At 73.0% G+C, this 55056-nt stretch carries 44 protein-coding genes, 2 pseudogenes and 1 riboswitch; of the genes and pseudogenes, 13 read left to right on the top strand and 33 right to left on the bottom strand.

From position 1 onward, the window contains the following. Nucleotides 1-159: 159 nt before the first annotated feature. From AB0C25_RS31985 to AB0C25_RS31940, 10 genes and pseudogenes are all read right to left on the bottom strand, one after another. Nucleotides 160-1083 (bottom strand): annotated as a pseudogene (locus AB0C25_RS31985) (sporulation protein); the annotation flags it as partial. A 216-nt stretch (nucleotides 1084-1299) separates the two neighbouring features. Next, on the bottom strand, nucleotides 1300-2364 hold the full coding sequence (locus AB0C25_RS31980) for a hemolysin family protein (RefSeq protein WP_357378195.1): 1065 nt from the start codon (nucleotides 2362-2364) through the stop codon (nucleotides 1300-1302). Between the two features lie 52 nt (nucleotides 2365-2416). Further along, nucleotides 2417-3772, bottom strand: coding sequence for a hemolysin family protein (locus AB0C25_RS31975; RefSeq protein ID WP_357378193.1), 1356 nt, complete (start codon nucleotides 3770-3772; stop codon nucleotides 2417-2419). 171 nt (nucleotides 3773-3943) lie between these two features. Continuing rightward, nucleotides 3944-4303 carry a monovalent cation/H(+) antiporter subunit G gene (gene mnhG, locus AB0C25_RS31970; protein ID WP_357378212.1) on the bottom strand — a complete coding sequence of 120 codons (360 nt, stop codon included), beginning with the start codon at nucleotides 4301-4303 and terminating at the stop codon, nucleotides 3944-3946. After that, nucleotides 4303-4566, bottom strand: a complete 264-nt coding sequence (locus tag AB0C25_RS31965) for a monovalent cation/H+ antiporter complex subunit F (protein WP_357378191.1) — start codon at nucleotides 4564-4566, stop codon at nucleotides 4303-4305. The genes mnhG and AB0C25_RS31965 overlap by 1 nt, the downstream gene beginning before the upstream one ends. Then, entirely contained in the window at nucleotides 4563-5129 is a 567-nt protein-coding gene (locus AB0C25_RS31960; RefSeq protein WP_357378189.1) for a Na+/H+ antiporter subunit E, read from the bottom strand. Before AB0C25_RS31960 ends, AB0C25_RS31965 begins: the two co-directional genes overlap by 4 nt. Before the next feature lie 41 nt (nucleotides 5130-5170). Next, a complete protein-coding gene (locus AB0C25_RS31955) occupies nucleotides 5171-6676 on the bottom strand; it encodes a Na+/H+ antiporter subunit D (protein ID WP_357247409.1) in 1506 nt (501 codons plus the stop codon). Next, nucleotides 6676-7155 carry a Na(+)/H(+) antiporter subunit C gene (locus AB0C25_RS31950; RefSeq protein ID WP_357378187.1) on the bottom strand — a complete coding sequence of 160 codons (480 nt, stop codon included), beginning with the start codon at nucleotides 7153-7155 and terminating at the stop codon, nucleotides 6676-6678. The genes AB0C25_RS31955 and AB0C25_RS31950 overlap by 1 nt, the downstream gene beginning before the upstream one ends. Continuing rightward, complete coding sequence (locus tag AB0C25_RS31945) at nucleotides 7152-9986, bottom strand: Na+/H+ antiporter subunit A (RefSeq protein WP_357378185.1); 2835 nt, start codon at nucleotides 9984-9986, stop codon at nucleotides 7152-7154. The genes AB0C25_RS31950 and AB0C25_RS31945 overlap by 4 nt, the downstream gene beginning before the upstream one ends. Before the next feature lie 143 nt (nucleotides 9987-10129). Then, nucleotides 10130-10492, bottom strand: coding sequence for a hypothetical protein (locus tag AB0C25_RS31940; protein ID WP_357378183.1), 363 nt, complete (start codon nucleotides 10490-10492; stop codon nucleotides 10130-10132). Nucleotides 10493-10669: 177 nt separating this feature from the next. Between AB0C25_RS31940 and AB0C25_RS31935 the strand changes: the two genes are divergently transcribed. Continuing rightward, nucleotides 10670-15397 carry a DEAD/DEAH box helicase gene (locus AB0C25_RS31935; RefSeq protein WP_357378181.1) on the top strand — a complete coding sequence of 1576 codons (4728 nt, stop codon included), beginning with the start codon at nucleotides 10670-10672 and terminating at the stop codon, nucleotides 15395-15397. 30 nt (nucleotides 15398-15427) lie between these two features. Here the strand turns inward: AB0C25_RS31935 and AB0C25_RS31930 are convergent, their stop codons facing one another. Then, on the bottom strand, nucleotides 15428-16033 hold the full coding sequence (locus AB0C25_RS31930; protein ID WP_357378179.1) for a hypothetical protein: 606 nt from the start codon (nucleotides 16031-16033) through the stop codon (nucleotides 15428-15430). A 146-nt stretch (nucleotides 16034-16179) separates the two neighbouring features. On the opposite strand from AB0C25_RS31930, the gene AB0C25_RS31925 reads away from it, so the two are divergent. From AB0C25_RS31925 to AB0C25_RS31915, 3 genes are read left to right on the top strand one after another with little or no spacing between them, the layout of a single operon-like run. Then, nucleotides 16180-16674 carry a GNAT family N-acetyltransferase gene (locus tag AB0C25_RS31925; RefSeq protein WP_357378177.1) on the top strand — a complete coding sequence of 165 codons (495 nt, stop codon included), beginning with the start codon at nucleotides 16180-16182 and terminating at the stop codon, nucleotides 16672-16674. A 9-nt stretch (nucleotides 16675-16683) separates the two neighbouring features. Next, nucleotides 16684-17484, top strand: a complete 801-nt coding sequence (locus tag AB0C25_RS31920; protein ID WP_357378175.1) for an SAM-dependent chlorinase/fluorinase — start codon at nucleotides 16684-16686, stop codon at nucleotides 17482-17484. 25 nt (nucleotides 17485-17509) lie between these two features. Continuing rightward, nucleotides 17510-17752, top strand: a complete 243-nt coding sequence (locus AB0C25_RS31915) for a CPCC family cysteine-rich protein (protein WP_110566168.1) — start codon at nucleotides 17510-17512, stop codon at nucleotides 17750-17752. A 26-nt stretch (nucleotides 17753-17778) separates the two neighbouring features. Here the strand turns inward: AB0C25_RS31915 and AB0C25_RS31910 are convergent, their stop codons facing one another. Then, the gene (locus AB0C25_RS31910; RefSeq protein ID WP_357378173.1) at nucleotides 17779-19026 is read right to left on the bottom strand and encodes a hypothetical protein; all 1248 of its coding nucleotides are present in this window, start codon (nucleotides 19024-19026) and stop codon (nucleotides 17779-17781) included. 109 nt (nucleotides 19027-19135) lie between these two features. On the opposite strand from AB0C25_RS31910, the gene AB0C25_RS31905 reads away from it, so the two are divergent. Both AB0C25_RS31905 and AB0C25_RS31900 read left to right on the top strand, forming a co-directional pair. Further along, a complete protein-coding gene (locus AB0C25_RS31905) occupies nucleotides 19136-19945 on the top strand; it encodes a DNA-formamidopyrimidine glycosylase family protein (RefSeq protein WP_357378171.1) in 810 nt (269 codons plus the stop codon). Nucleotides 19946-20110: 165 nt separating this feature from the next. After that, on the top strand, nucleotides 20111-23728 hold the full coding sequence (locus tag AB0C25_RS31900) for a hypothetical protein (protein ID WP_357378169.1): 3618 nt from the start codon (nucleotides 20111-20113) through the stop codon (nucleotides 23726-23728). Nucleotides 23729-23755: 27 nt separating this feature from the next. Here AB0C25_RS31900 and AB0C25_RS31895 read toward each other — a convergent pair whose 3' ends face one another. The 7 genes from AB0C25_RS31895 to AB0C25_RS31865 all read right to left on the bottom strand — a co-directional run bounded on the left by AB0C25_RS31895 (nucleotide 23756) and on the right by AB0C25_RS31865 (nucleotide 30190). Further along, nucleotides 23756-24541 carry a hypothetical protein gene (locus AB0C25_RS31895; RefSeq protein WP_357378167.1) on the bottom strand — a complete coding sequence of 262 codons (786 nt, stop codon included), beginning with the start codon at nucleotides 24539-24541 and terminating at the stop codon, nucleotides 23756-23758. A 23-nt stretch (nucleotides 24542-24564) separates the two neighbouring features. After that, nucleotides 24565-25425, bottom strand: coding sequence for a PspA/IM30 family protein (locus tag AB0C25_RS31890; protein ID WP_357247373.1), 861 nt, complete (start codon nucleotides 25423-25425; stop codon nucleotides 24565-24567). 202 nt (nucleotides 25426-25627) lie between these two features. Beyond that, complete coding sequence (locus AB0C25_RS31885; protein ID WP_357247370.1) at nucleotides 25628-26068, bottom strand: helix-turn-helix transcriptional regulator; 441 nt, start codon at nucleotides 26066-26068, stop codon at nucleotides 25628-25630. Nucleotides 26069-26269: 201 nt separating this feature from the next. Then, entirely contained in the window at nucleotides 26270-26830 is a 561-nt protein-coding gene (locus AB0C25_RS31880; protein ID WP_357378165.1) for a CinA family protein, read from the bottom strand. Between the two features lie 168 nt (nucleotides 26831-26998). Continuing rightward, nucleotides 26999-27589, bottom strand: coding sequence for a CDP-diacylglycerol--glycerol-3-phosphate 3-phosphatidyltransferase (gene pgsA, locus AB0C25_RS31875; protein ID WP_357378163.1), 591 nt, complete (start codon nucleotides 27587-27589; stop codon nucleotides 26999-27001). 65 nt (nucleotides 27590-27654) lie between these two features. Beyond that, nucleotides 27655-29163 carry a 30S ribosomal protein S12 methylthiotransferase RimO gene (gene rimO, locus AB0C25_RS31870; protein WP_357378161.1) on the bottom strand — a complete coding sequence of 503 codons (1509 nt, stop codon included), beginning with the start codon at nucleotides 29161-29163 and terminating at the stop codon, nucleotides 27655-27657. 103 nt (nucleotides 29164-29266) lie between these two features. Next, the gene (locus AB0C25_RS31865; protein ID WP_357378159.1) at nucleotides 29267-30190 is read right to left on the bottom strand and encodes an ornithine cyclodeaminase family protein; all 924 of its coding nucleotides are present in this window, start codon (nucleotides 30188-30190) and stop codon (nucleotides 29267-29269) included. Between the two features lie 112 nt (nucleotides 30191-30302). Next, nucleotides 30303-30367, top strand: a riboswitch (guanidine-III (ykkC-III) riboswitch). A 61-nt stretch (nucleotides 30368-30428) separates the two neighbouring features. Between AB0C25_RS31865 and AB0C25_RS31860 the strand changes: the two genes are divergently transcribed. Further along, entirely contained in the window at nucleotides 30429-30743 is a 315-nt protein-coding gene (locus AB0C25_RS31860; RefSeq protein WP_357378157.1) for an SMR family transporter, read from the top strand. Nucleotides 30744-30770: 27 nt separating this feature from the next. Here AB0C25_RS31860 and AB0C25_RS31855 read toward each other — a convergent pair whose 3' ends face one another. Continuing rightward, nucleotides 30771-33227, bottom strand: a complete 2457-nt coding sequence (locus tag AB0C25_RS31855; protein ID WP_357378155.1) for a DNA translocase FtsK 4TM domain-containing protein — start codon at nucleotides 33225-33227, stop codon at nucleotides 30771-30773. Between the two features lie 113 nt (nucleotides 33228-33340). Here AB0C25_RS31855 and AB0C25_RS31850 point away from each other — a divergent pair, with 113 nt between their 5' ends. Then, entirely contained in the window at nucleotides 33341-33820 is a 480-nt protein-coding gene (locus tag AB0C25_RS31850) for a YbjN domain-containing protein (protein ID WP_357247345.1), read from the top strand. 80 nt (nucleotides 33821-33900) lie between these two features. After that, on the top strand, nucleotides 33901-35535 hold the full coding sequence (locus AB0C25_RS31845) for a YbjN domain-containing protein (RefSeq protein ID WP_357378210.1): 1635 nt from the start codon (nucleotides 33901-33903) through the stop codon (nucleotides 35533-35535). Nucleotides 35536-35598: 63 nt separating this feature from the next. On the opposite strand, the pseudogene AB0C25_RS31840 reads toward AB0C25_RS31845, so the two are convergent. The 5 genes and pseudogenes from AB0C25_RS31840 to AB0C25_RS31820 all read right to left on the bottom strand — a co-directional run bounded on the left by AB0C25_RS31840 (nucleotide 35599) and on the right by AB0C25_RS31820 (nucleotide 41210). Beyond that, nucleotides 35599-37286 (bottom strand): annotated as a pseudogene (locus AB0C25_RS31840) (ribonuclease J). Nucleotides 37287-37338: 52 nt separating this feature from the next. Then, the gene (dapA, locus tag AB0C25_RS31835) at nucleotides 37339-38265 is read right to left on the bottom strand and encodes a 4-hydroxy-tetrahydrodipicolinate synthase (RefSeq protein ID WP_357378153.1); all 927 of its coding nucleotides are present in this window, start codon (nucleotides 38263-38265) and stop codon (nucleotides 37339-37341) included. A 47-nt stretch (nucleotides 38266-38312) separates the two neighbouring features. Beyond that, nucleotides 38313-39053, bottom strand: a complete 741-nt coding sequence (thyX, locus tag AB0C25_RS31830) for an FAD-dependent thymidylate synthase (protein WP_357378208.1) — start codon at nucleotides 39051-39053, stop codon at nucleotides 38313-38315. 260 nt (nucleotides 39054-39313) lie between these two features. Next, on the bottom strand, nucleotides 39314-39976 hold the full coding sequence (locus AB0C25_RS31825; protein WP_357378151.1) for a DUF2752 domain-containing protein: 663 nt from the start codon (nucleotides 39974-39976) through the stop codon (nucleotides 39314-39316). Between the two features lie 4 nt (nucleotides 39977-39980). Then, on the bottom strand, nucleotides 39981-41210 hold the full coding sequence (locus AB0C25_RS31820) for a crosslink repair DNA glycosylase YcaQ family protein (protein WP_357378149.1): 1230 nt from the start codon (nucleotides 41208-41210) through the stop codon (nucleotides 39981-39983). Nucleotides 41211-41289: 79 nt separating this feature from the next. Here AB0C25_RS31820 and AB0C25_RS31815 point away from each other — a divergent pair, with 79 nt between their 5' ends. After that, a complete protein-coding gene (locus AB0C25_RS31815) occupies nucleotides 41290-41841 on the top strand; it encodes a GNAT family N-acetyltransferase (protein ID WP_357378146.1) in 552 nt (183 codons plus the stop codon). On the opposite strand, the gene AB0C25_RS31810 is transcribed toward AB0C25_RS31815, so the two are convergent. Next, nucleotides 41740-43014: a glycosyltransferase 87 family protein gene (locus tag AB0C25_RS31810; protein WP_357378144.1), complete on the bottom strand. Its 1275-nt coding sequence runs from the start codon at nucleotides 43012-43014 to the stop codon at nucleotides 41740-41742. The two genes, AB0C25_RS31815 and AB0C25_RS31810, sit on opposite strands and share 102 nt — an antisense overlap. A 35-nt stretch (nucleotides 43015-43049) precedes the next feature. Here AB0C25_RS31810 and AB0C25_RS31805 point away from each other — a divergent pair, with 35 nt between their 5' ends. The 3 genes from AB0C25_RS31805 (at nucleotide 43050) to AB0C25_RS31795 (ending at nucleotide 46348) form a co-directional block, all read left to right on the top strand. Further along, nucleotides 43050-43646 (top strand): GNAT family N-acetyltransferase, encoded by a 597-nt coding sequence (locus AB0C25_RS31805; protein ID WP_357378142.1) that lies wholly within the window; start codon nucleotides 43050-43052, stop codon nucleotides 43644-43646. Nucleotides 43647-43727: 81 nt separating this feature from the next. Continuing rightward, entirely contained in the window at nucleotides 43728-44699 is a 972-nt protein-coding gene (locus tag AB0C25_RS31800) for a sigma-70 family RNA polymerase sigma factor (protein WP_357378140.1), read from the top strand. A gap of 74 nt (nucleotides 44700-44773) precedes the next feature. Further along, nucleotides 44774-46348, top strand: a complete 1575-nt coding sequence (locus AB0C25_RS31795; RefSeq protein WP_357378138.1) for an MFS transporter — start codon at nucleotides 44774-44776, stop codon at nucleotides 46346-46348. A 44-nt stretch (nucleotides 46349-46392) separates the two neighbouring features. Here AB0C25_RS31795 and dapB read toward each other — a convergent pair whose 3' ends face one another. The 7 genes from dapB to AB0C25_RS31760 form a co-directional block, all read right to left on the bottom strand. Further along, on the bottom strand, nucleotides 46393-47160 hold the full coding sequence (gene dapB, locus AB0C25_RS31790; RefSeq protein ID WP_357378136.1) for a 4-hydroxy-tetrahydrodipicolinate reductase: 768 nt from the start codon (nucleotides 47158-47160) through the stop codon (nucleotides 46393-46395). Nucleotides 47161-47232: 72 nt separating this feature from the next. After that, the gene (locus AB0C25_RS31785) at nucleotides 47233-48630 is read right to left on the bottom strand and encodes a pitrilysin family protein (RefSeq protein WP_357378134.1); all 1398 of its coding nucleotides are present in this window, start codon (nucleotides 48628-48630) and stop codon (nucleotides 47233-47235) included. Nucleotides 48631-48677: 47 nt separating this feature from the next. After that, nucleotides 48678-51068: a polyribonucleotide nucleotidyltransferase gene (locus AB0C25_RS31780; RefSeq protein ID WP_238686825.1), complete on the bottom strand. Its 2391-nt coding sequence runs from the start codon at nucleotides 51066-51068 to the stop codon at nucleotides 48678-48680. A gap of 226 nt (nucleotides 51069-51294) precedes the next feature. Then, nucleotides 51295-51564, bottom strand: coding sequence for a 30S ribosomal protein S15 (rpsO, locus tag AB0C25_RS31775; RefSeq protein WP_030337594.1), 270 nt, complete (start codon nucleotides 51562-51564; stop codon nucleotides 51295-51297). Nucleotides 51565-51758: 194 nt separating this feature from the next. Beyond that, nucleotides 51759-52688: a bifunctional riboflavin kinase/FAD synthetase gene (locus tag AB0C25_RS31770; protein WP_357378131.1), complete on the bottom strand. Its 930-nt coding sequence runs from the start codon at nucleotides 52686-52688 to the stop codon at nucleotides 51759-51761. Nucleotides 52689-52765: 77 nt separating this feature from the next. Further along, nucleotides 52766-53650, bottom strand: coding sequence for a tRNA pseudouridine(55) synthase TruB (gene truB, locus AB0C25_RS31765; RefSeq protein ID WP_357378129.1), 885 nt, complete (start codon nucleotides 53648-53650; stop codon nucleotides 52766-52768). Between the two features lie 31 nt (nucleotides 53651-53681). Then, nucleotides 53682-55007 (bottom strand): MATE family efflux transporter, encoded by a 1326-nt coding sequence (locus AB0C25_RS31760; RefSeq protein WP_357378127.1) that lies wholly within the window; start codon nucleotides 55005-55007, stop codon nucleotides 53682-53684. Nucleotides 55008-55056: the final 49 nt, after the last annotated feature.

Below are 55056 nucleotides of genomic sequence, written 5' to 3'. Positions count from 1 at the left end.
CGAGCAGCGCTCGCAGCGCCGCCGGCTCGTCGGAGGCGGGCTCAAGGGCGGCGATGGCCGCAGCGACGGCGGCCTGTTGTGCCGGGCACCCTCCATCGAGAAGCTGGACCGCTCGACACACTCGGCGTCGGCCTCGTCCCAGCCCGCGGCCCGGATCATCCCGTCGCCTCCGGAGCCGCCTCCTCCTACGCCTCCGCTGCCTGCCGTGCCGCCCAGGCCGTAGCCGGACCGGACCGGCTCGTCGGGATGGCGGCTGACGTGGGCCGATCCCGCGATCTGCGCCGACCAGTCGGCGTCCGCGGCAGCGGCGGCATGCCTGTTGATCGCCTGGCGGATCCAGCCGTCGACGGTGGCGACCCAGTCCCGGCGGTCGGCGTCCTCGTGCCAGATCCGGAACCGGCTGATGCTCTGGTGGGTGATCCCGGCCAGCGCCAGCCGGCGATCCATCCAGAGGATCACCTCCAGACCCGCCGAGTTGGTCACGAAGATCACCTCCAGCTCGGTGATCGGGCCGGCGTAGAGCGGCCCCACCCAGTAGCCCCAGCGCTGGTGCAGCGGCAGGGTGTGCTCGACGCCGGGCAACCCGCCCTCCTGCAACCCGGACTGGCGGATCAGGAAGCCCAACGTGTCCAGCGCCGCCAGCACGTGCTGCTGGGTGGGGAGCGGGTGCACGAAGACCGGCACCATGGCCCCCTGGTCACGGTCGGGATCGAGCGACACCTCGGTCCGCAGGCCCATCCGCAGGCTCAGCAGCGGCACCCCGCCGAAGATGGTCACCGGGGTCTCCCACGGCAGGGGGAACGCGAAGTCGACAGCCCGCCGCCGACCGGCCGGTACGACGAACCGACCGGCGATCGGCAGGTGGTGGAACTGCATGAGCCGCCGGGCGGCGGCCGGGTCGTCCGGCTCGACAGTGGTGACCAGGCCGAGCCGGACGTGTCGGACCAGCACGTCCTCCGGCCCGGCGGTGAGGGTCACCCGCCCCGGCAGGCGCAGACCCGGCCGGGTGCTCGGGTTGGGCAGCGTGGTCTGCACGGAGAGCCCGGTCCGACCGGACTCCCGGGACACCCCGGTCAGCCGCACCGCACGCCCCCTTCCGGGACGGGACCCCGCCGGCCCCACACCGGCGCGCCTACCCGATCGAGGTGACCTCAAGCCCGCCCACGCCGAACCGCGACCCGGCCGCGTCGAACCGCGATCCGCCCGCGCCGGGCAGCGACCCGGCCGCGTCGAACCGCGATCCGCCCGCGCCGGGCAGCGACCCGGCCGCGTCGCTTGGACGCGGCCGGGTCGGTCGAATCAGCGCAACCGCCGTCCGCGCGGCACCGTGTCGGTCTCGTCGTCGAACTCACCGATGACCTCCTCCAGGAGGTCCTCCAGCGCCACGAACCCGATCGGCCGGGCCGGGCCACCGCCGTTGCGCACCAACGCGAGCTGCGACTGCCGGCCCCGCATCGCCGCCACCGCCTCGGTGACCGAGGCGGTGGCGGGCAGGGTGAACGCGGGCGTCATCAGCGACCCGGCGGTGGCGACGCGGCCGGTGGTGACCACCCGTACCGCCTCCCGGACGTGCACCAGACCGCAGACGTCGCCCGCCTCGTCGAGCACCGCCAGTCGGGACCGACCGCTGTCCCGGCTGACCTGTTCGATCCGCTCGGCCGGGTCGTCCCGACGGACGGTGACCATGGTGGCGAACGGTTCCATCACCTGCGCCACGGACGTGCCCTGCAACTCCAGCATGCTGGTCAGCAACTGGTGCTGCTCCGCGCCGAGCAGCCCGTGCTCACGGGACTGCTCCAACAGGATCCGCAGCTCGTCCGGGCCGTGCACCTGGGCGAGCTGATCCTGCTGGGTCACTCCGACCAGCCGCAGGATCGCGTTGGCCAGGGCGTTGAGGGCGGAGAGCACCGGCCGGGACACCCGGGCGAAGGCACGGAACGGCAGAGCCAGCAACGTCGCCGAACGCTCCGCGTCGGTGATCGCCCACGACTTCGGCGCCATCTCCCCCACCACCAGGTGCAGGAAGGTGACCACCCCGAGGGCGAAGACCAGGGCGACGAGGTGGCTGGCCGCGTCCGGCAGGCCCACCGCGTGCAGCAGCGGGCTGAGCAGGTGCTCGATCGCCGGCTCGGCCAACGCGCCGAGACCCAGGGTGCACAACGTGATGCCGAGCTGCGCGCCGGCCAGCATCAGCGACAGCTCGCGGACACCGTCCAGCGCGGCACGTGCCGCCCGACCGCCGTTCGCCGCCGCCTGCTCCAGGCGATAGCGCTTACTGGCCACCAGGGCGAACTCGGCGGCCACGAAGAACCCGTTCAACGCCAGCAGGATCACCGAACTGAACAGCGCGATCCCGGGGCTCATCGGCGCTGTCCTTCGTTCGCGACTGCGGGGCTCGCAAGCTCACTCCTCGCGCTCACGCGGTCACCTCCGGCTTGGTCAGCTGCAACCGCACCGAGTCGGCCACGTGCCGGTCCACCGCCAGCACCTCGACCAGCGCCCGGGGCTCGGCCTCGTTGTCCTCGCCGTCCGCGCCCTCGGGCAGCAGGCTGATCTCCAGCCGGTCACCGACCTCCGGCACCCGACCCAGCTCCCGCATCACCAGTCCGGACAGGGTGTCGTACTCCGGGGCCTCGGGCAGGGCGATGCCGGTGCTGTCGGCGACCTCGTCGATCCGCCAGCGCGCCGGCACCACCCAGGACCCGTCGTCCTGCTGTGCCGGTGCCCGATCCGGCGGGTCGTCCTCGTCCCGGATCGGGCCGACCAGCTCCTCGGCGATGTCCTCCAGCGTGATCACTCCGGCGAAGCCGCCGTACTCGTCGACCACGCAGGCCATCTGCCGATGCCCGGACCGCAACCGGTCGAGCACCGTGGGCAGGGGCAACGTCTCCGGTACGAGCAGCGGCGGCCCGGCCACCGCGCTCACCGGGGTGGTGGCCCGCTCCCCCGGGGGTACGCCGAGCACGTCGGCGATGCCGACGACACCGAGCAGGTCGTCGACGCCCTCCGTGCCGCGTACGGGGAAGCGGGAGTGGCCGGTGTCCAGCAGCTCGACCACCCGGCTGACCGGCTCGTGTGCCCGTACGGTGTGCACGTCGACCCGGGGCACCATGGCCTCCCCGGCGGTCAACTCACGGAAGTCCAGACCTCGGTCGAGCAGCGTGGACATCTCGGCGTCGAGGCTGCCCTCCTCGCGGGACTCGGCGATGATCTGTTCCAGGTCGGCCGGGGTGGCGCCGCTGGGCAGCTCCTCGATCGGCTCGATGCCGATCCGGCGCAGCAGGCGTACCGAGGCCCGGTCGAAGAGCCGGATCAGCGGCCCGGCGACGGCCAGGTAGATCAGGGTGGATCGGCTCAGCGCCCGAGCCAGTTGCACGGCTCGGGCGATGGCCAGGTTCTTCGGGGCCAGCTCACCGAGCACCATCTGCACGACGGTGGCGATGACCAGGGCCAACGCCACCGACAGCGGGAGGCTGACCGCCTCGCTGACGCCGGCCACGCCGAGCAGGTCGGCGAGGCCACCGCCCAGGTACGGCTCGGCGACGTAGCCGACCAGCAGGGCGGTGACGGTGATGCCGAGTTGCGCGCCGGAGAGCATGAAGGAGAGCCGGCCGGTGACGGTCAGCGCCCGGGCCGCGGCCTGATCGCCGTCATCGGCGAGCTGGCGAAGCTTGCCCCGGTCCACGGCGACATAGCCGAACTCCTGCGCCACGAAGTATCCGGTGGCGGCAGTGAGAAGAATTATCAGAAGGAGACCAACGACGATCAACACGGGTCGCTCAGGGCTCCCGGGGTCGTCGGTACGGGGATATGCCGGGCACGACCCGGCTGGCTACTGCTGCCCTCCTGGGCAGAAGAGTCGATCATGCCGCTATTTTATCGGCGCTGGCTGGGACCCCGCTGGGGGTGGGCCGAAGGAGCGGAACGTCCGGTTCGACAGCCGTCACGCCGGCCCCGCCGACCCGCTGCCTGGTCCACGTTCGGCCAGCTCATCGGCGTCGAGCAGGCTCCGGTCCAGCCGCCCCGACCGGTACGCGGCCCGCCCGATCATCTGGGCCGCGACCGGCGCGGTCGCCAACTGGAAGACCGCCACCAGCGCGACCATGCCCAGGTCCGCCGGAGACCGCAGGCGCAACGCGATGCCCACCAGCAGCAGGAGCACCCCGAGCACCTGCGGCTTCGTGGCCGCGTGCATCCGGCTCAGCGCGTCCGGGAAACGCAGCACCCCGATCGCGGCGGCCAGGCCGAGCAGGGCACCGGCCACCAGACAACCGCCGCCGAGCCAGTCCGCGACCGTCGCGATCACTGCTGCTCCCGGACCGCGAAGCGGACAAGTGACACCGAGCCCACGAAGCCGAGCAGGGAGAGCACCACCAGCACGGGCAGCGTGGTGGCATGCCGGTTGACCGCCGCCTCGGCGCCCACCGCGCCGACCATGGTGGCGAGCAGCATGTCCGCGGCGATCACCCGGTCCACCAGCGACGGGCCACGGTACAGGCGGGCCAGCGCGAGCAGCGCGGTCACCGACAGCAGGGTGGTGAGGACGACGGCCAGAAACGTGGTCACGGACTGGTTCCCCTCTCGGATCGGTCGGTCTCGACGCGGCGCAGTTCGGCGGCGGAGCCCACCGCGCGGACGATGCGCCGTTCGACGGTGCGGGTGCGTTCGCGGGCCACGTCGAGGTCCGCCGGTCCGTGGGTGTCGAGCACGTGCAGGTAGAGCGTCCCGGAGTCCCGGTCCACCTCGAGGATCAGCGTGCCCGGCACCAACGAGACCGCCTCGGCGGTGAGCGCCAGATTGAGGTCGGTGGTCACCCGCAGCCGGACCGCGACGATCGCCCCACGCGGCCGGTAGCCGGGCTGCACGGCGATCCGGGCGACGTGCAGGCTCGCGCTGACCAGCTCGACGACGAACCGGCCGGCGAACACCAGCAGTGCCCCGGGCCGCAGCCGGCCGCCGAAGCTGACCGCCGGCAGCGGGTAGAAGACCAGCACCGCGCCGCCCACCAGCAGGCCGCCCAGCACGTTGGCCCAGTTGACGTCCCCCCAGAGCAGGTTCCAGACCACCACCAGCCACCCGAGCGCCACCACCTGGTCGCGCCAACGCCCGAGCCGGCCGCGCCCCGCCACGGGGTTTGCGGCAGCATCGGGAGCCGACTCAGGGGGGCCGGTCACGGCACGCCGCCCGGCAACACGGCATCCACGTACGGCGTACGCAGCCGCAGGTCGGCGGCTGCGTCCGTGGTGACGTCGAACAGCGGTCCGGCCAGCACGGTCAGCGCCAATCCGAGGGCGACCAGGGCGACGGTGGCACCGACCATCAGCTTCGGCAACCGGACGGCCGGCTCGCTGGTGGCCAGTCGGGGCGAGCGCCAGAAGGCGATGTTCCACACGCGGGACGCCACGTAGAGGGTGAGCAGGCTGGTCAGCGTGCCCGCCGCGACCAGCACCCAGGGCAGCGGACCGCCGGCCGCCACCCCGGCCTGGAGCAGGCCGAGCTTGCCGAGGAAGCCGGAGAACGGGGGTACCCCGGCGAGGTTCATGGCCGGGACGAAGAACAGCACCCCGAGCAGCGGCGCCACCCGGGCCAACCCGCCGATGCGGCGCAGGTCGGTGCTGCCGGCGCGTTCCTCGACCAACCCGGCGACGAGGAACAGCGTGGTCTGGATGGTGATGTGGTGCACCACGTAGAAGATCGCGCCGGAGAGCCCGGCGGCGGTGCTCAACGCCACCCCGAAGATCATGTAGCCGATGTGGCTGACCAGGGTGAACGAGAACAGCCGCTTCAGATCGGACTGGGCCACCGCGCCGAGGATGCCGATCACCATGGTCAGCCCGGCGACGACCATCAGGAGCACGTCGGCGTGCCCACCGGGGAACAGCAACGTCTCGGTGCGGATGATCGCGTAGACACCCACCTTGGTGAGCAGACCCGCGAAGACGGCGGTGACCGGGGCCGGCGCGGTGGGATAGCTGTCCGGCAGCCACGCCGACAACGGGAAGACCGCCGCCTTGATCGCAAAGGCCAGGAGCAACATCAGCTCCAGGGCCAGTCGTACGCCGTCGGGCAGGTCGTCGAGGCGCTGGGCGAGTTGGGCCAGGTTGAGCGTGCCGGTGGCCGCGTACACCAGACCCACACCGGTCAGGAAGATCATCGAGGAGAGAATGCTGACCACCACGTACGTCGACCCGGTCCGAATCCGGGTCTCGCTGCCCCCCAGGGTGATCAGCACGAAACTCGCGGCCAACAGGATCTCGAAGCCGACGAAGAGGTTGAACAGGTCACCGGCCAGGAACGCGTTGGTGACGCCCGCGGTGAGCACCAGGTACGTCGGGTGGAAGATCTCCACCGGGCTGGACTCGCTGCTCTCGCTGCGACCCTGGCCGATCGAGTACAGCAGCACGCAGAGGGTCACCGCCGACGAGACCACCACCATCAGCGCGGCGAGTTGGTCGGCGACCAGCACGATGCCGACCGGCGCCGGCCACCCGCCGACCGCCACCACCACCGGCCCGTGCCGGTACGCCTGCACGAGCAGCAGCAGCGCCACGACGAGCGTGCCACCCAGACAGGACACGCTTATCGAGCGCTGGAGTCGGGGCTTACCGGCCAGCAGCAGCGTCAGTGCCGCACCGAGCAGCGGCACCACCACCGGCAGCGGCACCAGCGCGCTCATCACGACTCGTGCCCGCGGCGGAGCCGGCGGCGGGCCGGTTCGGGATCGACCTGCTCCGGGTCGTCGTCCGGGCCCTCCCCGCCGTGGTCGACGGCGCCGACCTCGTTTCGCACCGCCCGACGGATGATCTGCCGGTCCTCCAGGTCGTCGGGCACCTCGTCGTCGCCGGTCAGATACCAACTGCGGTACGCCACCGCGAGCAGGAACGCGGTGAACCCGAAGGTGATCACGATGGCGGTCAACACCATCGCCTGTGGCAGCGGATCACTCATCCGCTCATCCGCACCGGTGCCGACGATCGGCGCCCCACCCGGACGCCCACCCAGCAGGATCAACAGATTCACCCCGTTGCCGAGCAGGATCACCCCGAGCAGGATCCGGGTCAGGGTGCGCTCCAGCAGCAGGATCACCCCGCAGCCGACGAGCACCGCGACCGCCAGCACCAACACCAACGTCGGTCCCGCTTCGCTCGCCGTCATGCCCGCTCACCCTTGTCGACGGCCAGACCGCCGGTGGCCGTTCCGGTGGCCTCGATGTGCCGGTCCACCTCGGCGCCGAGGCTGCGCAGGACGTCCAGCACCAGCCCGATCACGACCAGGTACACACCGATGTCGAAGAAGAGCGACGTGACCAGGTGGGCGTCACCGATCAACGGCAGCGACCCGTCGACCTTGGCGCTCTCCAGCACCGATCCGCCGACCAGCAGCGCCACCACACCGCTGCCCACCGACATCGCCAGTCCGGCGCCGAGGATCGCACCGGCCCCGATCGGGGCGGCCTCGGTCAACTCGTACCGACCCCCGGCCAGATAGCGGACCACCAGGGCGAGACCCGCCACCAGACCGCCAGCGAAGCCGCCGCCCGGCGCGTTGTGCCCGGAGAAGAGCAGGAACAGGGAGAACAGCACCACGGTGTGGAAGATCAGCCGGATGACCACCTCCAACACGATCGAGCGGCGCTCCTCGTAGAGGGTGGGACCGCCCCGCAGCCACACCGGTCGGCCGGGCTCGTCGGTCCGCTGGTCCGAGTCCGGCCGGCGCGGTCGCGGCCCGGTCCGGGACCGCTCGAAGATCAGGCTGGCCACCCCGGTCGCGGCCACCACCAGCACCGCCAGCTCGCCCATGGTGTCCCAGGCCCGGATGTCGACAAGTGTCACGTTCACCACGTTGCGGCCGTACCCCTCGGCCACCGCCAGATCCGGGAAGGCGGCGGAGATGTCCGGGGCCCGGCGGGCCCCGGCGGCGGTGAGGGCCAGCCCGGCGGCCACCACACCCACCGCCACCCCGATCGCCCGACGGACCCAGCGGGTACGCCGCAGCGGGCGGGCCGAGAACCGCTGCGGCAGGCGACGCAGCACCAGCACGAAGACCGCGATCGTCGCGGTCTCCACCAGGAACTGGGTGAGCGCCAGGTCGGGTGCGCCGTGCAGGACGAAGAGCATCGCGGTGCCGTAGCCGGTCATCCCCACCAGCAGCATCGCGGTCAGGCGACGGCGGGCGCCGACCGCCAGCACCGCGGCGACCGCGATCACCACCACGACCACCGGTTGGAGCAGGTTGTCCCAGAGCGGGATCCGGGCCCGCCACGGGCCGGCGGAGAGCATCGCCGCACCGGGCACCAGCACCAGCGTGACCAGGATGATGCCGAGATACTGCGGCAGCGAGCCGCGCTGGGTCGCGCCGGTGACCTCGATGGCCAACCGGTCGAACCGGCCCACGACCCACTCGTACCCCTGGTTGCCGCCCACCGGCGAACGAAGCCGGGCCAGCACCGGGGCGAACGGCGCCCGCACGGCGAAGAGCAGGCCACCGCCGGCGAGCGCCAGCACGGACAGGCCGAGAGCGGGGGTCGGCCCGGACCAGAGCGCCAGGTGCGCGTCGACCCCACCAAGCAGATCGGCGTACGGGCGCAGCACGTCGTCCACCACGCTCGCGGCCGGGCCGGCGAGCAGCCCGACCCCGGCGAGCACCGCTGGCGGAAGCAGCAGCGACGCGGCGATCGGGCCCGGCCGGGCCGGTGCCACTCCCGGGCGGTCGGCGAAGGCGCCCCAGAGGAACCGGGCGCTGTACGCGACGGTGAGCACCGTCCCGGCGACCAGGCCGGTGAGGAGCACGGGTTGGTCGGTGAACGCCCCGAACACCGCCTCCTTCGCGACGAAGCCGACGAACGGCGGCACACCGGCCATCGACGCCGCGGCCAGCACCGCGACCACGAACAGCGGCCGGGACCAGCGCCGCAGCCCGGACAGCTCCCGCAGGTCGCGGGTGCCGGCACCGTGGTCGATGATGCCGACGACCAGGAACAGCGCCGCCTTGAACAGCGCGTGCGCCAGCAGCATCGCGGTGCCGGCCAGGGCGGCGTCCGGGGTGCCCGAGCCGGTCACCGCGACCAGCAGACCGAGTTGGCTGACCGTCCCGTACGCCAGCAACAGCTTCAGGTCGGTCTGCCGCAGCGCGGCCCAACCGCCGAGCAGCATGGTGGCCACGCCGGCGATCTGCACCACCGGCCGCCACGGCCCGACGGTGGCGAGCACCGGCGCGAGCAGCCCGACCAGGTAGACGCCGGCCTTGACCATGGCGGCGGCGTGCAGGTACGCGCTGACCGGTGTGGGCGCCGCCATCGCCACGGGTAGCCAGGAGCTGAACGGCAGCACCGCCGACTTGGACAGCGCGCCGGCCAGGATCAGCAACACGGCGACCACCAGGTACCCACCGCCGGGTGGTGGCTGGGCGGCGATCTCCGACCACCGGTAGGTGCCGGCGTGCACGCCCAGCATGATGAACCCGACAAGCATGGCGAGCCCGCCCAGCGTGGTGACCGTCAACGCCTGCGCCGCCGCCCACCGGCTGGACCGCCGCTCGGTACTGTGCCCGATCAGCAGGTACGAGAAGATCGTGGTGAGTTCCCAGCCGACGTAGAGCAGCAGCAGGTCGTCGGCAAACACCAGGACGAGCATCGCGCCGGCGAAGGCGACCAGGACCCCGACATACCGCGCCAACCCGCTCGATCCGGCGTTGAAGTAGCGGGCGCTGTAGACCAGCACCAGCGCGCCGACGCCCCCGATCAGCAGCGTCATCAGCCAGGAGAGCGTGGTGAGCCGGAACGCGATGTCGAGGCCCAACTGCGGGATCCACCGGTACGTCTCGACCACCGCCCCGCCGTCGCCGACGGCCGGGGTACGGGCCAGCGCCCAGCAGAAGGCGGCAGCCGGCACCAGCGCCAGCGGGTAGCACGCGCGGGATCCCCACCACCGGACGAGCAGGGGCGCGACGAGGGCCGCCACGAGGTGGAGGACGAGAAGTACCAGCACCTGCGCTCCCGATCCAGGTGGCCGGCGCTCGTGCAGCGGCGGCCCCTAGCAGCGATCAGACGCCAGTTTGTCGTTCGCCGGGCGGTTTTGCCGGAATTCCCCCGCCAGCCCAGCCGGCCTGGCAGGGGCTTCGACGATGCGCCCTAGCCCAGCCGGCCCGGCAGGGGGCGGTCCTGGCGCAGTTCGGTCAGCAGATCGGCGCGGCCGAGTTGGCGGGCCACCCGGTCGACCACCCGTTCCGCGGCGGCCAGTGACCGCACCGAGAGCAACCGACCGCGGCTCTCCCGGCGGAGCACGAAGTAGTGGACGGCGGCGCGGACCTGGCCACGATCGGCGGCGCTGGCCTGGGCGGTGCACAGGACCAACTCCCGGAGGCAGCGGGCGAGGCGTTCGGCGAGCTCGAACTCGGGGCCGTGCAGGCCGCCACGGAGGGCTGCGAGGTGGCTGTCGACCTTGCGAATCAGCACGTCGGTGCCCGGTTCGACGGTGTGCTGCTCGCCGGTCATCAATTCCCCTCACCCCGGTTCGCGTTGGCAGTGAAGTTACTTTATGTTGCTCCTCAGAAGCAAGCAGTTAAGTGAGACTTAACGCATTAAGCGCACGTTCCATGCTTTTTGCTTTTGTCGGGCGCATTCCGCCGCCGGTCGGTCGTCGTTGTCGTACCGGCGGGGCAGGATGGACCGGTGACCGGGGCAGACGCAGACGCCGGCGCGGTGCTGGCCGGCTTCGGCCCGGCCACCCGCGCCTGGTTCGAGGCCGCCTTCGCCGCCCCCACCGCCGCACAGACCGGCGCCTGGCGGTCGGTCGCCGCCGGCCGTAACGCCCTCGTGGTCGCACCCACCGGTTCCGGCAAGACGCTCGCGGCCTTCCTCTGGTCACTGGACCGGCTGGCTCGCGAGCCCGCACCGACCGAGGCGCGGCAACGGTGCCGGGTGCTCTACGTCAGCCCGCTCAAGGCCCTCGCCGTCGACGTGGAACGCAACCTGCGCGCCCCACTGGCCGGCATCCGGCAGGCGGCCACCCGGTTGGGCGTCGCACCACCGGACATCACCGTCGGCATGCGCACCGGCGACACCCCGGCCGACGAGCGACGTGCCTTCGCCCGCACCCCACCGGACATCCTCATCACCACGCCCGAGTCGCTGTTCCTGCTGCTCACGTCTGCGGCTCGCGACTCGCTGCGCGGCGTGCAGACGGTGATCGTCGACGAGGTGCACGCGGTGGCCGGCAGCAAACGCGGCGCCCACCTCGCCCTCTCCCTCGAACGCCTCGACGAGCTGCTGCCCGCCCCGGCGCAGCGCATCGGCCTCTCGGCCACCGTCCGGCCGATCGACGCCTGCGCGCAGTTCCTCGGCGGCGCCCGCCCGGTCGACGTCGTGCAGCCGGCCACACCGAAGACCATCGAGGTCAGCGTCCAGGTCCCGGTGGAGGACATGACCCGCCTGGACGAGCAGGAGCAGCCACCGGAGGACGACCTGGGCGGCCCCGGGCCACGCCGCGCCTCGATCTGGCCGGCCGTGGAGGAGCGGGTCTTCACCCTCATCGGGCAGCACCGCTCCACGATCGTCTTCACCAACTCCCGCCGCAGCGCCGAGCGCCTCTGCGCCCGCCTCAACGAACTGGCCGCCGAGGCGGTGGCCGCCGAAGCAACGGCGTCCCAAGCGCTGACCTCGGCAGCGGCGGCCTCCGACGCAACGGCCTCCGCGTGGACAGAGGGCGCGATCGTCGTACCCGAGGGGTTGTCGGCGGGCGACGGCCCGGAGGGCGACGGCGGCCCGGTGCCCGGCGCGGAACGGTGGGGTGGCCCCGCCGGCCCGCTGCGCAACCGGCCGCCGGCCGAGGTGATGGCCCAGTCCGGCGCGGCGACCGGCGCGGCGCCGGTGATCGCCCGCGCCCACCACGGCAGCGTCTCCCGGGAGGAGCGCAAGCACATCGAGGAGGCGCTCAAGTCCGGCCAGCTCCCGGCGGTGGTGGCCACCTCCAGCCTCGAGCTGGGCATCGACATGGGTGCGGTCGACCTGGTGGTGCAGATCGAGGCGCCACCGAGCGTGGCCGCCGGGCTGCAACGGGTCGGCCGGGCCGGGCACCAGGTGGGCGCGGTCTCCCGGGGTGTGGTCTTCCCCAAGCACCGGGGCGACCTGCTCTCCTGCGCGGTGGTCGCCGAACGGATGACCGCCGGCGCGATCGAGGAGCTGCACTACCCCCGCAACCCGCTGGACGTGCTGGCCCAGCAGATCGTCGCGATGGTGGCACTGGAGCCGTGGCCGCTCGGCGACCTGGCCGTGCTGGTCCGCCGGGCCGCGCCCTTCGCCGAGCTGCCCGACTCCGCGCTGCACGCCGTGCTCGACATGCTCTCCGGCCGCTACCCGTCCACCGCGTTCGCCGAGCTACGCCCCCGACTGGTCTGGGACCGGGCCACCGACCTGCTCACCGGCCGGCCCGGCGCGCAACGACTGGCGGTGACCAGCGGCGGCACCATCCCGGACCGAGGATTGTTCGGGGTCTTCCTGGCCGGCGCCGAACGGGCCGCCCGGGTCGGCGAGCTGGACGAGGAAATGGTCTACGAGTCCCGGGTCGGCGATGTCTTCCTGCTCGGCTCGTCCTCCTGGCGCATCGAGGAGATCACCCCCGACCGGGTGCTGGTCTCGCCCGCTCCGGGGCAGGCCGCGCGGATGCCGTTCTGGAAGGGCGACCAGCTCGGCCGCCCGGTGGAGCTGGGCCGGGCCATCGGCGCCCGGGTGCGCACCCTGCTGCGCCAGACCGACGAGGCGGCACTTGCCGCGTTGCGGGACGGCGGGCTGGACGACTGGGCCGCCGGCAACCTGATGGCCTACCTGCGCGAGCAGCGGGAGGCCACCCGCTCGCTGCCCGACGACCGCACGGTCGTGGTCGAGCGGTTCCGCGACGAGTTGGGCGACTGGCGGCTCGCCGTGCACAGCGTCCTCGGCGCGCGGGTCAACGGGCCGTGGGCCCTCGCGGTGGGCCGCCGGCTGGCCGAACGGTACGGGGTGGACGCCCAGGTGATGCCCTCCGACGACGGCATCGTGGTGCGACTTCCGGACACCGCCGACGAGCCGCCCGGCGCCGACGTGGTGGTCTTCGAGCCGGACGAGATCACCCAGCTCGTGGAGGAGTCGGTCGGCACCTCCGCGCTCTTCGCCGCCCGCTTCCGCGAGTGCGCCGCCCGGTCGCTGCTGCTGCCCCGCCGCGACCCGCGTCGCCGCCAACCGCTGTGGCAGCAGCGCCAGCGCGCCGCGCAACTGCTCGACGTCGCCCGCGAGTACGCGGACTTCCCGGTCACCCTGGAGGCCGCCCGGGAGTGCCTCCAGGACGTGTTCGACCAGCCGGCGCTGGCCGGGCTGATGCGCGACCTGGCCACCCGCAAGGTGCGGCTGGTCGAGGTCGAGACCAGCGCGCCGTCGCCGTTCGCCCGGTCGCTGCTCTTCGGCTACGTCGGCGCGTTCCTCTACGAGGGCGACGCCCCCCTCGCCGAGCGTCGCGCCGCCGCGCTCGCCCTGGACTCCACCCTGCTCGGTGAGCTGCTCGGCCGGGTCGACCTGCGCGAGTTGCTCGACCCCGCCGTGCTCGCCGAGACCGACCGGCAGCTGCGGTGGCTGACCGAGCAGCGCCGCCCCCGCGACGCGGAGGACGTGGTCGAGCTGCTGCGGGTGCTCGGTGACCTGAGCGACGCCGAGCTGACCGAGCGGGGCGTGCCGGAGACCTGGCTGACCGAGCTGGAGGCGACCCGCCGGGTGCTGCGGGTCCGGATCGCCGGCGAACAGCGCTGGGTGGGTGTCGAGGACGCCGCCCGGTTGCGCGACGCCCTCGGCGTGGCGTTGCCGGTCGGGGTGGCCGAGGCGTACCTCGCCCCGGTGGCCGATCCGCTCGGTGACCTGGTGGCCCGCTACGCCCGTACCCACGGGCCGTTCGCCGCGGCCAGCTGCGCGGCCCGCTTCGGGCTGGGTGTGTTCGTCGTCGAGCAGGCGCTGCGCCGGCTCGGTGCCACCGGGCGGGTGGTCTCCGGGGAGTTCACGCCGGATTCGGCCGGCGCCCAGTGGTGCGACGCCGAGGTGCTGCGGATGCTGCGCCGCCGCTCGCTCGCGGCGCTGCGCCGGGAGATCGAGCCGGTGCCGCCCCGGGCGCTCGCCACGTTCCTGCCCCGCTGGCAGCAGGTCGGCTCGTCCGCCCGAGGGGTGGAGGCGCTCGCCGCGACGGTGGAGCAGTTGCAGGGCGCGGCGGTGCCGGCATCCGCGCTGGAACGGTTGGTGCTGCCCGCACGGGTCGCCGACTACTCCCCCGCCCAGCTCGACGAGCTGTGCGCCAGCGGGGAGGTGCTCTGGGCCGGGTCGGGCGCGATCTCCGGGGGCGACGGTTGGGTCACCCTGGCGTACGCGGACGCCGCACCGTTGCTGCTCCCGCCGCCCGACGAGGCGCTGACGCGTACCCCGCTGCACGACGCGGTGCTCGACGCGCTCGGCGACGGGCAGGCGCTCTTCTTCCGGCCGCTGGCCGACCGCGTCGGCGCGACCGACGACGCCGCCCTGACCACCGTGATCTGGGATCTGGTCTGGGCCGGGCACCTCACCAACGACACCCTCGCCCCGCTGCGCGCGGTGCTCGGCGCGGGCGGCGCGCACCGCTCCCGGCCGTCCGCGCCGCGTACCCGGTACCGGCGGCCCGGCCGGGTGGCGCTGCCCACCCGGGGTGGCCCGCCGACGGTCGCCGGCCGCTGGTCGCGCCTCCCGGAACGGGACGTCGACCCGACCCGGCGCGCCGCCGCCCTCGCCGACGTCCTGTTGGAACGGCACGGGGTGGTCACCCGCGGCGCGGTGATGGCCGAGCAGGTGGTCGGCGGGTTCTCGGCGGTCTACCCGGTGCTGTCGGCACTGGAGGAGCGCGGCGCGGCCCGCCGGGGTTACTTCGTCGAAGGGCTGGGTGCGGCGCAGTTCGCGGTGCCCGGCGCGGTGGACCGGTTGCGCGCACTGGCCGAGCCGATGGACGCCAGCCGGGGGCGGGGCGCACCGGCCACCGTCCTCGCCGCCACCGATCCGGCCAACCCGTACGGCGGGGCGCTGCCCTGGCCGGAACGCGTGGTCGACTCCGGCGACGGGGCGGCCCCGGCGACCGGGCACCGGGCCGGCCGCAAGGCCGGTGCGCTGGTGGTGCAGGTCGGCGGCGACCTGGTGCTGTACGTGGAGCGCGGCGGTCGGACGCTGCTGTCCTTCAGCGACGACACCGACACGCTCGCGGTGGCCGGCAAGGCGCTCGCCGACGCCGTGCACTCCGGCGCGCTGGGCGCGCTGTCGGTGGAGCGGGCCGACGGCGAGGCGGTGCACTCCTCGCCGCTGCGCGACGCGCTCACCGCCGCCGGCTTCCGGGCCACCCCCCGCGGCCTGCGCCTGCGCGGCTGACCCGCCCCGGGTCTAGCCACGGCGCGGTGCTCAGCGCAGACCGTTGAGTACCTTCTCGTAGCGCGGGCGCTCGGCCACCGGCGTCTTCGCCTCGAGGTAGTTGAGCACCACCGTGCCACGGCGGTACGACTGGCCGCCCCACGTCTCCGCGATGTCGCCGGCGCTGGTCTCGTCAGGGAAGACGTACACGGTGACGGCGCCGGTGGCGATCAGCTCGGAACAACCCAGGCCGAGCCCGTCCGGTCCACAGTCGACCGATCGGTCCAACGGGCGCGGCACCGGCAGGCCGGCGACCCGGAACGCTTCGACGATCTGCTTCGCCCCGGGCGCCCCGACCGGGCGTTCGGGCAGCACCACCGGCGGTGGACTGGCCGGCCGGCGCTGCGTGGGCCCCTGCGGGGCAGCGGAGGGCGGGGTCGGCGGGGGTGGCGCACCGCCGGTGCGGGACGGGGCCACCGAGGGCGTCGGCGCGCTCGACGGAACGGCCGCCGTCGAACCCGAGGCGGACGAGCCGGACGACGCGGGCGAGGCGGTGGGGCGCGCGCTCGACGGGTCGGCGTCGCCGCCGCCGCAGCCGGCGGTGAGGGCGACGGCCACCAGCAGCACCGCGACGGCAGGCAGGCTCCGATGTGTCACCAGGGCAGTCTCCCCCGGCACCACCCGAGCGCGGGAGTGGCCGGTCGGCCACCGCGCTGTCCCATATCCGCCACCCACGTCGGCCACCCGTCGGCCGGTACGCTCCGGGGCCGACGAGCGGACGCGACGAAGGGCGGAGGTGGAACATGGACGGGTTCGAGGTGCGGACGGCGCGACCTGCCGAGCGGGCCGCGATCGACGCGCTGCACGAACGCGAGTGGGGTGGCCCGTACGTGGTCGCCCACGACACCCGGCACGACGTGCGTACTCTGCCGACGCTTGTGGCTGTCGACAGCGCGGCGGTGCTCGGCGCGCTGACCTACCGCGTCGACGAGGACGCCCTGGAGGTGGTCACCCTCGTCGCGGCCGTGCCCGGCCGGGGCGTCGGCACGGCCCTGCTGTCGGCGGCGACGTCGATCGCGGCCGAGACCGGGCTGGCCCGGGTGTGGCTGATCACCTCGAACGACAACCTGCGGGCATTGCGGTTCTACCAGCGGCGCGGCATGCGGCTGGTCCACGTCGACCGGGGAGCGGTGGACCGCGCCCGCCAGCTCAAGCCGGAGATCCCGCTGGTTGGCGAGGACGGCATACCCCTGCACGACGAGCTGGTCCTGGAACGACGCACCGCCGCCGAGGGTTAGCCTGCGGGCATGTCCGCAACGCCCTGGATCTCGCTGACCACCGACTACGGCCTCACCGACGGCTTCGTGGCCGCCTGCCACGGGGTGATCGCCCGGCTCGCGCCGGCCGTCCGGGTCATCGACGTGACCCACCTGGTGCCACCGGCGGACGTACGACGGGGCGCCGCGGTGCTGGCGCAGACGGTGCCGCACCTGCCCGTGGGTGTGCACGTGGCGGTGGTCGACCCGGGGGTGGGTACCGCCCGGCGGGGCATCGCGTTGGCCACCCCGGGTGGGCTGCTGGTCGGTCCGGACAACGGGCTGCTGCCGGACGCCGCCGCCGCTCTCGGCGGGGTGACCGCCGCGGTGCGGCTGATCGAGCCGAGTTGGCTGGCCGACCGGGTGTCCGGCACGTTCCACGGGCGCGACGTCTTCGCGCCGGTGGCGGCCCGGCTGGCGCTCGGCGCGCCCCTGGCCGAGGCGGGGCCGCCGGTCGACCCGGCGGGCCTGGTCCGGCTGCCGGCACCGACGCTGGCCTCCGACGACGAGGGCTTCACCGCCGAGGTGCTGACAGTGGACCATTTCGGAAATGTCCAGTTGGCCGCCTCGGCGCACCTGCTCGACGGACTTCCGGCGACCCTGCGGGTCGGGCCGCCCGGCGCGGAGCCGGCCCGGCCGGCCGTCCGGGGACGGACCTTCGGCGACGCCCCGGCGAATGGCCTGGTGGTGTACGTCGACTCGGCCGAACTGGTCGCGGTCGCGGTCAACTGTGGGCGGGCGGTGGACCTCCTCCGGGTTGCCCCGGGTGACGTCCTGCGGGTTTCCCGCTGATATTCGACTGTGGAATGCTGCCCCGGTGGGTGAACAAGTGGTTCCCGTGGGCTGTCCCTGCTGTGCATCCCGGACCGGTGGGGGGACCTGCCCGGTCTGTTTCTGGACCGACGACGGCCAGACCGACGCCGACGCCGACGCGGTCCGGGGCGGCCCCAACGGCGACCTGAGCCTCTCGCACGCTCGGCTCAACTACGCCGTCTACGGTGCCAGCCACCCGCGCTACCAGGACATGGTGCGTCCGGCTCGCCCCGACGAGCGCCCCTGATCGACGCCCGCCGGGACGAGCACGGGTCAGCAGACCGGCACAGCACCTCCGTAGACGACCGAGATGTACGCGTGGCTGACGTACTGGCCGGTGGCCAGCCGGTTCCACCGGGTCGTGGTGCGGTAGGGCCCGGTCACGGACTGGCCGGTGACGTAGCACTGGATCGGCACGTTGGCGAACCGGGCAGCGAGGCCACGGCTCGGGTACGACGTGCTGGCCCCGGTGCGGATGGTGAGCGGCCCGTCACCGACCACGCCGCGCAGCCCGCCACCGGTCCACAGGTAGGCGACGTCCACCCACGCGTTGGTGGTCAACTGGAGACCGTCCCAGAAGGTGCCGTCGGCCAGGTCGATGGCGGCCGGGTTGAGCACGGTCCGGCCGAACTGGTCCCGACCGCCGTTGTAGCCGGACTGATAGGCCGCCTGCGCCTCGGGCCGACCCTGCCCCAGGTCCTTCCAGTTCTCCCGCACCGCCGACGGGTTCCAGTAGTCGTCGCGGGTGTTCCACGGCCCGACGTCCCAGACCGGGGCGTACTCGCAGCGGGAGCCGCTGGTGGTGCAGACCCGCACGGTGTAGTCGCCGGTGTTGAGCGGGGCCAGGCTGCGCCGCGACGGTAGCGCCACGAAGTGGTCCCGGGGCTGCACGGTGCGACCGTTGGCGGTCAGCTCGCCGACCAGGCCGATCCGGGTGGCGAAAACCCGGTAGGTGATGCCCGGTGTGGTCGCGGAGACGGCGGCGGTCGTGTCGGCGGTCAGCTGGACGCCGCGTACCGTCGCGGTGGCGCCGCGGGCGGTGGCGGTGAGCACGACCCTGCTCTGCACCCGGCTCACCGGGCTGTCGAAGACGGCGCCGGCGGTGGCGGTCCGCCACTCGGTCCAGCCACTGACCCGCCAACCTCGGACCTGGGCCTCGACGGTGGCGCCCGCCGGTGTATGGGCGCTGACCTGGGCACGGACCCGGGTGGCCGGCCGACTGAGGGTCCGGGGAGCGCTCAGCAGCATCCCCTCGGCGACAGCGCTGCGCGGGCTGCGTCCGGCGGACCGGGCCTCGCGCAGGCGCAGCCCGGCGGCGGTACGCCGGACGTTGACGTCGTCCCGGTCGACGACGGACAGGTCGGCGTTCCACAGTTCGCCGCCAGGTGCGGCGGCCATAACGGTGAGCGGGCTTCCGGCGGCGGGAACCTGGCCGGTGGCGGGTAGGAGGGAGGCGGTGAGGGCGAGGGTGAGGGGGACGACGAGGACGAGGGACCGAGTACGACAACGCAGCCTTGACATAGGCATTCTCCTCAGAACTCCTTGACCCTCGCATGTCGGGAGATCAGGAGGAACCTGTGTACAAATAGCGACACATGCGAATTCAGCTCAAATGAGGGAGGATGACAGGGTGCCCGAAGGCGACACCGTCTGGAACACCGCGCGTGTGCTGCATCGCGCGCTCGCCGGCGCGCGTATCACCGACAGTGACTTCCGGGTGCCCCAGCTCGCCACCACCGATCTCACCGGTTGGACCGTCCGCGAGTCGGCCAGCCGGGGCAAGCACCTGCTGCTGCGCCTCAGCGCCCCGAACGAGGCGCACTGGACCCTGCACTCGCACCTGCGGATGGACGGCGCCTGGCGGGCGTACGCCCCCGGGGAACGCTGGACCGGCCGGCCCGCCCACCTGATCCGAGTGGTGCTGCGCAGCCCGGGCGCCGTCGCGGTCGGCTATCACCTGCACGAGCTGACCCTCGTGCCGACCGCAGAGGAGGACGACCTGGTCGGCCACCTCGGTCCCGACCTGCTCGGGCCGGACTGGGACCCGGCCGAGGCGGTCCGCCGACTCGGCGGTCACCCGGAGCAGACGGTCGGCGAGGCGCTGCTCGACCAGCGCAACCTGGCCGGGGTGGGCAATCTCTACAAGTGCGAGGTGCTGTTCCTGCGCGGTGTGTCCCCGTGGACGCCGGTCGGCGCGGTGCCCGACCTGCCCGGCCTGGTGGCCCTCTCGCAGCGGCTGCTCGCCGCCAACCGTGGCCGGTGGACGCAGAGCAGCACCGGTTCCCTGCGCCGGGGCGAGACCAGCTACGTGTACGGTCGCCGCGCCCAGCCGTGCCGCCGCTGCGGCACCGCGATCCGCAAGGAGGAGCTGGGCGAGAGGGTCACCTACTGGTGCCCGGTCTGCCAGCCCGCACACCCGGGCACCCCGGAATCCGACTGACCAGGGCCGTCCCTCGACCAAGGCCATCCCAGATACGGACGATTGGGTAATTCCTATCCGGGCGTCGGAGTCGCATGCTGCGGTTGAGTGCTCACCGATCGTCAACAGAGCGCCGAGGCAGCCACGCCGGGGTGGCGACCCTCGCGCCCCGACCCGGGGAGAGTCATGGCGTTGTTCCGCAGGCTCCGCTCCACCTTCTTCGTCCGGGCCACCCGCCACACCGACGGCTCCGTCGACGGCGCGACGGCGTCCGTGCCGGCCGCGCGTACCGCCGAGCAGACCGCCCCCGCGCCGAGCCTGGACCCGACCGTGGTGCCCCGCTGCTTCGGTCCGGTACCGAACTTCGCCCACAGCCCTCGCCCGACCCGCGACACCGGCGGGCAGGTGGTGCCCGGGACCGGGCTGCGCAAGTTCGTCGACCCGCTGCCCGTCCCGGGCCAGCGCACCGGCACCGGCCTCGGCGGTCAACTGCCGGTGGCAACGCCGGACACGATCAGCTATCCGGGCTGCGACTACTACGAGATCGTCGTGCAGGAGTACGCGCAACGGCTGCACCGGGACCTGCCAGCCACCCGGCTGCGCGGCTACCGGCAGCTCAACCTGGGCACCGACCCGGCGGGCCACAACACGGTGGCACCCCCGGAGCGGCCCTGGCACCTCGGCCCGATGATCCTCGCCCGGCGGGGCCGCCCGGTCCGGGTGAAGTTCATCAACCACCTCCCGACCGGCCGGGCCGGTGAGCTGTTCCTGCCGGTCGACGACACCATCGAGGGGGCCGGGATCGGCCCGCTGGACGGACCCGCCCCGTTTCCGCAGAACCGCGCGGTGCTGCACCTGGCCGGGGCGCAGACCGGCTGGAACAGCGCCGGCAACCCGGGGCAGTGGATCACTCCGGCCGGGGAGATCACCCCGTACCCGAACGGGGTGGGCGTGACCCACGTGCCGGACATGCCACCGCCGGGCGCCGGGGCCACCACCCTGTACTACCCGAACGAGCAGAGCGGCCGGCTGCTGTGGTTGCACGACAACACCCTCGGCCTGGCCCGGCTCACCGTCTACGGCGGGCAACTCGCGCTCTACCTGCTCACCGACCCGGCCGAGGAGCAACTCGTCGCCGACGCCGTGCTGCCGGCCGACCAACTGCCGCTGGTGATCGAGGACAAGACGTTCGTGCCGGACGACGCCCAACTCGCCGCCGAGGACCCGACCTGGGACCGGGACCGCTGGGGCGCCCGGGGCAGCCTCTGGCACCCGCACGTCTACCAGCCACGGCAGAACCCGTACCGGTCCGGCGGGCGCAACCCCACCGGCCGGTGGGACTACGGCCCCTGGTCGCGTGATCCCGCCCCGGACCGCACCCGCGCCGACGGCTGCGTCGCCAACCCGCATCACGACCCGGTCGACGCACCTGACGAACCACCGCTGCGCCCCGGCGTGCCGCACCCGTCCGCGGTGCCCGAGGCGTACGGCGACACCCCGCTCGTCAACGGCGTCGCCTACCCGTACCTGGAGGTGGCGCCGCGCGCGTACCGGTTCCGGATCCTCAACGCCTGCCTGGACCGCAGCCTCAACCTCCAGCTCTACCGGGCCTGCTCCGACGCCCCGATGTGGACGGCCGACGGTGCGCTGGCCGACGCCGAAGCCGGGGAGGTGCCGATGGTGCCCGCGGTGCGGGCGGCGGACCGACCGACCGGGTGGCCGACCGACGGGCGCGACGGCGGTGTGCCGGATCCGCGCGCCGCCGGGCCGGAGTTCATCCAGATCGGCAACGAGGCCGGGCTGCTGCCCGCCCCGGTGGTGCTGCCGAACCGGCCGGTCGGCTACCGCTACGACCGGCTCGACCCCACCGTGCTGAACGTCGACGGGCACACCCTGCTGCTCGCGCCGGGTGAGCGGGCCGACGTGCTCGTCGACTTCTCCACCGTGCCGCCGGGCAGCACGCTGATCCTGTACAACGACGCCCCGGCGCCGCTGCCCGGCTTCGACCCACGCTACGACCAGCACACCGACGCACCGGACCGGACGGCCGAGGGTGGGCCGCCCGGCACCGAACCGGGGTACGGCCCGAACACCCGCACCCTGCTCCAGTTCCGGGTCGCGGGGGTTCCGGCGCCGCCGTACGACCTGGGCCGACTGCGCGAACGGCTACCCGTGGCGTACGCGGCCAGCCAACGCCCACCGATCGTGCCGCAGCCGGCGTACGACCCGGCGTTCGGCACCCAGACCGCGTCGACGACGACGGTGCCGGTGCACGCCACCTCGGTGACGATCACACCAACGGCCGGCGCGGACGCGGTGACGCTACCGATCGCGGTCAAGGCCGTGCAGCAGGTCTTCGAGCCCGACCACGGCCGGCTGGTCGGCCGACTCGGCGTCGGACACCCGCACGTCGGGCCGCTCAACCCGACGACCCTGCCCCTCGGTCCGACCGACCCGGTCACCGAGGTGCTCTTCGCCACCGACCCCGCCGTGCCGCTGGGCACCACGAACGACGGCACCCAGCTCTGGCGGATCAGCGGCAACGTCCGGCAGACCGAACCGCTGCACATCGGCGGCTGCGACGTGCAGGTGGTCAACCGGGTCGGTTGGGACGGCACGCTGCGGCTCCCGCACCCCACCGAGTTGGGCTGGAAGCAGATCGTCCGGGTCAACCCCCGGGAGGACGTGGTGGTGGCGCTGCGCCCGGTCGCCCCGACGTTGCCGTTCAAGCTGGGCGACAGCGTCCGGCTGCTCGACCCGTGCCGCCCGGCCGGTGCTCGGACCGGGTCGACCCCGGTCAGCCCGGCGGACGGGCGACCCGCCACCGTGGTCAACCACCTGGTCAACCTGGGCTGGGAATACCGCTGGCACAGTCAACTCGCCGGCCACCGCGACGGTGGGATGACCCGACCACTGGTGCTCCGGGTGACGCCGAAGGCACCGACCGGGCTGACCGCCACACCGGTGCCCGGCTCGGCCACCGCGCTACCCGCGATCGCGCTCGCCTGGACCAGCAACGGCGGCCGGCCACCGGCCACCAGTCACCTGCTGCACCGGGCCACCGACGCGACCTTCGACGGCGAGATCACCACGATCACCGTCGCGGCGGCCGCCACCCGGTACACGGACGCGTCCGTCACTCCCGGGGTGACCTACCACTACCGGATCCGGGCGGAGAACGCGGTCAGCTACTCGTCCTGGTCCAACGGGGTGCCGGCCTCGGTGCACCTGGCCGCGCCGAGTGGCCTGGTCGCGGCGCTGCCGCCCGCCGCGCCGCTGCGGGTGGCCCTGCGCTGGGTGAACCGCTCGTTCGCCACCGGCATCGACGTGCAGCGGGCCACCAACCCGACGTTCACCAGCGGGCCGGGCACCACGGCGATCGGTGCCGGCGACAGTCACCTGGATGTCGCGATCGCACCGGACACGACGTACTACTACCGGGTGCGGACCACCTATCTGGGTGCCGCCTCGGCCTGGTCGACGATCGCCGCGGTGACCTCCCCGCCCACGCCGGGCACCCCGAACGGGGTGAGCGCCACGGCGAGCGCACCCGGGCCGGACACCGCGACGGTGGTCCTGGCCTGGGCGGCGAGCACCCCCGCCGGCCCGGGGTCCGGGTTCATCGTGCAGCGGGCGCTGGACCCCGTGTTCGACCGGGAGGTGGCCACCTTCACGGTGACCGGTCGCGGCTTCAGTAACACGGGACTGACCCGGGGCGTCACCTACCACTACCGGATCCGGTCGTTCAACGTCGTGGGCAGTTCGCCGTACACCGTCCCGATCCGGGTCACGACGCCGCCGTGACCGGCCGGTGGGCGCGGTGCGGGTCGCTCAGCGGGTCGGCGCGCGCGACGGGGTGCCGACGGCGCGCAGCTCGGCCAGCGCCCCGGCCACCCCGTGCAGCAGGTCGGTCGCCTCGGTGAGCCGGTCGGCGGCCGGGTGGGTGGGCTCCGGTCGGGCGTCCTCGGCCAGGTAACCGGCGGCGGCCACCACCAGCCGTTCGTAGGCCGCGACCCCACCCTCCAACTGGGCGGTCAGCATGGCGTGTGCCTCGGCCAGCGGCGGACGGGCGTCGGCCGGGGCCAGCCGCAGCGCACGTTCGACGCTTGCCACGCGTGCGGCCAGGTCGCGCAGCGAACGGTCGGCGGCGGCGGCCTCCAGCACCGCCGGCTCGGCCAGCCCGGTGAGCCGGGGGGCCATGCCGGCCAGGGTGAGCGCCGCCCGGTCCAGTCGGGCCCACTGCTCGCCCGCGCTGGTGCCGCGCAGGGCGATCCGGGAACGGACCCGGCGGACCTCGGCCAGCACTCCCGGGCCGACCGGCAGCCGCTCGACGGCGGCGATCAGGCGGGCCCGCGACCGGGCCGCCGCCTCCGCGGGGTCGAGGGCGGGCGGTGCGGGCTGGGCGGCGAGGGCACGCACGTCGATCCAGCGCCAGGCGGCGAGCGCCACCGCACTGCCCGCGGCGCCGGCCCAGGCCGCGTCGGGCAGACCAAGGCCGGCGTACGGCGTCAGCACCGCGGCCGCGCCGCCGAGCCCACCGGCCAGGACGCTCCACCGGCGGGCGGACCGGCGGAGCCGACCCAGTCTGCGGAAGTACCGTGTGCGCTCGTCTGCCACCCTGACCTCCTCGGTCCGGTCGTTCAGCCGGCGGCGGTCGGGTCGCCGGTGCCCCGTTCGCGGGCCATGCTGGCACGCAACTCGTCGAGTCGGGCAGCGGCCGTCGGGTCGGTGGCCGGGCCAGCCTTCTCGGCCGGCCGTTGCGCCGCGCCGCCGAGCTGCTCCCCTGCCATGCTGGACCGGATCTGCTCCAGCCGGGCCGAACCGGCCGAGTCGATAGTCGCCTTCTGGATCTCCAACATCCGGCCCTCGACGGAGTTGCCGGCCAGCTCGGCGCGGCCCATCGCGTTCGCGTACCGCCGCTCGATGCGGTCGCGCACCTCGTCCAGGGACGGGGTGTTGGTGGGCGCGGTCAGCGACGACATCGACTCCAGTGAGCGGGCCACCGACTCCTGCATCTTGGCCTGCTCCAGTTGGCTGAGCAGCTTGGTGCGCTCGGCGAGCTTCTGCTGGAGGATCATCGAGTTGTTCTCGACCGCTCGGCGGGCCTGGGCGGCGGCACCCAGCGCCTGGTCGTGCAGGGTCTTGAGGTCTTCGGTGGCCTGTTCGGCGGAGACCAGCTGGGTGGCCAGGGTCTGCGCCGACTGCTCGAACCGCGTGGCCTCGGCCTCGTCACCCTTGGCCCGGGCCTGGTCGGACAGCACCAGGGCCTGCCGGGCGTTGCCCTGCAACCGCTCGACCTCGGACATCTGCCGGGACAGCTTCATCTCCAGCTGACGCTGGTTGCCGATCACTGCGGCAGCCTGCTGCACCAGCGCCTGGTGCTGCCGCTGGGCATCCTCGATGGCCTGCTGGATCTGCACCTTCGGATCGGCATGCTCGTCGATCTTCGAACCGAAGAGCGCCATCAGGTAGTTCCAACCCTTGACGAACGGGTTCGCCATCTCCGCCGTATCCCCTCAGTAGCGTCGCTCCACCACGGCCGGCCGGGCCGGATGGACCGACTGGCCACCACCGGCCGATCTCCATCGTCCCAGCCGGATGCCAACGAGGCATCCGTACGGGTCGGTCGACCGCACCGGCAGCTCCTGTGGGCCACCCTACGCGGCCGGAGCCAGCCCTCCCACGGTCAACCGAGCGACCGGCTCAGGCGGCGCAGACCACGTCCCGGTCGCGCTCGGTCGGGCGGACGCGCGCGCTGCGCAGCGTGGCCTTGAGCGGCGAGTCCTGGCGGACGGAGACGGAGACCTTGCCATCCGAGGTGACCTGCCGGACGCCCCGGCTGGTGCTCTTGGACACAGCCCCGGCGTCGGCCGGCTCGTCCTGCATCGAGACGAGCACCTCGGGCATCTGCTCGGCGAGCGCCACGGTGTCGCTCACCTCACGGAGAAGCTCGGACAGGCGGGCACCGAGGGCGTCACAGATCGCGGCGAGCAGCTCGCTGGACGGCTCCTTGTGCCCCCGCTCAATCTCGGAGAGGTAGCCGAGGCTGACGTTGGCGGCGGTGGAGACCTCACGCAGCGTGCGCTGCTGCCCCTGCCGGCGCGCCCGCAGTGCGTCACCGATCACCCGGCGTAGCAGGATCATCGCACCTCCCCCTGAGGGATACCTCGCGCCCGGCGCTGGGCGGCCGGCCGCGGCGGACCGCGCCGACCCCGAACGTCGGAGCCTTCCCGCAACCGTACCCGTTGCGAGGCCCGCCGACATCCCGCCCCGCCCGCCGGTTCGTCGAGACGGACTCACGTCGGGTGGCACCGACCGTTCCCACCTGCCCCGGATGCTCCCCGGTCAACTCGCGGGCAGCGGGGCATCCGCGGTGTCGGCGGCGTGGATCTGCTCGGCGAGCAGCCGCAGCGCCTCGACCACCGCCGCGGAGCGGACGTGGTCCCGCCCGCCGTCCAGGTCGAGCTGTCGGACCTCGGCGCCGTTCGGGCCGGCGACCGCGACGTAGACCAGGCCGACGGGCTTGCCGTCCTGCGGTTCGGGGCCGGCGACGCCGGTGGTGGCCACTCCCCAGTCCGCGCCGCAGCGCTGGCGGCCGCCCGCGGCGAGCGCCGCCGCCACGTCCGGGTCCACCGGCCCCCGCTCGGACAGCAGGTCGGCGGGGACGCCGGCCAGGGTGCCCTTCAACTCGGTGGCGTAGACCACAAGGCCGCCCCGGTAGATCCCGCTGACCCCGGCGATGTCCACGATCGAGGCGGCCAGCAGCCCACCGGTGAGTGATTCGACGGTGGCCAGGGTCTCGTGCCGCTGGGCCAGTCGGTGCACGACCCCGGCTGCCGCACTGCCCACCTCGGCGTCGTCCGCCGCACCGTCCGCCGGCCGTTCAAGACCCGTGTCCCGCCGCATCAACCCCGCCCTCCCCGCCACACCCCCACCAACACCCTTCCCCGCCCACCGACCCCCAACCCTGCCGGCCCGATCGCGTCGATCATGAGGTTGGCGTCGCGACACGCCGCCCCGGGCGCCGACAACCTCATGATCACCGGGGCTCGCCGGGGCAGCCAGGGAGTGGGGTCAGCGGGGGCGGCGGAGGCGGAGGGCCTGGGCTATGTAGTCGAAGCCGGTGGCGACCGTGACCAGGACGGCGGCGGCCATGATCCACGGACCGACGGCCGCGAGGGCGGCGGGCATCGGCCAGAGGTACCAGGCGATGGCCAGGATCTGCAGCGCGGTCTTGACCTTGCCGCCTCGGCTGGCCGCGATCACGCCGTGCCGGATCACCCAGAACCGCAGCCCGGTGATGCCCAGCTCGCGGACGAGGATCAGCGTGGTCACCCACCAGGGCAACTGGTCGTACCAGGACAGCAGCACCAGGGCGGCACCCGTGAGCGCCTTGTCGGCGATCGGGTCGGCCACCTTGCCGACCGACGTGACAAGCCCGAACCGGCGGGCGATCCAGCCGTCCACGAGATCCGTCGCCGACGCCACCGCGAAGATCAGGCAGGCTGCCATCCGCCAGCCGGAGTGGGTCATCCCGGACATGATCACCGAGGCGGCGAAGACCGGCACCAGCGCGAGCCGCAGGGCGGTCAGCGCGTTGGCCGCGTTGACGACGGGCACCACGGCGACCACCCGGGCCGGCGTCGACTCCGCCGCCCCCGTCACCGCCGCACTCCGTGGCGTTTCCGGCACCGCACCACTGGGCTCCCCCGCTCCGCCTGGGCCCACCGTCACCGTGCCGCGCCGGGCGCCGCCGAGATCATCTCATCCGGCACCGCCAGCAGGTCCACCCCTTCGGTGCCGGTCACCGTCGCGCGTACCAGGTCACCCGGTCGCAGCGCGGCGAGGTCGACCCCACCCTCGGCCGGGGCGACCAGGGTGGTGGAACCGTCCACCTCCGGCGCCTGATGCGCCGCCCGACCCTCCACCAGGCCATCCGAGATCGAGTCGACGAGCACCTCGACGGTCGAGCCGAGACGGTCCTCGGCCCGCTGTGAGCACAACTCGTCGGCGAGCGCGCTCAGCCGGTCGTAGCGCCGCTTGATCGTCGCGGCGGAGACCTTGCCGGGCAGGCCGGCGGCCTCGGTGCCGTCCTCGTCGCTGTAGTCGAACATCCCGATCGCGTCCAGCCGGGCCTCGGTCAGGAACCGGACCAGCTCGTCGACGTCGGCGCGGGTCTCGCCGGGGAAACCGACGATGAAGTTGCTCCGGGCGCCCGCGTCCGGGGCCAACGCCCGGGCACCCGCGAGCAGCTCCAGGAAACGGTCGGTGGAGCCGAAACGCCGCATCCGGCGCAGCACCGGCTCGCTGGAGTGCTGGAACGACAGGTCGAAGTACGCGGCCACGCCCGGGGTGTTGGCGATCGCCTCGACCAGCCCGGGACGGGTCTCCGCCGGCTGGAGGTAGCTCGCCCGCACCCGGACGATGCCGGTCACCGCGGCGAGCTGCGGCAGCAGCTTCTCCAGCGCGCGGGGGTCGCCGAGGTCCTTGCCGTACGAGGTGGAGTTCTCACTGACCAGCACCAGCTCCCGTACGCCGGTCTTGGCCAACCACTCCGCCTCGGCGAGCAGCTCGTCGGGCGTACGCGAGACGAACGCCCCCCGGAAGGCGGGAATGGCACAGAACGCGCAGCGCCGGTCGCAGCCACTGGCCAGCTTCAGCGAGGCCACCGGGCCGGTGTCCAGTCGACGGCGCAGGATCTGCCGCAGGTGCGCGGGGGTGTGCTCGTCGGTGTCGACGGCGGTGCGGCTCACGGTGCCGTGGCCGGGCAGCGACACGGCACTGTCGCGCCGCTTCACCGGGGTGAGCGGCAGCAGCTCACGCCGGTCCCGGGGGGTGTGCGCGACGACCTGCTCACCGGCGACGACGGCGTTCAGCCGGGCGGCGATGTCCGGGTAGTCGTCGAAGCTCAGCACCGCCTGCGCCTCGGGCAGGCTGTCGGCCAGCTCCCGGCCGTACCGCTCGGCCATGCAGCCCGCGGCGACCACCTTGGCGCCGGTCCCGGCGGCGGCGAGCAGGGTCTGGATGGAATCCTGCTTGGCCTTCTCCACGAAGCCGCAGGTGTTGACGACCACCACGTCGGCGCCCTCGCCGTCGGTGGTCACCTGCCAGCCATCGGCGTGCAGCCGCGCGGCCAGCTCCTCCGAGTCGACCTCGTTACGGGCGCAGCCCAGGGTGAGCAGGGCTACGCGACGGCCCTCGGCGTTGTCAGAGGGGGCGGGAGAGGTGGCAGACACCATCCGAGGGTACCGGGCCGTCCGGGGAAGCCCACGCACACGGGGCTGCGGCGACGGCCGGACGCACGGCTCGGCACCGAATCGGTCACCCGGTCCCCACCGGCGCTCAGCGCGCCACGGCGCCGATGCGGGTCAACGCGTCGAGCAGAAAGACCTCGGTGCCGGCCAGGCCGGTGGAGCAGAAGACCGAGATCTGGTCCGCGGTGGTCCGGCCGGGGACCGCGCCGGCCAGGATGGCGCCCAGGTCGCGCAACCGCCCGGCGTACGGGGGCGTGGCCGCGAGCATCGGCGGCTGGTAGTCCGCCGCCTGGGCTGGCGAATCGGTGACCAGCAGGTCGGCGGCGTCCAGCAGGTCGGTGCCGAACTCGCTGCGGTCCCGCTGCTTGAAGCCGACCGCGTTGACGTGCGTGCCGGGGCTGAGGTCGGCGGCACGCAGCACCGGGGTCGGGCTGGTCGTCGCGAGCACCACGATGTCCCGCCCGGCGACGGCCGCGCCCGGGTCGGCCACCGTTCGGGTGGGCACGCCCAGCTCGGCGCGGACCCGCGCGGCGAGGGCGTCCCGCCGGGCCGCGGAGCGGCTGTGCACCACGACCTCGCGCAGCGGGCGGACCGCGGCGGCGGCCCAGACCTGGGTCCACGCCTGCCGGCCGGAGCCGATCACGCCGAGGGTGGCCGCGTCCGGACGGGCCAGGGCGTCGACCGCCAGGGCACCCAACCCTCCCGTACGACGGGAACCCAGCTCCTCGCCCACCGCCACCGCCCGGATCGCCCCGGTGCCCGCGTCGTGCAGCACCACCAACTGGTCGCTCTGCGCGTGGCCGAAGGTGTCGTAGGAGCGGTAGCCGTACCACTCGCCGACCAGGTGCCCGGCGGTGAGCACCAGCCGCCCACCGCCGAGCGGGGCGGCGGCCCGGGGCGGGGCCACGAGGCGTCCCTCGTACGCGGCCAGAAGGGCGGCCCGCATGACGTCGACGGTGGTGGCGGCGTCCAGCGCGGCGGCGACCTCGGAGTCGGCATAGATCAGCGTCATGGTGGACATCCTGCAAGTTAGAGTCAAGTACAGGTCAAGGAGGGGTGGCGGGAGTCACTCCGGCGCCGACCCCATCCATCCGCCCCGACGGCGGACCGGTGCTAGCGTCGGCTTCGGTGGCCCGTGGCCACCCCGGACGAGTGGTGGGCGTACCCGGTCAGGCCAAGACGCCCCGCGACGTGCAGACCCGACTCGTCCCGGCCCCCCGCGGCCCGGGCACTCCCGCGTGAGGTGAACGATGGCCTGGCTGGTGTTGGTGATCTCCGGACTGTTGGAGACGGCCTGGGCGGTCGCCCTGGACCGCAGCGCCGGCTTCAGCCGGCTGGTCCCGTCCGTGGTGTTCGCGGTGACGCTGGTCCTGAGCATGGGCGGCCTGGCGTACGCGCTGCGCGAGATCCCGGTCGGCACCGGTTACGCGGTCTGGGTCGGCATCGGCGCGGTCGGCACCGCGCTGATCGGGATGCTGGCGCTCGGTGAGTCGGCGAGCCTGCCCCGGGTCCTGTGCCTGCTGCTGGTGGTCGCCGGCGTGATCGGCCTGAAGGTCTTCCACTGAGCAGCCACGGCGCGGGGCGCCCTCCGGTCAGTCCACGTCGCCGCGCAGGCCGGCCAGGACGTCCTCCAGCTCGTCCGGCTTGACCAGCACGTCGCGCGCCTTCGACCCCTCCGACGGCCCGACCACTCCCCGGGTCTCCATCAGGTCCATCAGGCGACCCGCCTTGGCGAAACCGACACGTAGCTTGCGCTGGAGCATCGAGGTCGAGCCGAACTGCGAGGTCACCACCAGCTCCACCGCCTGCACCAGCAGGTCGAGATCATCGCCGATGTCCTCGTCGATCTTCTTCTTGCTCTCCTGCGCGGGGGCCAGCACGTCCTTGCGGAACTCCGGCTCGCGCTGGTCCTTGCAGAACTTCACGACGTCGGCGATCTCCCGCTCGGTGACCCAGGCGCCCTGGATTCGGACCGGCTTGGAGGCGCCCATCGGCAGGAAGAGGCCGTCACCGCGGCCGAGCAGCTTCTCCGCGCCCGGCTGGTCGAGGATGACCCGGGAGTCCGCGAGCGAGGAGGTGGCGAACGCCAGCCGGGACGGCACGTTCGCCTTGATCAGACCGGTCACCACGTCGACCGAGGGCCGTTGGGTGGCCAGGACCAGGTGGATGCCGGCCGCGCGGGCCAGCTGGGTGATCCGGACGACGGAGTCCTCCACGTCGCGCGGCGCGACCATCATCAGGTCGGCCAGCTCGTCCACGATCACCAGCAGGTACGGGTACGGGCGCATCTCCCGTTCGCTGCCCGGCGGGGCCTTGATCTCGCCGTTGCGGACCTTGCGGTTGAAGTCGTCGATGTGGCGGACCCCGTTGGCGGCGAGGTCGTCGTAGCGCATGTCCATCTCGCGGACCACCCAGTCCAGCGAGTCGGCCGCCTTCTTGGCGTTCGTCACGATCGGGGTGACCAGGTGCGGGATGCCCTCGTAGCCGGTCATCTCGACCCGCTTCGGGTCGATCAGCAGCAGCCGTACCTCGTCCGGGGTGGCCCGGGTGAGGACGGACACCAGCAGGGTGTTCAGGCACGAACTCTTCCCGGCACCGGTGGCGCCGGCAATCAAAATGTGAGGCATTTTCGCGAGGTTGGCCACCACGTAGCCACCCTCGATGTCCTTACCGAGCGCCACCACCATCGGATGGTGGTCACTTGTCGCCGCCCGTGAGCGCAGCACGTCACCGAGGGCGACGTTCTCCGGATCGGTGTTCGGAATCTCCACACCGACCGCGCTCTTGCCCGGGATCGGGCTGAGGATCCGGACGTCCGGCGACTTCACCGCGTACGCGATGTTGCGGGACAACTGGGTGATCCGTTCGACCTTGACGCCGTGGCCCAGCTCCACCTCGTAGCGGGTGACCGTCGGGCCACGGGTGAAACCGGTGACCGCCGCGTCCACGTCGAACTGGTCGAACACGCCGGTCAGCGCGGCGATCACCTCGTCGTTGGCCTTGCTGCGGGTCTTCGCGGCGGCCCCGGCGCTGAGCATGGTGGGCGGCGGCAGCTTGTAGTCCCCGGCCAGGCCGGTCAACGCGAGCTGCTCGGCCCGGGTGGGGGCGGGCGAGTGCTCCGGCGGCTCGACCGGCGCCCGGCGGCTCGCCGGCACCTTCGCCGGAGACTTGCGCGGCAGCACCACGGTCTCCTGGAGGTCCACGCCGTCCAGGTCCTCGAAGTCGTCCGGGTCCACCGGCGAAGGCATCCGCTTCGCCGGCCGCTTCCGCGCCCGCTGGGCGGCCGGCTCGTCGGCTACCTCGGCGGCCTCCGGCGCGGCGACCTGCTCGCCGGCCACAAGGCCCAGCCGCTCCGGAATCTTGTTGATCGGTGTCGCCGTCACCACGAGCAGACCGAAGAGCAGCAGCAGGATCAGCAGCGGCACCGCCACCCAGGGGGTGACCGCGCGCTCCAGCAGCCCGCCGATGCCCGCGCCGACCAACCCGCCCGCGAAGTCCCGCTCTAGCGGATTGGCCGGGGCCTGACCGACGTGGAGCAGCGCGGCTGTCGAGACGAGCAGCGAACCCCAGCCGATCAACCCGCGGCCCCGGTGCTCCGGATCGGCCGGCTGACGCATCAACCGCCAGGCCCCGATCATCAACAGCACCGGTACGACCACGGAGATCGCGCCCAGGAACAACCGGATCGTGTCGGCCAGTTGGGCACCCACCGGACCCGCTCCGGAGAGCCAGAGCGCCACGGCGGTGAGCAGGGCGAACCCGAACAGCAGCAGCCCGGCGCCGTCGCGGCGGTGCTCCGGGTCGAGGTCGCGGGCGGAGGCGGCCTGCCGACCGGCCGCCCGCACCGCCCAGCCCATCCCGTGCGCCACGCCCATCCACAGTGCGCCCACCGCGCGGCCCAGGTAGACAGCCGCGCCGGGCCGGGCCGGCGCCGTACGACGCCGGACCGGCGCCCGCGTCTTCTTCGCCGGTTGACGGGCACGACTGTTGGTGCCACCGCGCGGCGACGCGCCGCGCCGCCGGCTCGCCTGAGAGGTACGGCCCGCCATAGAGTCACGGTAACGGTGGGGCCGGTCAGATCCCCGCTTTTCCGGGTCGTGTCCGCGCGTCGAAACACGAACCCCGCCGCCGGTCGTGATATCCGCCTCAGAAGGGATGCCCCATGGCGTCGCCGGAATTCGAGGGCGATCCGGACGATCCGCTGGCCGGGCACCCGGGCGCGCTACGCCCGCTGAGCGGCGAACTGGTCGCCGCGGTGCTCGCTGCCCGTGGCCGGTCCGTCGGCCTGACCGAGGGCGGCGAGTTGGTGGGTCGCTTCGACGACAACATGATCTGGTTCCTGCGCCTCGGCGGGGACGGCGAGCTGCTCCAGGTCCGCACGATGGTCACCCCCACCTTCGGAATCGAGCAGGTGCCCGCCCTGTACGCCTTCTGCAACTCGTGGAACCACGACCGGCTCTGGCCCAAGGCGTTCGTGCACGTCGACGACGACGGTCGGGCCCGGGTCTACGGCGAGGTGGTCACCGACCTGGAACGCGGGGTGACCCCGCACCAACTCGACCAACTGCTCGACTGCGGCATCTCCACCGGCTGCCAGCTCGCCGTGGCGGTCCGTCGACTGCCTGGCGCGGTGCCGTCGTGACCGGCCGGGACGAGTTCACCGGCAGTCGCCTCGACCGGGCGGGCGAGGCCGGCGATCCGGACCTCACCCGACGGCCGCCCGTGCAGCGTGACCCGGTACTGGTGAGCGCGCTCGTCGACGCACGGGACCTGCCCGACGGACCGGCCCGGCTGCTGGCCCTCGAACGGCTCGCCGAGCGGGCCGACGCGTCCGGGGACCTCCGGTCCGCCCTGGACGCCCGGTTCGCGCTGATCGACGCGTACCTGTTGCACGGCGAGCGGTGGCGGCTGGTCGAGCCGGTACGCAGGTGCCGGGCCGCCGCCGACTACCGGCCCGAGCTGCTCACCGAGGACGAGGCTCCCCTGCTGCTGCGCCTGCAGCGGTACGCCGTGGAGGCGCTGCTCGGCACACCTCGGGTGGGCCTGGACCAGACCCGGTCCCTCCTGGACGACCTGGCCCACCGGATCGGGGCGGACGGCCCGGAGGCGCCGACCGTCGCGGAGCTGCGCTGCCGGATCGCCGACCACCTCGGCGACGAGCCCACCGCCCGCCACTGGTACCAGCGGTGGGCGGGCACGGTCGGCACCCCGTCCGGTGGCTGCCCCGGTTGCGCCCCGGCCCGCCGCGCTGAGCTGCTCGCCGGGTGGGGGGAATGGCGCGCCGCGCTGACCGAGCTGCGGGAGCCCACCGGCGACGCGGAGAGTTGCACCGACCAGCCCGAGCGGGCGCTGGTGGCCGGTCTGCTACCCGAACTGCGCGTCGGCGAGGCCGAACGGGCCGTGGCGGCGCACGTGCGGGCGTACCGGCGGCACCGGCGCGAGCGCGCGGCCTTTCCCCACCTCGCCGCACACCTGCGGTTCTGCGCTCTCGGCGGGCACCTGGACCGTGGGCTGAGCATCCTGGCCGAGCAACTGCCCCGGCTGGACCGGCCCACCGACGACCTCGCCGCGATGGAGTTCGCCGCTGCCGGTGCGCTGGTCTGCGCGCTGGCCGTCGAGGCCGGGCTCGGTCTGCGCACGGTGCCCCGCCCGGCGTACGGCGGGCGACCGGCCACCGACCTGGACGTGGCCACCCTCGGCGCGTTGCTGCTCGCGATGGTCAACGAGCTGGCCGGCAGCTTCGACGCCCGCAACGGCACCGGCCACCACTCGGGACGGATGGCCGCCTGGCTCGCCGAGCGCCCGCTGGCGGCCGCGGTGCCCCTGCCCGCCGACGACGAGCCCACCGACGCCGGATCCGGCGACGAGGGATCGAGCGACGTCGGATCCGGCGACGCTTCGCCCGGCGATGCTTCGCCGGACGGCGCAGAGCGTGACTCCGACGACGAGCGGGAACTGGTGACGCTCACCGTCGACCTGATCACGGCCGCCCTGGACCGCCGCGGGGACCGCTACGTCGTGGAGGAGGGCGAGCGGGTGGTGGGACTGTGGGAGGGAGTGGTGATCCAGTTCCGCCGGGCCGGCGAGCGCGGTGAGGTGCTGCACGCCCGGGCCATGGCCACCCGCCGGCTGCCGGCGACCCGCCGCTCCGAGGCGTACGCCTTCTGTAACGCCTGGAACCACGATCGGCTGCTGCCCAAGGCGTACGCGCACGACCTCGGCGGCGAGTTGGTGCTGGCCGGCGACGTGGCCACCGATCTGACCCACGGGGTGGCCCCGGCGCAGCTCACGGTGCTGGTGGACGCCGCCATCACCACCGGCGTCGCCTACGCCGAGGCGGTCACCGCGCTGCCCTGATACCCCGGGCGCGGCGACGCCGGCCCACTCCGAACGGAGTGGACCGGCGTCAGCGGAACAGGCTCAGACCTCGACGACGGTGGGCACGATCATCGGGCGACGACGGTACTTGTCGTTGACCCACCGCCCCACGGTCCGGCGGACGATCTGCTGGAGCTGGTGCGGGTCGGTGATGCCGTCCGCCGCGGCCCGGTTGAGCGCCTCGGTGACCAGCGGGACCACCGGGTTGAACGCCTCCGGGTCCTCGGAGAAGCCCTTCGCGGACAACGTCGGGCCGGCGACCACCTTGCCGGTGACCGAGTCCACGACGACGGTGGTGGCGATGAAGCCGCCGTCGCCGAGGATCCGCCGCTCGGTGAGCAGCGACTCGCTGACGTCACCGACGGCGAGGCCGTCCACGTAGACGTACCGGCTCTTCACGTGCCCGACCAGGGTGGCGCGGCCCTCGACCAGGTCGACCACGTCGCCGTCCTCGCAGATCACCACCCGGTCGGCGGCGACCCCGGACTCGATGCCGAGCCGGGCGTGGGCCCGCAGGTGACGCCACTCGCCGTGCACGGGCATCAGGTTGCTGGGCCGGACCACGTTGAGCAGGTAGAGCAGCTCCCCGGCGGGGGCGTGCCCGGAGACGTGCACCTTCGCGACGTCCTTGTGCACGACGACCGCGCCGGCCCGGGCCAGCCGGTTGATCACCCGGTAGACCGAGGTCTCGTTGCCGGGCACCAGCGAGGAGGCCAGCACGACGGTGTCGCCGGGGCGATGGTGATGTGCCGGTGGTCGCCGCTGGCCATCCGGCCCAGTGCGCTCATCGGCTCACCCTGCGAACCGGTGGACATCAGCACGATCTGGTCCGGCGGCAGCGTGGTCGCCTCGTCGATGCTGATGACCAACCCGGCCGGGATGTTGAGCAGGCCCAGGTCCCGGGCGATGCCCATGTTGCGGACCATGGACCGGCCGATCAGCGCGACCTTGCGGCCGTGCTCCGCGGCGGAGTCGAAGACCTGCTGCACGCGGTGCACGTGCGAGGCGAACGAGGCCACGATGATGCGGCCCTTGGCCTTCGCGAAGATCGAGTCGAGCACCGGCCCGATCTCCCGCTCCGGGGTGACGAAGCCGGGGATCTCCGCGTTGGTGGAGTCGGACAGCAGCAGGTCGACGCCCTCGGCGCCGAGCCGGGCGAAGCCGGCCAGGTCGGTGATCCGACCGTCCAGCGGGAGCTGGTCCATCTTGAAGTCGCCGGTGTGCAGCACCAGGCCGGCGGGGGTACGGATGGCCACCGCGAGGGCGTCCGGGATCGAGTGGTTGACCGCGAAGAACTCACACTCGAACGGGCCGAGCCGCTCCCGGCCGCCCTCCCGCACGGTCAACGTGTACGGCTGGATCCGCCGCTCGGCCAACTTGGCCTCGACCAGTGCGAGGGTGAACTGTGAGCCGACCAGCGGGATGTCGGGTTTGTGGGCGAGCAGGTACGGCACCGCGCCGATGTGGTCCTCGTGGCCGTGGGTCAGCACGATGGCCTGGACGTCGGCGAGCCGGTCCAGGATCGGGCCGAAGTCGGGCAGGATCAGATCCACGCCCGGTTGCTCGACGTCGGGGAAGAGCACCCCGCAGTCGACGATCAGCAACTTGCCGTCGTACTCGAAGACGGTCATGTTCCGACCGATGGCGCCGAGCCCGCCGAGCGGGATGATCCGCAGGCCGCCTTCCGGCAGCGGCGGGGGTAGTTCCGCCTCGATGTGCGCCTCGGTCACGCGTCCACCTCATTCTGCGACGCCGTCACTCGGCGCCCATCGTGTCGTTCGTTCATTCGGGCAGCTCCAGGCCCGCTGCGGCGAAGTCCGCGCGCAGCTGGGCGATCTCGTCGGTGGTGGCGTCCACGAGCGGGGGGCGCACCGGGCCGGCCGGCAGGCCCAGCGATGTCAGGCCCGCCTTCACCAGGATGGCTCCCTGGGTGCGGAAGATGCCGGTGAACAGCGGCAGCAGCCGCCGGTGCAGGGCAAGTGCGGCCGGCATGTCCCCCGCGTCGTACGCCTCGATCATCTGTGCGGTCAGCGCCCCGGTGAAGTGCGTCGAGGTGCCGACCACGCCCACGCTGCCGATGGCCAGCGCCGGCAGGGTGAGAGCGTCCTCGCCGCAGTAGAAGGCGAGGGCGGTCCGGCTGGTCACCCAGCCGGTGGCGATCAGGTCGCTCTTGGCGTCCTTGACCGCGACGATCCGGCCGTGCTCGGCGAGCCGGACCAGCGTCTCGGTGTCGATCGGCACGCCGGAGCGGTGCGGGATGTCGTACAGCATCACCGGGAGGCCGCTGGCGTCGGCGACGGCGGTGAAGTGGCGCAGCAACCCGCTCTGCGGCGGCTTGTTGTAGTAGGGGGTGACCACCAGCAGGCCGTGTGCACCCGCCTTCTCGGCGGCGGCGGCCAACTCGATGGTGTGCCGGGTGTCGTTGGTGCCGACCCCGGCGACCACCTTGGCACGGTCACCGACGGCCTCCACCACGGCCCGGATCAGGTGTTCCTTCTCCGCGTCGGTGGTGGTCGGCGACTCGCCGGTGGTGCCGTTGACCACCAGCGCGTCGTTGCCCTGCTCGTCGACCAGGTGGCTCGCCAGCCGGGCGGCGCCGTCCAGGTCGAGCGAGCCGTCGGGGGTGAACGGGCTCACCATGGCGGTGAGCACCCGGCCGAAGGGGCGGGACGCCGGTCGGGCGGCGGCGTCGAGGTGGTCGTGCGTCATACCCTCCAACCTAGCGGACGACCAGCCGGGCGCCGCCGGGGAAGGGCTCAGGACGCCTCGTGCGGGCTGGCCGCCACCTCGGTGCCGTCCGGCAGCGTGGAGATCACGAAGTCGGCGAACACGTTCGGGGCGACCCCCTGCAGCTGGCGCAGGCACTCCACGGCCAGCTCACGGATCTCCACGTCGGCGTGCTCGGTGGCCCGCATCGCGACGAAGTGCCGCCACGCCCGGTAGTTGCCGGAGACCACGATCCGGGTCTCGGTGGCGTTGGGCAGCACCGCCCGGGCGGCCTGCCGAGCCTGCTTGCGGCGCAGCGTCGGGTTCGGCTCGTCGGAGAAGCGCTGCTCGAGGCCCTCCAACAACTCGGTGTACGCCTGAACGCTCGCCTCGGCGGCCGCCACGAACTTCTTGTGCAGCTCCGGGTCGTCGGCGATGACCGCCGGCTCGACCATGGCCGCGTCCCGTTCCGGGACGTAGCGCTGGGACAGCTGGGAGTACGAGAAGTGCCGGTGCCGGATCAGCTCGTGGGTGAAGGAGCGGGACACCCCGGTGAAGTAGAAGGTGACCGACCCGTGCTCCAGCACCGACAGGTGCCCGACGTCGAGGATGTGCGCCAGGTAGCCGGCGTTGGTGGCGGTCGCCGGGTTCGGCTTCTTCCACGACTGGTAGCAGGCCCGGCCGGCGAACTCGGCGAGCGCCTGACCACCCTCCGCATCGGTCGACCACGGCACGTCGTCCGGGGCCGCGAACTGGGTCCACGCGATCAACTTGACCTGGGGCTGCACCATCTCCGGCATTCCTGGGACTGTAGTGGCGCGGCGCCTCCGGCCCCAACTCAGGCGCGCCCCGTGCAATGTCGATCACTCAGGCAGCGGGGCCGAGGTCCGGCGTCCGGGGCATCGTCGTCGGGGCTGGGGCGGCCATTCGCGTGATCGACTCGGCTTCCTGAAAGTCGGGGTGTCCGGGTCGGGTGGATGGCCCAGTTTCCTTGATGTCGAGTCGATCATGGGTGGCGTAGGTGCGTCGGAGCGCGACGGGCGGCGCGCGGTCAGACGTAGAGCGAGGTGAACGGCGCCCAGGGCAGGTTGCGCAGCACCGAGAAGGCGAGCCACACGCCCATGAACCCCACGATGACCTTCGAGCTGATCTGCAACTCCGGTAGTCGCCAACCGAACGCCTGGTTGGCCGCCCAGGCGACGAAGAGGTACGCGAGGAACGGCAGCGCGAAGACGAACAGGAAGTGGTGCCGGGCGGCGGCTGGCAGGTCGGCGTGCAGCACGTACCAGAGTGCGCGGGTGCCCCCGCAGCCTGGGCAGTCCAGCCCGGTGGTCAGCTTGAGCAGACAGGTGGGCGCGGCGTCCGGGGGCGCGTCGGCCGGATTGCTGAGCAGTGCGTAACCCATGCCGGCGGCGACACAGCCGACTGCGGCCAGCGGCCCCACCCAGCGCGGTGAACGCTCGTTGACCCGCAGCACGAACCGGGTGAGCCGGTCGCCCGGGTGCTCAAATGACGGAGTCATCGGCCAACCACCCGGACCGACGCCACCCGGACCGACACCATCCGCGCCGACACCACCCGCGCCGACACCACCCGCGCCGACACCATCCGGACCGACGCCAGCGGCACCGACGACAGCCGGGTCAGCCGGAACGGTGTGCACCGCCCCGGGGGCGGGCTGCGGCTGGTCGACCGGACCGGGAGCGCTCGTCACGCGCTCACGGTACACCGGACACGCCGACCAACGCGGCGGTGAGCGGACCGGCCAGGTCGCCGCCCAGCGGTGGTGCCACCGCGTCCAGGCCGAGCCAGCCGGCGAGCCGGTGCAACTCGGCGGCGAGCGCCACCGCGGTCTCCGCCGGGTCGGCGTCGGGCTCGATCCAGGCGGCCGGCACCAGCAGAACCCCGGCCTTGCGGTCGGCCTTCAGGTCGACCCGGGCGGTGAACCGGTCGCCCTGCAGGAACGGCAGCACGTAGTAGCCGTAGACCCGCTGTGGCGCCGGGACGTAGATCTCGATCCGGTAGGTGAAGCCGAACAGCCGCTCGGTGCGGGCACGTTCCCAGATCAGCGGGTCGAAGGGGCTGACCAGCGTGTTGCCCCGAATCCAGCGGGGCAGCCGCGCGGACGCGTGCAGCCAGGCCGGCTGTCGCCAGCCGGCCACGGTGACCGGCAGCAGCTCACCGGCCTCGGCCAGCTCGGCGACGGCCTGCCGGGCACCGGCCAGCGGCAGCCGGAAGTAGTCGCGCAGCTCCGGCTCGGCGGCCACCCCGAGCGACCGCGCGGCAAGGGCCACAAGCGTGCGGTACGCCTCGGCGTCGGTCGGGGTGGGCGCGGCCAGCACCGCCGGGGGCAGCACCCGCTCAGGCAGGTCGTAGCGGCGGGCGAAGGAGGTGCTGCGCTCCGCGGCGACCACCTCACCGGCCCAGAAGAGGAACTCCAACGCCCGCTTGACCGCCGACCAGTTCCACCCCCAGTTGCCGGTCTCCCGAGGCGCGTCGTGCTCGATCTCGGCAGCCGTCAGCGGGCCGCGGGCGGCCACCTCGTCGCGAACCCAGGCGACCAGCTCCGGCTGCTCCTGGGCGATCCGCCGCATGCCGCCCCAGGATTCGCTGTGCGCGCGGGCCATCCGCCAGCGCAGCACCGGGTGCAGCTCGACCGGCACCAACGACGCCTCGTGGCCCCAGTATTCGAACAACTCGCGGGGACGGCGGTAGGCGGCCTGGTCGAGCATCGTGGTCGGGTAGGGCCCGAGTCGGCTGTAGAGCGGCAGGTAGTGCGCGCGTTGCAGCACGTTTACCGAGTCCATCTGGATCAGGTTGACCCGGTCGAGCACCCGACGCAGGTGCCGGCGGGTGGGCACGCCGGCTGGCGCCGGGTCGGCGAAGCCCTGGGCGGCGAGCGCCACCCGTCGAGCCTGGGCGAGCGAGAGTGATTCCGGTGCGGCCATCGTCGGCGACCTTAATTCATTGGTACGACGCCGGTGCGGGAAGCTGGACGCGACGACCAACGGGGCATAGAACGGTGCAATGCTGACCATCCGTCGGGAGGAGCCGGACGACGCCGAGGCGGTCGCCCGGGTGCACGTGCACGGCTGGCAGGCGGGCTACGCCGGCTTCATGCCGGACGAGGTGCTAACGCGGCTGAACGTGGCCGCCTGGGCGCAGCGTCGCCGCGACATCGGCACCGCCGACCCGGACCACCCGTTCACCACCCTGCTCGGCGAGGTGGACGGGTTGGTCGTGGGCTTCACGACCTTCGGGCCGTACCGCCGCGACCAGGACCGCGACGACCTGGACCCGACGGTCGGCGAGGTGCTGGCGATCTACGTGGAGCCGGCGTGCTGGGGTGACGGAACCGCCACCGCGCTGCTGGCCGCCGCCCGGGCCGGGCTGCACGAGCGGGGCTGGACCGACTATCGGCTGTGGGTGCTGGCGGACAACCGGCGGGCCCGACGATTCTGTGCGCGGGCCGGGTTGTCACCGGACGGTGAGCAGTCGACCTACCAGGTGCCGCTTGCCGGTGGGAGCCCGCCGGTGGGGCTGGTCGAGCTGCGGTACGCCGGACGCCTCGACGGCTGAGCCGCCCGAGGTCAGCCAACCGCGGATCGGGAGGAAGGCCAGCAGCGCGAGGCTGATCCACACGTAGGCGTTGCTGCCCAGGAAACCGTCGACACCGCTGAAGTCCTTCTCCCAGAACCAGACGGTCCGGCTGATCAACAGCACGTACCCGACGGTCGCGGCGACCAGCAGGACCCACCGTCGACGGCCGGCCGGCGCGGCCATCGCGTTGTCGACGAGCAGGATCAGCGCGGGCAGCAGCCAGACCAGGTGGTGCACCCACGTGACCGGGCTGACCAGGCACATCACCGCGCCGGTCAACGCCAGGCCGGTGAGCTCGTCACCAGCCCGGACGGCGGCCCGGGACCGCCAGGCCCAGAGTGCCAGGGTGCCGAGCACCAGCAGCAGCCACAGCAGGGTGCTCGGGTGCTCCGGGTCGAGTCGGGCAACCACCCCGCGCAACGACTGGTTGGAGACGAACGCGAGCTCCCCCACCCGTGCGGTGTTCCACAACGCCTCCGTCCAGAACTCCCGGGACGCGTCCGGGAAGAGCGCACCGGCCAGCAGCGACACCCCGGCGGCCGTCCCGCAGGCGGTGAGCGCCGCCCGCCACCGCCCGGTCACCAGCAGGTAGACGATGAAGACACCCGGGGTCAGTTTGATCGCGGTGGCGAGCCCGATGCCCACCCCGGCCCACCGGTTGCCGGCCGGCAGCAGCCGCAGCAGATCCACCGCCACCAGGAAGAGCAGCAGCGTGTTGACCTGGCCGAAGTTGATCGTCTCCCGCATCGGCTCGAACGCGGCGACCAGGCAGAGCGCCACCGCGAGGGCGAACCACCGGGTCCAGCCGGACCGGCGGGCGATCGGGTCGACCAGCCACCAGATGAGCACCGTGGTGGTGACCACGCTGGCGAGCACGCTCACCACGATCGCGGCCGTCCACGGCAGGTACGCCATCGGCAGCATCACCAGCGCGGCGAACGGCGGGTAGGTGAAGCCGTACTGGGTGCTCGGCTTGAGGTAGTCGTAGATCTCCCCGCCGTCGTGCACCCACCAGGTCAACGCGCCGTAGTAGACCTTCAGGTCGAAGAAGCCGTGCCGCACCGCCGCGACGGCGAGGAACGCGGTGACCGCCGCGGCGAGCACCACCACCCCGACGACCTGCGCGATCGTCCTCCTGGCACCCTGCGCCACCGTCGTCTCCCCCGTCCTGCGTAGGCTTCCGTCCCATGGCTCTCGGGTACGTCCGCCCGGCGCGTCCTGAGGACGCCGGCGAGATCGCACGCATCCAACTCGCGACCTGGCGGGTCGCGTACCGTCGGATCCTGCCTCGGCACGTGCTCGACAACCTGGACGAGGCGTTCCTCGCCCGGCGGTGGAGCGCCGCGGTGCTGGAGCCGCCCTCGGGCGCGCACCGGGTGCTGGTCGCCGTCGAACAGGCCGAGCAATCGTATCTGGTGGGGTTCGCCGCCTCCGGTCCGGCCGACGCCGAGGCGCTGGCCCCGGGCGAGCCGGCGGACGCGCTCGGCCCGGACGTGGCCGCGGTGACCGATCTGCTGGTGGAGCCGCGGTGGGGCCGGCGCGGGCACGGCAGCCGGTTGCTCGCCGCCGCCGTCGACCTGTGGCGGGAGGACGGGCTGAGCCGGGCGGTGGCCTGGGCGTTCGAGGGTGACGAGGCGACCCGGAAGTTCCTCACCAGCACCGGGTGGGAGCTCGACGGCGCGGCCCGTGCCCTGGACGTCGACGACATGCTGGTCCCCCAGGTACGCCTGCACGTGGGCGTACCGACGGAGAAGGTGTCCGCGGACGACGAGCCGGCCGGCTGACCCTCGGGCCCGGACGCCGGTCCGGCGCGTCCGGCCGGAGGTGCAGGGCCGATGTCGGACCGGTCGCCTACCGTCAGGCCCATGAGCTCAGCCACCGCGCCGCTGTCGGCGCCGACCGCCGAGGAGCACCTGGAGGAGTTCCGGGTCGAGCTGACCGGTTACTGCTACCGGATGCTCGGCTCACTGTTCGACGCCGAGGACGCTGTGCAGGAGACTCTGCTGCGGGCCTGGCGCGGGTGGGACGACTTCGACGGCCGGTCCAGCACGCGCACCTGGGCCTACCGGATCGCCACAAACGTCTGCCTGGATCTGCTGCGGGGTCGGCGGCGGCGGGCCCTGCCGACGGACTTCGGCGATCCGTCGTCGCCGCAGGCGGCAAGCCTCGGTGACGTCGAGGCGGGTTGGTTGGGGCCGGCACCTGATGCCGCGGTGCTACCCACCGCGGATCCGGCGGAGCTGGTGGTGCTTCGGGACTCGGTCCGGTTGGCGTTCGTCGCCGCACTACAGCACCTGCCTGCCCGGCAGCGCGCGGCGCTGATCCTGCGGGACGTGCTGGGCTGGCACGCCGACGAGGTCGCCAGGCTGCTCGACACCAGCGTGCCGGCCGTCAACAGTGCGCTGCAGCGCGCCCGGGCCACGCTCGCCGAGCGGGATGGCGGGGCGACCGGTCCGGCGTTGGACGAGGAGCACCGCGACCTGTTGGACCGCTACGTGCGGGTGTTCGAACGCTACGACATCGACGCCCTGGTGGGTCTGCTGCGCGAGGACGTGGTGCACAGCATGCCTCCGTACCGGATGTGGTTGTCCGGTGCCGCCGACATCGGCCGGTGGTTGACCTCCGGGCCGGGGTCCGGCTGCCGGGGCTCGCGGCTCCTTCCGGTGTCGGCCAACGGCGGCCCGGCGCTGGCGCAGTACCGTCCCGACCGGGCCGGGGGTCGCCGCGCTTTCTCCATCCAGCTCATCGACGTCGCCGACGGTCAGATCGTCCGGCTCACGCACTTCCTGGAGCCGGCGCTCTTCGCCCGCTTCGGCCTGCCCGACAAGATTGGTTGACCGCGCACCGATGAGTTCGGGGCCGTCCGGTCGTCCACCCTCCGACACCAGCCGTGACCAGGAGGGCGAGAACGATGCGGACAGCACACCTAGCAGCCGGGCGTCGGGAGTGGATCGGGCTGGCGGTGCTCGCCCTGCCCACTCTGCTGCTGGCACTCGACCTGAGCGTGCTCTACCTGGCCCTGCCGAGCCTCAGCGCGGACCTCGGCGCCGACAGCACCCAGCAGTTGTGGATCACCGATGCCTACGGCTTCCTGATCGCCGGTTTCCTGGTCACGATGGGCACCCTGGGCGACCGGGTGGGCCGGCGACGCCTGTTGCTGATCGGGGCCGGGGCGTTCGCCGTGGTCTCGGTGGTGGCCGCGTACGCGCCGAACCCGCCGCTGTTGATCGCCGCGCGGGCACTGCTCGGCGTCGCCGGGGCCACGCTGATGCCCTCCACGCTGGCCCTGATCAGCAACATGTTCCAGGTCCCGGCTCAGCGGGCGGTCGCGGTCGGGGTCTGGATGAGCTGCTTCATGGGCGGGATGGCGGTCGGCCCGGTGATCGGCGGGGTGCTCCTGGAGAATTTCTGGTGGGGCTCGGCGTTCCTGCTGGGCGTGCCGGTGATGGTGGTGTTGCTGGTGACCGCGCCGCTGCTGCTACCGGAGTTCCGCGACCCGCACCCCGGTCGACTGGACCTGGTCAGCGTCGGGTTGTCACTCGCCACCATCCTGCCGGTGGTCTACGGCGTCAAGGAGTTGGCCCGGCACGGTTGGCGCCCGCTGGCCGTGCTGGCGATCGTGACCGGCCTGCTGATCGGGATGGCCTTCGTCCGGCGGCAGCGCCGGCTGCCTCATCCACTGCTGGACGTGGGCCTCTTCGCCAACCGCACGTTCACCGCCGCACTGCTGCTGTTCCTGCTCAACGGCGTGTTGATGGGCGGCACGTTCCTGCTCGTCAGCCAATGGCTGCAACTGGTCGAGGGGCTGACGCCGCTGCGCGCCGGGCTGCTGCTGGTGCCGCAGGCGGTGGCGATGATCGGTGCGACCACCCTGGCACCGTTGCTGGCCCGCCGGTTCCGGCCGGGGCACGTGATGGCCGTCGGGCAACTGGTCACGGCGGCGGGCTTCCTGCTCCTCACCGGGGTGGAGGGCGACCACGCCCTCCTCGTCGTCCTGGTCGCCTTCGTCGTCGCCTCGGTCGGGATCGCACTGCCGTCGGCACTGGTCACCGACCTGATCGTGGGGTCGGCACCGCCTGAGCGGGCCGGCTCGGCGGCGTCGATATCCGAGACCAGCGGCGAGTTGGGCATCGCTCTGGGTGTGGCCGTCCTGGGCAGCGTGGGGGCAGCCGTCTACCGGGCCGAGCTGGGTCCGGCGCTGCCCGCGGGCCTGCCCGCCGAGGCGGCGGCCCGGGCCCGCGACGGGCTGGCCGGGGCGGTGACGGTGGCCGGTGAGGTGCCGAGCGGGGTCGGTGCCGCACTTGTCGACGCCGCTCGGGCGGCCTACACGAGTGGGCTGGTCGTGACGGCCACCGCCGGTGCCGTCCTGCTGCTCGGGCTCGCCGTGGTCGCCGCGTTGGCGTTCCGCTCGGTGCCGCCGTACGCGCCGGTCGGTGCCGAGCCGGCGCAGCCCGAGGAGACCGCACCGGTCGCCGGCCAGCGCTGATACCGCGAGTCGCCGCCCACTCCGGAGGCGGAGGATCGGGTCGGTCAGTCGAGAAGCGCGTCCAGGGCGACGGTGAGGCCGGGGCGGTTGCGCACCGCGCGGACGGCCAGCAGCACGCCCGGCATGAACGACACCCGGTCGTACGAGTCGTGCCGGATGGTGAGCGTCTCGCCGGTGGTGCCGAAGAGCACCTCCTGGTGGGCGACGAGTCCGCTGGCGCGCACCGCGTGCACGCGTACCCCGTCGATGTCGGCGCCGCGCGCACCCGGCACCTCGTCCTTGGTGGCGTCCGGGACCGGGCCGAGGCCGGCGTCGGCGCGGGCCTGGGCGATCTTGCGGGCGGTGTGCGTGGCGGTGCCGCTGGGCGCGTCCAGCTTGCCCGGGTGGTGCTGCTCGATGATCTCGACGGACTCGAAGTGACGGGCGGCCCGCGCGGCGAACTGCATCATCAGCACCGCGCCGATGCCGAAGTTCGGGGCGATCACCACACCCACCTCGGGCTTGGCGGCCAGCCAGCCGCGCACCTGCTCCAGCCGCTGCTCGGTGAAGCCGGTCGTGCCGACCACCGCGCTGATGCCCTGCTCTACGCACCACCGGAGGTTGTCCATGACGACGTCCGGGGTGGTGAAGTCGACGACCACGTCAGCGCCGGAGGCGGCGGAGAGGTCGTCACCCTGGTCGATGGCCGCGACCAGATCGAGGTCGTCCGCGGCGTCGACCGCCTTGCAGACCTCGATGCCCATCCGGCCGCGCGCACCCAGCACACCGACCCGCAGCAGCTCGGCCGGGGTCTTTCCCTGCTCGTCAGTCACGGGGCACAACCTATCCCAATCGGGACGTCCGCCTCGGGCCGGACCCGGCCCGGACCACTGACCGGGCAGCCCTCAGACGGTGAAGTCGCCCGCGCCGAACGGGCCGACCACGGCCAGCGACATGGGCCGGCTGAGCAGCTCGGCGGCGAGGACGTTCACGTCCTGCACGGTGACCTCGTCGACCCGGCGGAGCAACTCGTCCACCGGCATCAGGTCGCCGTAGAGCAGCTCACCCTTGGCCAGTCGACTCATCCGGGAACCGGTGTCCTCCAGGCCGAGCACGAACGAGCCCTTGCTCATCCCCTTGCCGCGGGCCACCTCCGCCTCGGTCAACCCGTCGGCGGCCACCCGGGCCAGCTCGGCGCGGGTCAGAGCCAGCACCTCGTCCACCTTGCCCGGTGCACAGCCGGCGTAGACGGCGAACAGGCCGGTGTCGGCGTACTGGCTGGCGTAGGAGTAGACCGAGTACGCGAGGCCGCGCTGCTCGCGGATCTCCTGGAACAGGCGGCTGGACATGCCACCGCCGAGCACGTTGTTGAGCACCCCGAGGGCGAAGCGCCGATCGTCGAGGCGGTCGATGCCGGGGCAGCCGAGGATGATGTGGGCCTGCTCGGTCTCTTTCGGCTCCACGAGGGTGGTCGCCGGCTTGGTGCGTACCGCCGGGGTGGCCGCCCGATGCGGCGCCGGGGTGGCCGGGTCGCTGTCCAGTGGGGTGCCCCGCACGGCCTGGCGGACCATCTTCACGACGGTGGCGTGGTCCAGGTTGCCGGCGGCGGCGATGACGATCTGCGGCGCGGTGTAGCGGCCCCGGTAGAAACTCTGGATCTGCTTGCGGGTCATCGGCGTGACCGTCTCGGCGGTGCCGGAGATCAGCCGACCCAGCGGGTGCTCGCCGTAGACGGCCTGGACGAAGAGGTCGTGCACCTCGTCACCGGGCTCGTCGTCGTGCATGGCGATCTCTTCCAGGATCACGCCACGCTCGGTCTCGACGTCGGCCGGCTCCAACAGCGAGTCGGCGACCAGGTCGCACATCACGTCGATCGCCAGCGGCAGATCCTCGTCCAGCACCCGCGCGTAGTAGCAGGTGTATTCCTTCGTGGTGAACGCGTTCGTCTCACCACCCACCGCCTCGATCTGCGAGGAGATCTCCAGTGCGGTGCGCTTGTGGGTGCCCTTGAAGAGCAGGTGCTCGAGGAAGTGCGCGGCACCGGCCTGCGGGCCGGTCTCGTCACGCGAGCCGACCGCCACCCAGACACCGAACGAGACGCTGCGCATCGTCGGGATCGCCTCGGTGAGGACGCGCAGGCCGCTGGGCAGCACGGTACGTCGTACCGTGCCGCCCAGCGGGTCGTCGCTGAGCGTCCGGGTCACCGCGCGGGCGGTGCCGCCGGAGCGGCCCGCCCCGGTGTCCCGGGACGCAGCCACCCCCCGTCGATCCGGTGGAAACGGCGCACTGAAGGCCCGACTCACGACTTGCTCCCGGTTCGACGAGGGGTGGGTGATGCGAGGTACGACGATCAGCTGTGCCGGGTCCGGCGGCGCGGACGCTCGCCGCCCTCGCCACCCTCGCCGCCGCCGCCGTTGCCGCCTTCGCCGCCACGCTCGGGGCCACGGCCACCTCGGTCGCCGCCACGCTCACGGTCGCCACGGTCACGCGGAGCCCGGTCGCCCCGGTCCCGACCAGCCGGCCGGTCGCCAGCGGCGGCCTCACCGGCGGCCGGAGCCTCGGTGCCCTCCGGGCGGACCTTGTCGAGGTAGATCTTGCCGCGGGCGTCGATGTCCGCGATCTCGACCTCGACCCGGTCACCGACGTTGAGGAAGTCCTCGACGCGCTCGACCCGCTTGCCGTCGCCCACCTTGGAGATGTGCAGCAGGCCGTCACGGCCCGGCAGCAGCGAGACGAACGCCCCGAACGCGGCGGTCTTGACCACCGTGCCGAGGAACCGCTCGCCCTGCTTCGGCAGCGTCGGGTTGGCGATGCCGTTGATCCGGTCGACGGCCGCCTGGGCCGACGGGCCGTTGGTGGCGCCGACGTAGATCGTGCCGTCGTCCTCGATGGAGATCTCGGCGCCGGTCTCGTCCTGGATCGCGTTGATGGTCTGCCCCTTCGGGCCGATCACCATGCCGATCTTGTCGACCGGGATCTTGACGGTGGTGACCCGCGGCGCGTAGTCCGACATCTCGGCCGGAGCCTCGATCGCGGCCTTCATGACGCCGAGGATGACCTGCCGGGCCTCGTTCGCCTGCTGCAACGCGGCAGCCAGCACGTCCGACGGGATGCCGTTGAGCTTGGTGTCGAGCTGGAGCGCGGTGACGAACTCCGGGGTGCCGGCGACCTTGAAGTCCATGTCACCGAACGCGTCCTCGGCACCGAGGATGTCGGTGAGCGTCACGTACTGGGTCTTGCCGTCCACCTCGTCGGAGATGAGCCCCATCGCGATGCCGGCGACCGGCGCCTTCAGCGGGACACCCGCGGAGAGCAGGCCCAGCGTCGACGCGCAGACCGAACCCATCGAGGTGGAACCGTTGGAGCCGAGCGCCTCCGACACCTGCCGGATGGCGTACGGGAACTCCTCGCGCGACGGCAGCACCGGGATCAGCGCACGCTCGGCGAGCGCGCCGTGCCCGATCTCGCGACGCTTCGGCGAGCCGACCCGACCGGTCTCACCTGTCGAGTACGGCGGGAAGTTGTAGTTGTGCATGTAGCGCTTGCGGTTCTCGGGGGACAGCGTGTCCACCATCTGCTCCATGCGGAGCATGTTCAGCGTGGTGACGCCCAGGATCTGGGTCTCGCCCCGCTCGAACAGCGCCGAACCGTGCACCCGGGGCAGCACGCCGACCTCGGCGGTCAGCGCCCGGATGTCACGCGGGCCACGGCCGTCCATGCGGACCTGCTCGCGCAGCACGCGGTTGCGCACCTCGGACTTGGTGAGCGACCGGAAGGCGGCGCTGAGCTCCTTCTCCCGACCCTCGAACCGAGCGCCCAGCTCCTCGGCGACGCGGGCCTTGACCCGGTCCAGGGCCTCCTCGCGGTCGGCCTTGCCGGCGATGGTGATCGCCTCGGCGACCTCGCCGCGGGCCAGCTCGGAGACGGCGTCGTACACGTCGTCCTGGTAGTCCAGGAAGACCGGGAACTCGGTGACCGGCTTGGCCGCGACCTCGGCCAGCTCGCTCTGCGCGCGGCACAGCTCGCGGATCGCCGGCTTGGCGGCCTCCAGACCGCTGGCCACGACCTCCTCGGTCGGGGCGGTGGCACCGGCCGAGATCAGGGCGACGGCGTTCGGGGTGGCCTCCGCCTCGACCATCATGATCGCGACGTCACCGTCCTCGAGCGTGCGGCCGGCCACGACCATGTCGAAGGTGGCGCGAGCCAGCTCCTCCAGGGTCGGGAAGGCAACCCACTGGCCGTCGATGTGGGCGACGCGGGTCGCACCGATCGGGCCGGAGAACGGCAGGCCGGAGAGCTTGGTCGACATCGAGGCGGCGTTGATCGCCACGACGTCGTACGGGTGCTGCGGGTCGAGCGCGAGGATGGTCTCGACGACCTGGACCTCGTTGCGCAGGCCCTTCACGAAGGACGGGCGCAGCGGCCGGTCGATCAGGCGGCAGGTGAGGATCGCGTCCTCGCTGGGCCGGCCCTCACGGCGGAAGAACGAGCCGGGAATGCGGCCCGCGGCGTACATCCGCTCCTCGACGTCGACGGTCAGCGGGAAGAAGTCGAACTGCTCCTTCGGGTGCTTACCGGCGGTGGTGGCGGAGAGAACGACCGTCTCGCCCAGCTGGGCGATGACGGAACCGGCGGCCTGGCGAGCCAGCCGGCCGGTGGAGAAGGTGATCTCGCGGGTGCCGAAGGACCCGTTGTCGATCACGGCGGTGCGGGATTCGGTGCCGAGTTTGGTCTCGGTCATGTGCTGTCGTGCTCCTTCGCGTCGTGGGCCCACGACATCGGGGAGTTGCTCAGCCGGCCGGTCTTCGATCGAAGCGCCCGGGGGCCGGCTCGATGCCGGGGTTCCCGGGGGCCACTACCGGAGACCGGTACGCTGACCGGCTCCCTCTCGGGTGGTCGCGCGGCCCGTGTTTCTTCAGGTGGGACGCCGTACGGGGGAGCGGCCGGTAGGCCACTCCCCCGTCACGTCACCGGCGCAGGCCGAGCCGCTCGATGAGCGACCGGTAGCGGGCAATGTCCTTCTTCTGGACGTAGTTGAGCAGCCGACGGCGACGGCCGACCAGCAGCAGCAGCCCACGGCGGCTGTGGTGGTCGTGCTTGTGCACCTTCAGGTGCTCGGTCAGCTCGGCGATCCGCTTGGTGAGGACCGCGACCTGAACCTCCGGCGAACCGGTGTCGCCCTCGGCGGTCGCGTACTCCGCGCGGATGCTGGCCTTGGCTTCCTGGTCGAGCGCCATGTTCTCCCTGTTTCGATGGGTTGATCAAGTAGGTGTCCGTCGTCCCGATGGACCGGGAACGGACCGGTACCTCGCACCCGCGGCGTCGAGCAGGCACGCGAGGCCCCACGCCGGTCACCCGACGTCTCGGCAAGACTACCAGCACTCGCCGGTAACACCCGGCGAAGGGCCGTGGCGGCGTCACCCCACGATGTTCAGGCCAGCGCGCGCCGGGTGCGTTCGACGTCCTGATTCATCTGGGCGATCAACGGTTCGATCGAGTCGTACCGGATCTGACCGCGCAGGTGCGCCACGAAGTCCAGGGCGAGCCGCTCGCCGTACAGGTCGCCGGTGAAGTCCAGCGCGTACGCCTCGACCCGCCGCTCCCGTCCGGAGAACGTCGGATTGGTGCCCACCGACACCGCCGCCAGCAGCGGCTCGTGCTGCCCGCGGCGGATCAGCCGGGCCGCGTACACCCCGTCGGCCGGGACCGCCGCGTACCGGTGGCAGAGCAGGTTGGCGGTGGGGAAGCCCAGTTCCCGTCCGCGCTGGTCACCGCGGACCACCACACCCTCCAACCGGTGGGGGCGGCCGAGCGCGGCGGCGGCCGCGCCGACGTCGCCCGCGTCGACGCAGGAGCGGATGTACGTGGAGGAGAAGACGGTGCCGTCCTCGGCGACCAGCGGGCTGCCCTCCACCCCGAAGCCGAAGGTCTGCCCGAGCCGCTCCAGCAGCGCCACGTCGCCGGCTGCCCGGTGCCCGAACCGGAAGTTGCTACCGACCACCACCAGCGCGCCGTGCAGGTGCTCGACCAGGACGTCGTGCACGAACTGTTCGGCCGGCAGCCGGGAGAACTCCGGTGTGAACGGCACCACACAGAGCACGTCCACGCCGAGTTGCTCGATCAGTTCCGCCTTGCGGGCCGGCTCGGTGAGCACCGCCGGATGCGACCCGGGGCGGACCACCTCGGCCGGGTGCGGGTCGAAGGTGACCACCACCGACTGCACGCCCAACTCCCGGGCGCGGGCCACCGTGTGCCCGATGGTCGCCTGGTGCCCCTTGTGCACGCCGTCGAAGACGCCGATGGTGACGACCGAGCGTCCCCACCCACCGGGCGCCGCGTCGTACCCCCGCCACCGCTGCATGCCGTTCCCTCCTGCTGTCCCGCCGTCCGGCGGGTCGACACCGCCGGCCACGGGGCCGGCGGACCTGCGCCCCGCCGTCAGGCCGGGGCGAGCACGATTTCCGCGCGGGCCCGCCCGTCCCGCTCGCTGACGATAGCGATCAGGCCGCCGGCCGGCCCGAAGACGGCGTACGGCCCGCTGAGGCCGGCCGGGTCCAGCGGCCCACCGTGGGCGAGCACCCGGGCCTCGTCGGGAGTGGCCTCCCGGCGCGGGAAGAAGCGGTCGGCCGCCGCGTCCAACGGCAGGTTCACCACGTCCGGGGCGCGCTGCTCCAACTGGTCGAGGGTCGCCGCCTCGGCGATGGTGAAGCCACCCACGGCGGTGCGGCGCAGGGCCGTGAGGTGCCCGCCGACGCCGAGCGCCAGGCCGGCGTCCCGGGCGATGGCCCGGATGTACGTGCCGGAGGAGCAGGTCACGTCCACGTCCACGTCCACCACGTCCGGCTCGGTACGGCGGATCGCCAGCACCTCCAACCGGGAGATGGTGACCCGCCGGGCCGGCAGCTCGACGCTCTCCCCGTCGCGGACCCGCTTGTACGCCCGCTGCCCATCGATCTTGATGGCGCTGACCGCGCTCGGCACCTGGTCGACCTCGCCACTCAGCCCGGCCAGCGCGGACCTGATCGCCTCGTCGGTGACCTGGTCGGCGGGCGTGGTGGCGGTCACGTCGCCCTCGGCGTCGTCGGTGACGGTGGACTGACCGAGCCGGATGGTGCCGGCGTAGCTCTTGCCGGCGCCGATCACGTACGTCAGCAGCCGGGTGGCCCGGCCGACACCGATCACCAGCACACCTGTCGCCATGGGGTCGAGGGTGCCGCCGTGCCCCACCCGTCGGGTCTTCGCCAGTCGGCGGATGCGTGCCACCACGTCGTGCGACGTCATGCCGCCGGGCTTGTCGACCACGATCAGACCATCGGTGCTCACGTCGGCCAAGCCTGCCAGATGGGCACGTGGGTCAGCGGACGGCCCCGGGCACCGCCCAGTTGCCGTTGCGCAGGCGCAGCAGCAGGGCCACCAGCCGGATCGCCACGAACAGGGTGAGCCCGGCCCAGATGCCGCCCAGCCCGAGGTCGAGCACGTACGCCAGCCAGATGGCCGGCAGGAAGCCGCCGAGCGCCGCCACGATGGTGAGGTTGCGCAGGTAACGCACGTCGCCCGCGCCGATCAGCACGCCGTCGAGGGCGAACACCACCCCGGCCAGGGGCAGCATGGCGACGAACCACGGCCAGGCCACCATGGCCTGGTCGCGTACCCCCTCGTCGGAGCTGAACCACGCCGGTACGACGCCGGCGCCGGCGGCCACGACGAGCGCGAAGGCGACGCCGCAGACGCCGCCGAGCAGCCCGATCCGGCGGGCGAGCGCCCGGGCGGCCGCGTCGTCGCCGGCGCCGAGCGCGGCGCCGACCAGGGACTGGGCGGCGATCGCGAGGGCGTCGAGCACCAGCGCGGTGAAGAACCAGAGCTGTAGGGCGATCTGGTGGGCACCGACGGCGGCGGCGCCGAAGCGGGCGGCGACAGCTGTCGCGGAGAGGAAGCTGGCCTGGAACGCCAGGCCACGGATCAGCAGGTCGCGGCTGAGCACCAACTGCTGGCGGATCACCCGGGGCTGGGGCCGCAGCGACACCCGCTCGGCGACCAGCGCCGCGGCGAACAGCGCCCCGCAGAGCGTCTGCGCGACGACGTTGGCCACCGCCGAGCCGATCAGGCCCAGGCCGCCGGGGTAGACCAGCAGCGGGCAGAGCAGCGCGGAGAGCAGGTTGGGGCCGAGCACGAAGAACAACGGGCGGCGAGTGTCCTGTACGCCGCGCAGCCAGCCGTTGCCGGCGGCGGCGAGCAGCAGGCCGGGGGCGCCGAGGGCCGCGATCCGCAACCAGTGCGCGGCGGCGTCGGCCACGTCGCCAGTTCCACCGGCGAGGGTACGCGCGAGCGCACCTCCGCCGACCTGCATGCCGATCGCGATCAGCAGACCGACACCGAACGCCAGCCAGGACGACTGGACTCCCTCGGCTACCGCGGCGGCCCGGTCACCCGCGCCGAAGCGGCGGGCCGCCCGCCCGGTGGTGCCGTACGCCACCACGGTGCCGACCCACGCGGTGAGCGTCATCACCGTGCCGCCGACGGCGAGCGCGGCGAGCGGCACCCGGCCGAGGTGCCCGACCACGGCCGTGTCGACAAGCACGTAGAGCGGCTCGGCGGCGAGCACCACGAGGGCCGGCAGGGCGAGGCTGGCGATCCGTCGCGGCGAGGCGGTGCGGTGGGTGGCGGTGGCGATCTGGCTCATCGCCGCCGATCGTGGCACGAGCGCGGTAAGGATCGCAATCCCGCTGCGG

This window comes from Micromonospora sp. NPDC048839, from assembly GCF_040649915.1.
GTDB lineage: Bacteria > Actinomycetota > Actinomycetes > Mycobacteriales > Micromonosporaceae > Micromonospora.
The sequence above is the reverse complement of the archived record's forward strand: the minus strand, read 5'-3'. Positions and strand labels throughout refer to the sequence as shown.

Coding starts and splice junctions, on each gene's coding strand:
- AB0C25_RS31955 (WP_357247409.1), bottom strand. CDS start 6,676: ATGAGCGCGCTGGTGCCGCTGCCGGTGGTGGTGCCGCTGCTCGGTGCG.
- dapA (WP_357378153.1), bottom strand. CDS start 38,265: ATGACGCACGACCACCTCGACGCCGCCGCCCGACCGGCGTCCCGCCCC.
- AB0C25_RS31885 (WP_357247370.1), bottom strand. CDS start 26,068: ATGATCCTGCTACGCCGGGTGATCGGTGACGCACTGCGGGCGCGCCGG.
- AB0C25_RS31950 (WP_357378187.1), bottom strand. CDS start 7,155: ATGACGGCGAGCGAAGCGGGACCGACGTTGGTGTTGGTGCTGGCGGTC.
- AB0C25_RS31880 (WP_357378165.1), bottom strand. CDS start 26,830: ATGCGGCGGGACACGGGTCTTGAACGGCCGGCGGACGGTGCGGCGGAC.
- AB0C25_RS31980 (WP_357378195.1), bottom strand. CDS start 2,364: ATGAGCCCCGGGATCGCGCTGTTCAGTTCGGTGATCCTGCTGGCGTTG.
- AB0C25_RS31805 (WP_357378142.1), top strand. CDS start 43,050: ATGGCTCTCGGGTACGTCCGCCCGGCGCGTCCTGAGGACGCCGGCGAG.
- AB0C25_RS31920 (WP_357378175.1), top strand. CDS start 16,684: ATGTCCGCAACGCCCTGGATCTCGCTGACCACCGACTACGGCCTCACC.
- AB0C25_RS31865 (WP_357378159.1), bottom strand. CDS start 30,190: ATGACGCTGATCTATGCCGACTCCGAGGTCGCCGCCGCGCTGGACGCC.
- AB0C25_RS31940 (WP_357378183.1), bottom strand. CDS start 10,492: ATGACCGGCGAGCAGCACACCGTCGAACCGGGCACCGACGTGCTGATT.
- AB0C25_RS31800 (WP_357378140.1), top strand. CDS start 43,728: ATGAGCTCAGCCACCGCGCCGCTGTCGGCGCCGACCGCCGAGGAGCAC.
- AB0C25_RS31815 (WP_357378146.1), top strand. CDS start 41,290: ATGCTGACCATCCGTCGGGAGGAGCCGGACGACGCCGAGGCGGTCGCC.
- AB0C25_RS31910 (WP_357378173.1), bottom strand. CDS start 19,026: ATGTCAAGGCTGCGTTGTCGTACTCGGTCCCTCGTCCTCGTCGTCCCC.
- AB0C25_RS31795 (WP_357378138.1), top strand. CDS start 44,774: ATGCGGACAGCACACCTAGCAGCCGGGCGTCGGGAGTGGATCGGGCTG.
- AB0C25_RS31770 (WP_357378131.1), bottom strand. CDS start 52,688: ATGCAGCGGTGGCGGGGGTACGACGCGGCGCCCGGTGGGTGGGGACGC.
- AB0C25_RS31900 (WP_357378169.1), top strand. CDS start 20,111: ATGGCGTTGTTCCGCAGGCTCCGCTCCACCTTCTTCGTCCGGGCCACC.
- rpsO (WP_030337594.1), bottom strand. CDS start 51,564: ATGGCGCTCGACCAGGAAGCCAAGGCCAGCATCCGCGCGGAGTACGCG.
- rimO (WP_357378161.1), bottom strand. CDS start 29,163: ATGGTGTCTGCCACCTCTCCCGCCCCCTCTGACAACGCCGAGGGCCGT.
- AB0C25_RS31780 (WP_238686825.1), bottom strand. CDS start 51,068: ATGACCGAGACCAAACTCGGCACCGAATCCCGCACCGCCGTGATCGAC.
- AB0C25_RS31855 (WP_357378155.1), bottom strand. CDS start 33,227: ATGGCGGGCCGTACCTCTCAGGCGAGCCGGCGGCGCGGCGCGTCGCCG.
- AB0C25_RS31820 (WP_357378149.1), bottom strand. CDS start 41,210: ATGGCCGCACCGGAATCACTCTCGCTCGCCCAGGCTCGACGGGTGGCG.
- AB0C25_RS31925 (WP_357378177.1), top strand. CDS start 16,180: ATGGACGGGTTCGAGGTGCGGACGGCGCGACCTGCCGAGCGGGCCGCG.
- AB0C25_RS31760 (WP_357378127.1), bottom strand. CDS start 55,007: ATGAGCCAGATCGCCACCGCCACCCACCGCACCGCCTCGCCGCGACGG.
- thyX (WP_357378208.1), bottom strand. CDS start 39,053: ATGGTGCAGCCCCAGGTCAAGTTGATCGCGTGGACCCAGTTCGCGGCC.
- AB0C25_RS31890 (WP_357247373.1), bottom strand. CDS start 25,425: ATGGCGAACCCGTTCGTCAAGGGTTGGAACTACCTGATGGCGCTCTTC.
- AB0C25_RS31850 (WP_357247345.1), top strand. CDS start 33,341: ATGGCGTCGCCGGAATTCGAGGGCGATCCGGACGATCCGCTGGCCGGG.
- AB0C25_RS31860 (WP_357378157.1), top strand. CDS start 30,429: ATGGCCTGGCTGGTGTTGGTGATCTCCGGACTGTTGGAGACGGCCTGG.